47 protein-coding genes and 1 tRNA gene are annotated in these 52,548 nt (G+C 71.4%); 23 read left to right on the forward strand and 25 right to left on the reverse strand.

Annotation, left to right across the window (positions count from 1 at the left end; genetic code table 11):
* Positions 1 to 62: 62 nt before the first annotated feature.
* Positions 63 to 425, reverse strand: coding sequence for a hypothetical protein (locus SM447_RS27760; protein ID WP_474575836.1), 363 nt, complete (start codon positions 423 to 425; stop codon positions 63 to 65).
* A gap of 547 nt (positions 426 to 972) precedes the next feature.
* Here SM447_RS27760 and SM447_RS27765 point away from each other — a divergent pair.
* The gene (locus SM447_RS27765) at positions 973 to 1,464 is read left to right on the forward strand and encodes a hypothetical protein (RefSeq protein ID WP_474575837.1); all 492 of its coding nucleotides are present in this window, start codon (positions 973 to 975) and stop codon (positions 1,462 to 1,464) included.
* A gap of 182 nt (positions 1,465 to 1,646) precedes the next feature.
* Here the strand turns inward: SM447_RS27765 and SM447_RS27770 are convergent, their stop codons facing one another.
* Entirely contained in the window at positions 1,647 to 2,594 is a 948-nt protein-coding gene (locus SM447_RS27770) for a helix-turn-helix domain-containing protein (protein WP_474575838.1), read from the reverse strand.
* Positions 2,595 to 2,694: 100 nt separating this feature from the next.
* Here SM447_RS27770 and SM447_RS27775 point away from each other — a divergent pair, with 100 nt between their 5' ends.
* Positions 2,695 to 3,738, forward strand: coding sequence for a saccharopine dehydrogenase NADP-binding domain-containing protein (locus tag SM447_RS27775; RefSeq protein ID WP_474575839.1), 1,044 nt, complete (start codon positions 2,695 to 2,697; stop codon positions 3,736 to 3,738).
* Positions 3,739 to 3,795: 57 nt separating this feature from the next.
* Here SM447_RS27775 and SM447_RS27780 read toward each other — a convergent pair whose 3' ends face one another.
* The 3 genes from SM447_RS27780 to SM447_RS27790 form a co-directional block, all read right to left on the reverse strand.
* The gene (locus tag SM447_RS27780) at positions 3,796 to 4,455 is read right to left on the reverse strand and encodes a polysaccharide deacetylase family protein (protein ID WP_474575840.1); all 660 of its coding nucleotides are present in this window, start codon (positions 4,453 to 4,455) and stop codon (positions 3,796 to 3,798) included.
* A gap of 94 nt (positions 4,456 to 4,549) precedes the next feature.
* Entirely contained in the window at positions 4,550 to 5,743 is a 1,194-nt protein-coding gene (locus tag SM447_RS27785) for an endo-1,4-beta-xylanase (protein ID WP_474575841.1), read from the reverse strand.
* A gap of 413 nt (positions 5,744 to 6,156) precedes the next feature.
* Positions 6,157 to 7,779, reverse strand: coding sequence for a glycoside hydrolase family 43 protein (locus SM447_RS27790; RefSeq protein ID WP_474575842.1), 1,623 nt, complete (start codon positions 7,777 to 7,779; stop codon positions 6,157 to 6,159).
* A gap of 253 nt (positions 7,780 to 8,032) precedes the next feature.
* On the opposite strand from SM447_RS27790, the gene SM447_RS27795 reads away from it, so the two are divergent.
* From SM447_RS27795 to SM447_RS27810, 4 genes are all read left to right on the forward strand, one after another.
* A complete protein-coding gene (locus SM447_RS27795; RefSeq protein ID WP_474575843.1) occupies positions 8,033 to 9,325 on the forward strand; it encodes an extracellular solute-binding protein in 1,293 nt (430 codons plus the stop codon).
* A 225-nt stretch (positions 9,326 to 9,550) separates the two neighbouring features.
* Complete coding sequence (locus SM447_RS27800) at positions 9,551 to 10,588, forward strand: LacI family DNA-binding transcriptional regulator (protein ID WP_474575844.1); 1,038 nt, start codon at positions 9,551 to 9,553, stop codon at positions 10,586 to 10,588.
* A 128-nt stretch (positions 10,589 to 10,716) separates the two neighbouring features.
* A complete protein-coding gene (locus SM447_RS27805; RefSeq protein ID WP_474575845.1) occupies positions 10,717 to 11,730 on the forward strand; it encodes a LacI family DNA-binding transcriptional regulator in 1,014 nt (337 codons plus the stop codon).
* A gap of 276 nt (positions 11,731 to 12,006) precedes the next feature.
* On the forward strand, positions 12,007 to 13,035 hold the full coding sequence (locus SM447_RS27810) for an NAD-dependent epimerase/dehydratase family protein (RefSeq protein WP_474575846.1): 1,029 nt from the start codon (positions 12,007 to 12,009) through the stop codon (positions 13,033 to 13,035).
* 173 nt (positions 13,036 to 13,208) lie between these two features.
* Here SM447_RS27810 and SM447_RS27815 read toward each other — a convergent pair whose 3' ends face one another.
* Positions 13,209 to 14,183: an Acg family FMN-binding oxidoreductase gene (locus tag SM447_RS27815; protein ID WP_474575847.1), complete on the reverse strand. Its 975-nt coding sequence runs from the start codon at positions 14,181 to 14,183 to the stop codon at positions 13,209 to 13,211.
* Positions 14,184 to 14,353: 170 nt separating this feature from the next.
* On the opposite strand from SM447_RS27815, the gene SM447_RS27820 reads away from it, so the two are divergent.
* The gene (locus SM447_RS27820) at positions 14,354 to 14,992 is read left to right on the forward strand and encodes a response regulator (protein WP_474575848.1); all 639 of its coding nucleotides are present in this window, start codon (positions 14,354 to 14,356) and stop codon (positions 14,990 to 14,992) included.
* Between the two features lie 62 nt (positions 14,993 to 15,054).
* Here the strand turns inward: SM447_RS27820 and SM447_RS27825 are convergent, their stop codons facing one another.
* Positions 15,055 to 16,683: a GAF domain-containing sensor histidine kinase gene (locus SM447_RS27825; RefSeq protein WP_474575875.1), complete on the reverse strand. Its 1,629-nt coding sequence runs from the start codon at positions 16,681 to 16,683 to the stop codon at positions 15,055 to 15,057.
* Between the two features lie 189 nt (positions 16,684 to 16,872).
* The gene (locus SM447_RS27830; protein ID WP_474575849.1) at positions 16,873 to 17,880 is read right to left on the reverse strand and encodes an Acg family FMN-binding oxidoreductase; all 1,008 of its coding nucleotides are present in this window, start codon (positions 17,878 to 17,880) and stop codon (positions 16,873 to 16,875) included.
* Between the two features lie 168 nt (positions 17,881 to 18,048).
* Here SM447_RS27830 and SM447_RS27835 point away from each other — a divergent pair, with 168 nt between their 5' ends.
* Complete coding sequence (locus tag SM447_RS27835; protein ID WP_474575850.1) at positions 18,049 to 19,974, forward strand: heavy metal translocating P-type ATPase; 1,926 nt, start codon at positions 18,049 to 18,051, stop codon at positions 19,972 to 19,974.
* A 22-nt stretch (positions 19,975 to 19,996) separates the two neighbouring features.
* Here the strand turns inward: SM447_RS27835 and SM447_RS27840 are convergent, their stop codons facing one another.
* From SM447_RS27840 to SM447_RS27855, 4 genes are all read right to left on the reverse strand, one after another.
* Positions 19,997 to 20,896, reverse strand: a complete 900-nt coding sequence (locus SM447_RS27840) for a universal stress protein (RefSeq protein WP_474575851.1) — start codon at positions 20,894 to 20,896, stop codon at positions 19,997 to 19,999.
* A gap of 14 nt (positions 20,897 to 20,910) precedes the next feature.
* On the reverse strand, positions 20,911 to 23,304 hold the full coding sequence (locus tag SM447_RS27845) for a phosphoketolase family protein (RefSeq protein ID WP_474575852.1): 2,394 nt from the start codon (positions 23,302 to 23,304) through the stop codon (positions 20,911 to 20,913).
* A gap of 118 nt (positions 23,305 to 23,422) precedes the next feature.
* Entirely contained in the window at positions 23,423 to 24,253 is an 831-nt protein-coding gene (locus SM447_RS27850) for a universal stress protein (protein WP_474575853.1), read from the reverse strand.
* 105 nt (positions 24,254 to 24,358) lie between these two features.
* Positions 24,359 to 25,129 carry a PP2C family protein-serine/threonine phosphatase gene (locus tag SM447_RS27855; RefSeq protein ID WP_474575854.1) on the reverse strand — a complete coding sequence of 257 codons (771 nt, stop codon included), beginning with the start codon at positions 25,127 to 25,129 and terminating at the stop codon, positions 24,359 to 24,361.
* 120 nt (positions 25,130 to 25,249) lie between these two features.
* On the opposite strand from SM447_RS27855, the gene SM447_RS27860 reads away from it, so the two are divergent.
* From SM447_RS27860 to SM447_RS27885, 6 genes are all read left to right on the forward strand, one after another.
* Positions 25,250 to 25,486 (forward strand): HTH domain-containing protein, encoded by a 237-nt coding sequence (locus SM447_RS27860; protein ID WP_013732409.1) that lies wholly within the window; start codon positions 25,250 to 25,252, stop codon positions 25,484 to 25,486.
* Positions 25,486 to 26,064 (forward strand): Clp protease N-terminal domain-containing protein, encoded by a 579-nt coding sequence (locus SM447_RS27865; RefSeq protein ID WP_474575855.1) that lies wholly within the window; start codon positions 25,486 to 25,488, stop codon positions 26,062 to 26,064. The genes SM447_RS27860 and SM447_RS27865 overlap by 1 nt, the downstream gene beginning before the upstream one ends.
* Before the next feature lie 157 nt (positions 26,065 to 26,221).
* A complete protein-coding gene (locus tag SM447_RS27870) occupies positions 26,222 to 27,217 on the forward strand; it encodes a diacylglycerol/lipid kinase family protein (protein WP_474575856.1) in 996 nt (331 codons plus the stop codon).
* Positions 27,218 to 27,259: 42 nt separating this feature from the next.
* Positions 27,260 to 28,276 carry a YihY/virulence factor BrkB family protein gene (locus SM447_RS27875; RefSeq protein WP_474575857.1) on the forward strand — a complete coding sequence of 339 codons (1,017 nt, stop codon included), beginning with the start codon at positions 27,260 to 27,262 and terminating at the stop codon, positions 28,274 to 28,276.
* 99 nt (positions 28,277 to 28,375) lie between these two features.
* The gene (locus tag SM447_RS27880) at positions 28,376 to 29,866 is read left to right on the forward strand and encodes a phosphatase PAP2 family protein (RefSeq protein WP_474575858.1); all 1,491 of its coding nucleotides are present in this window, start codon (positions 28,376 to 28,378) and stop codon (positions 29,864 to 29,866) included.
* Between the two features lie 7 nt (positions 29,867 to 29,873).
* Entirely contained in the window at positions 29,874 to 30,746 is an 873-nt protein-coding gene (locus tag SM447_RS27885; RefSeq protein WP_474575859.1) for an endonuclease/exonuclease/phosphatase family protein, read from the forward strand.
* 118 nt (positions 30,747 to 30,864) lie between these two features.
* On the opposite strand, the gene SM447_RS27890 is transcribed toward SM447_RS27885, so the two are convergent.
* Positions 30,865 to 31,773, reverse strand: a complete 909-nt coding sequence (locus tag SM447_RS27890) for an alpha/beta fold hydrolase (protein ID WP_474575860.1) — start codon at positions 31,771 to 31,773, stop codon at positions 30,865 to 30,867.
* Positions 31,770 to 32,732, reverse strand: a complete 963-nt coding sequence (locus tag SM447_RS27895; protein ID WP_474575861.1) for a TIGR03557 family F420-dependent LLM class oxidoreductase — start codon at positions 32,730 to 32,732, stop codon at positions 31,770 to 31,772. Before SM447_RS27895 ends, SM447_RS27890 begins: the two co-directional genes overlap by 4 nt.
* Positions 32,733 to 33,084: 352 nt before the next feature.
* Between SM447_RS27895 and SM447_RS27900 the strand changes: the two genes are divergently transcribed.
* A complete protein-coding gene (locus tag SM447_RS27900) occupies positions 33,085 to 34,455 on the forward strand; it encodes a cellulase family glycosylhydrolase (protein WP_474575862.1) in 1,371 nt (456 codons plus the stop codon).
* A 53-nt stretch (positions 34,456 to 34,508) separates the two neighbouring features.
* Here SM447_RS27900 and SM447_RS27905 read toward each other — a convergent pair whose 3' ends face one another.
* Positions 34,509 to 34,982 (reverse strand): helix-turn-helix domain-containing protein, encoded by a 474-nt coding sequence (locus SM447_RS27905; protein WP_474575863.1) that lies wholly within the window; start codon positions 34,980 to 34,982, stop codon positions 34,509 to 34,511.
* Between the two features lie 70 nt (positions 34,983 to 35,052).
* On the opposite strand from SM447_RS27905, the gene SM447_RS27910 reads away from it, so the two are divergent.
* Complete coding sequence (locus SM447_RS27910; RefSeq protein WP_474575864.1) at positions 35,053 to 35,664, forward strand: hypothetical protein; 612 nt, start codon at positions 35,053 to 35,055, stop codon at positions 35,662 to 35,664.
* A 205-nt stretch (positions 35,665 to 35,869) separates the two neighbouring features.
* Entirely contained in the window at positions 35,870 to 36,919 is a 1,050-nt protein-coding gene (locus SM447_RS27915) for a sporulation protein (RefSeq protein WP_474575865.1), read from the forward strand.
* 84 nt (positions 36,920 to 37,003) lie between these two features.
* Here the strand turns inward: SM447_RS27915 and SM447_RS27920 are convergent, their stop codons facing one another.
* Together SM447_RS27920 and SM447_RS27925 are read right to left on the reverse strand one after the other, a co-directional pair.
* Positions 37,004 to 37,381, reverse strand: coding sequence for a hypothetical protein (locus tag SM447_RS27920; RefSeq protein WP_474575866.1), 378 nt, complete (start codon positions 37,379 to 37,381; stop codon positions 37,004 to 37,006).
* Positions 37,382 to 37,573: 192 nt separating this feature from the next.
* Positions 37,574 to 39,616 carry a glycerophosphodiester phosphodiesterase family protein gene (locus SM447_RS27925; RefSeq protein WP_474575867.1) on the reverse strand — a complete coding sequence of 681 codons (2,043 nt, stop codon included), beginning with the start codon at positions 39,614 to 39,616 and terminating at the stop codon, positions 37,574 to 37,576.
* A gap of 172 nt (positions 39,617 to 39,788) precedes the next feature.
* Between SM447_RS27925 and SM447_RS27930 the strand changes: the two genes are divergently transcribed.
* Positions 39,789 to 40,190, forward strand: coding sequence for a hypothetical protein (locus SM447_RS27930; RefSeq protein WP_474575868.1), 402 nt, complete (start codon positions 39,789 to 39,791; stop codon positions 40,188 to 40,190).
* An 82-nt stretch (positions 40,191 to 40,272) separates the two neighbouring features.
* Here the strand turns inward: SM447_RS27930 and SM447_RS27935 are convergent, their stop codons facing one another.
* From SM447_RS27935 to SM447_RS27945, 3 genes are all read right to left on the reverse strand, one after another.
* On the reverse strand, positions 40,273 to 42,498 hold the full coding sequence (locus SM447_RS27935; RefSeq protein ID WP_474575876.1) for a HelD family protein: 2,226 nt from the start codon (positions 42,496 to 42,498) through the stop codon (positions 40,273 to 40,275).
* A 160-nt stretch (positions 42,499 to 42,658) separates the two neighbouring features.
* Entirely contained in the window at positions 42,659 to 44,734 is a 2,076-nt protein-coding gene (locus tag SM447_RS27940) for a tetratricopeptide repeat protein (protein ID WP_474575869.1), read from the reverse strand.
* A 68-nt stretch (positions 44,735 to 44,802) separates the two neighbouring features.
* The gene (locus SM447_RS27945) at positions 44,803 to 45,264 is read right to left on the reverse strand and encodes a MarR family winged helix-turn-helix transcriptional regulator (RefSeq protein WP_474575877.1); all 462 of its coding nucleotides are present in this window, start codon (positions 45,262 to 45,264) and stop codon (positions 44,803 to 44,805) included.
* Positions 45,265 to 45,312: 48 nt separating this feature from the next.
* Between SM447_RS27945 and SM447_RS27950 the strand changes: the two genes are divergently transcribed.
* Together SM447_RS27950 and SM447_RS27955 are read left to right on the forward strand one after the other, a co-directional pair.
* Positions 45,313 to 45,834 (forward strand): VOC family protein, encoded by a 522-nt coding sequence (locus SM447_RS27950; RefSeq protein ID WP_474575870.1) that lies wholly within the window; start codon positions 45,313 to 45,315, stop codon positions 45,832 to 45,834.
* A gap of 45 nt (positions 45,835 to 45,879) precedes the next feature.
* Complete coding sequence (locus tag SM447_RS27955; protein ID WP_474575871.1) at positions 45,880 to 46,743, forward strand: hypothetical protein; 864 nt, start codon at positions 45,880 to 45,882, stop codon at positions 46,741 to 46,743.
* 201 nt (positions 46,744 to 46,944) lie between these two features.
* Here SM447_RS27955 and SM447_RS27960 read toward each other — a convergent pair whose 3' ends face one another.
* From SM447_RS27960 to SM447_RS27970, 3 genes are all read right to left on the reverse strand, one after another.
* Positions 46,945 to 47,121: a DUF4236 domain-containing protein gene (locus SM447_RS27960; RefSeq protein WP_474575872.1), complete on the reverse strand. Its 177-nt coding sequence runs from the start codon at positions 47,119 to 47,121 to the stop codon at positions 46,945 to 46,947.
* A 216-nt stretch (positions 47,122 to 47,337) separates the two neighbouring features.
* Entirely contained in the window at positions 47,338 to 47,793 is a 456-nt protein-coding gene (locus tag SM447_RS27965) for an RrF2 family transcriptional regulator (protein ID WP_474575873.1), read from the reverse strand.
* Positions 47,794 to 47,842: 49 nt separating this feature from the next.
* A complete protein-coding gene (locus SM447_RS27970) occupies positions 47,843 to 48,742 on the reverse strand; it encodes a helix-turn-helix transcriptional regulator (protein WP_474575874.1) in 900 nt (299 codons plus the stop codon).
* A 226-nt stretch (positions 48,743 to 48,968) separates the two neighbouring features.
* On the opposite strand from SM447_RS27970, the gene SM447_RS27975 reads away from it, so the two are divergent.
* Complete coding sequence (locus tag SM447_RS27975; RefSeq protein ID WP_474575878.1) at positions 48,969 to 49,745, forward strand: glucose 1-dehydrogenase; 777 nt, start codon at positions 48,969 to 48,971, stop codon at positions 49,743 to 49,745.
* A 219-nt stretch (positions 49,746 to 49,964) separates the two neighbouring features.
* On the opposite strand, the gene SM447_RS27980 is transcribed toward SM447_RS27975, so the two are convergent.
* Positions 49,965 to 50,396 (reverse strand): SsgA family sporulation/cell division regulator, encoded by a 432-nt coding sequence (locus SM447_RS27980; protein ID WP_007457244.1) that lies wholly within the window; start codon positions 50,394 to 50,396, stop codon positions 49,965 to 49,967.
* Positions 50,397 to 50,951: 555 nt separating this feature from the next.
* Here SM447_RS27980 and SM447_RS27985 point away from each other — a divergent pair.
* Both SM447_RS27985 and SM447_RS27990 read left to right on the forward strand, forming a co-directional pair.
* On the forward strand, positions 50,952 to 51,521 hold the full coding sequence (locus SM447_RS27985; protein WP_474575879.1) for a TIGR02611 family protein: 570 nt from the start codon (positions 50,952 to 50,954) through the stop codon (positions 51,519 to 51,521).
* 50 nt (positions 51,522 to 51,571) lie between these two features.
* Positions 51,572 to 51,646 (forward strand) — tRNA-Val (locus SM447_RS27990).
* A 742-nt stretch (positions 51,647 to 52,388) separates the two neighbouring features.
* Here SM447_RS27990 and SM447_RS27995 read toward each other — a convergent pair.
* A partial coding sequence (locus SM447_RS27995) for a transposase (protein WP_474575880.1) occupies positions 52,389 to 52,548 on the reverse strand: 160 nt, incomplete at its 5' end.

A 52,548-nucleotide genomic window follows, 5' to 3' on the forward strand; every position in this document is an offset into this window, starting at 1 on the left:
TCGATCGCTGTCCTATCGGGAGCCTCAACCCGACCCACCAGCGGGGCACCCGAACCCACCCTCTACCAACGCAAACCCAGTTGGAAAACGCTCACTGATTTGGTGGTCAGCTTCATCTGGGTCTCAAACTGCCTGCGGGTCTCATCGAGCGCCAGTCTCTGTACGTCGAGCTGTTGCGCCAACGTCGCTGTTTGATCGGTTGCCCGCCGCGCTAAGAGATAGGTAAGGACTGTATAGGCTGCAGCGGCCCCGGCGGCCATGGAGAGTGCGAGCGAGTCTTCGCGCCCTTTCAGTGGGATGTAGGCGATCACCACCACCACAAAACCCACAAGCAGGGCTGGTAGCCACGATGCGAGTGCGGTCCTTGTTTTCACACAGAAGAGAGTAGATCGAATCCGGCGCACGGGGCGCTCGGCGCGCTGCATCGAAGAACGCTCTTCGGGTATGCGGTCTATCTTTAACATTTCTGAGAAAAGTATACTCTATTGGTTGGCTTTATCCCAATCTTCCGCAATGTCGAGTAGTCGCCGCACCTCCCAGTCCGGGTTCGCAAGCCCCTGGATCAGGTGCGCCTTGCAGGGTTGTGTGCAAACTGAACCACCGGGGATCGCGGCGTGCGCCATGTCCTAGATCCGACATGATCGGCGGCTGTCATGCTGCGTGTTGGCCAGTTTACGTTCGGCTATGGCTCAGAGGCCGCGCAAGCAAAAGATCAAATGCCGGGGTCCGCGTGACGAGGACGGGCGTGCCTGTCAGCGGCGGGTCGGCCGCGTCGGTCAGCGGTGTCCGCAGCATGTCGGTCGACCGGAAGTGCCGCCGGGCAAGCGCCTGTCCGAGTACGCCAAGCAGTCTCCCAAGAAGGCCAAGCCGAGTTCACCGGCGCGAACTCGACGAGCGGCAAGTCCGCCGCGTCCAGCCAGGGCGTCGGCTCGGCCACGTCGCAGGCTCTCACCCGCAGCGCGGGACGCCCTGGTGGCCGAAGCAGTCGACTACTTCGAGGCGACGTTGGCGGTCGGAGCGGTCAATGCCGCCGCAGCTCAGGCGGCCAGGTACGCGGGCGACAATGCTTGGGACCGGCTGACGGTCGACTGGTCAGGGCGGAACTGCAAGGGACTTGCTCGTCTCGCCCGTGCCGCCCTGGACGGCAAGGACTGGCTTCATGATCGGATCGGCGATCTGGTGGGCTTTCTGCTGGAGTGGCTCAGCACGCCCTGCGTGGTCAGGGTCTTCGGCAAAGAGATCGCCAAGCGGATACCGCTGCCCTGGGATCAGCAGCTCGTAGCGGTGTCGAGAGGTATGCAGATCGCGGGCATCGTGGTGTGCATGTTCAACGAACGGGAGCTTACGAAGTGTGAGTGCTTCATCGACGTTGTGATCAACGAGGGCAAGGAGCGTGTGCGCCAGTTGATGGACTGGGCGGCCAAGGACTGGCGGAACTTGGAGCAGTTGGTCCCCGCCGCCTGAGGCAATTCTGCCGGTTCTATCGGAGGCTTTCGTCCCGTGACGCCCACTTTTTGGCCATGCCGAGCAGACGCTTTGCCTCCCAACAGGGGTGTGCAAGGGCCTCCACGAGTTCCACCATCCTTCGCGCGGTGCCCCGGCTGTGCGGACGCGGTTCGGGCGCGGGTGACGTGCGTGGCCGCGGCTCACCTTCGGAAGGTACGGCGGTAGGTGTCCGGCGGTACGCCGATCGTGCGGTGGAAGTGGCGGCGCAGGGTTGTCGCCGTGCCCATGCCCGCCGCCGTGGCGATGGCGTCGATGCTGTCGTCCGTGCTCTCCAGCAGTTCCTGGGCGCGGCGGATGCGCTGGGTCAGCAACCACTGCAACGGAGTGGTGCCGGTGATCGAACGAAAGTGGCGGGCGAGCTGGCGGGAGCTCAGATTCGCCCGGCGGGCCAGATCCTCGACGGTGAGCGGCTGGTCCAGTCGGTGCATGACCCAGGGGAGCAGATCGGCCAGTGGATGGTCGTCCTGGGTGGGTACCGGTGTGCTGACGAACTGGGCCTGACCGCCGGCCCGGTGGGGTGGCACCACCAGGCGGCGGGCGACCACGTTGGCGATCGCCGAGCCATGGTCGCGGCGGATCAGATGCAGGCACAGGTCCATGGCCGCGGCCTTGCCCGCGGAGGTGAGCACCCGGCCGTTGTCGACGTAGAGCACGTCCGGGTCGACCGTCACCCGGGGATGACGCTCGGCCAGTTCGGTGGTGTGGGCCCAGTGCGTGGTCGCGCGCAGTCCGTCCAGTAGGCCGGCGGCCGCGAGCACGAACACACCCGTGCAGAGGGAGACCACCCGCGCACCCGACCGGTGGGCCGTACGCACCGCCTCGACCAGGTCAGTGGGAGGGTCCGCGTCGACGTCCGCCAGGGCGGGGACGATCACGGTGTCGGCGTGCACCAGCTGGTCGAGGCCGTGGTCCGGCTCCAGCAGGAACCGGCCGACGTGGACGGGGCGGGTGCCGTACACCCTGGCGTCGTACCAGGGGCCGGGCACGGCGTCCGGAGCGGAGCCGAAGACCTCGTAGGCCAGCGCCAGTTCGAAGTGCAGCATTCCGTCGGTGGCGGCGATCGCCACGGAGTGCGGGGCAATGCTCATGTCGGGAATTGTATGGGTCGTGTCGTTCCAGACACTCGCGTCGCCGCGTCGGCCCCGCCAGAGTCTCTTCCAGAGATCACTTCGAACATCGGAGGCAGGCATGGGGTCGGGTCGGAACGTGGCCGTGTTCGGCGCCTACGGGCACACCGGCCGGTTCGTGGTCGCGGAGTTGGGCGAGCGCGGGTACGTGCCGCTGCTGCTGGGCCGGGATCTGGACAGGCTGCTGGCGTTGGCGCAGACCCGGCCAGGGCTGGACGCGCGGCCGGCGTCGGCCGATGATCCGGCCTCCCTCGACCGCGCGCTGCGCGGCGCGACCGCCGTGATCAACTGCGCCGGGCCGTTCGCGGCGACGGCCGCCCCGCTGGTCGAGGCGGCGCTGCGTGCCCGCATCCCGTACGTCGACGTGGCGGCGGAGATCGAGGCGAACCTGGACACGTTCCGCCACTTCGCGGAGCGTGCCCGGGCCGCGGGCATCGCGGTGGTCCCGGCGATGGCCTTCTTCGGCGGCCTCGGCGATCTGCTGGTCACCACCGCGATGGGCGACTGGACGGCAGCGGACGAGGCGCACGTCGCCTACGGTCTGAGCAGTTGGCGTCCCACCGCCGGAACCCGGGCCTCGGGCGTGGTGTCGGCGCAGCGTCGAGGTGACCGCCGGGTCCGTTACACCGGCGGACGACTGGAGTACCACGACGAGGCGCTGCCGACCCTGGAGTGGCCCTTCCCGCCCCCGCTCGGCCCCCAGCGGGTCATCGGAGAGTTCACCATGGCCGATGTCGTCACCGTCCCCAGCCACCTGACCGTCCCGCGGATCCGCACCTATATGACTGCCACGGCCGCTGCCGACCTGTCCGCTCCGGACGACTCGGCGCCAGCCCCGGTCGACGAGCGCGGCCGATCCGCGCAGACCTTCGTCGTTGACGTCGTGGTGCGCTCCGGCGGTGTCCAACGGCGTCTGGTGGCGTCCGGTCAGGACATCTACGCGGTCAGCGCGCCGCTCGCGGTGGAGGCCGTCGACCGCATCCTCACCGGCCGGACCAGGACCACCGGCGTCGCCTCCGCGGGCGCGGCCTTCGACGCGCCGGACTTCCTCGACGCCCTGACCCCGCACCTCTCGCTGCACGTTCCGGTCGACAAGCGCGGCTGACCCGTGGCGCTGCCCGAGGTCGGACCAGGGCAGCGTGGCCGGGGTCAAGCGGGAAGGTCAACGGGCGGTCGGGAGCGCGAAGCGCCAACCGTCGGCGTGCAGTGCGGGAATGGCGCGGTCGACGGCGTCGACGGTCTGGCTGCGGTCGCCACCGCCGTCGTGCAGCAGCACCACCGCGCCCGGTGCGACACCCTCGATGAGGCGTCGCAGCAGTTCGTCGGTGCCGGGCGGCTCCCAGTCCGTCACGGCGAGTCGCCAGCCCATCGGCCGCATGCCGAGGGCCGTCGAGACGGTGGGGGTCTGACCCCAGGCACCGTACGGTGCCCGGAAGTAGGGAACCCGGACGTGCGGGACCGCGTGCCGGATCACCGCGTTGGTCTCCAGCAGGTCGGAGGCGATCCGGCCGGCGGTCCAGGAGCCCATGTCGTCGTGGTGCATGCTGTGGTTGCCGAGCGCGTGTCCGGCCGCGACGATCCGGCGGACCAGCTCGGGGTGCTCGATGACGCGGTCACCCTGAAGGAAGAAGACCGCCCGGACCTGGTGGGCGGCCAGGACGTCGAGCAGTCGCGGGGTGTGCACCGGGTGCGGTCCGTCGTCGAAGGTGAGACACACGGCCCGCTCGGTGCCGATCACCTCGGCGGGGCGTGCGGGCGGTGGCCCGATGTCGGTACCGGAAGCGGCACGCGGGAGACGCAGGGGCTGCGTGGTGGACGACATCGTTCGGACCTTCCGCTGGTGGGCCGTGCGGGGCGCTGAGCGCCCCGCACGGCCCGCTGGTGGTGGATGGCTGGTCCGCCCGCCGTGACGAGCGTCAGCGGCGGGGCTTCTGGGTGATGCGGGGCAGCACGTACGGTGGGCCGGCGAGGATCAGGTCGGCCTTGATCTCGTGGTAGGCCAGCTTGGGCTGGTAGTTCTCGTCGTAGATGGTGGCCAGGCCCTCGGGCGGGTCGCTGAACCAGCCCGGCACCCAGGAGTGCTTGTCGCTGAAGCCCCAGACGGTGTACGAGAGGCAGCTGCGGACGGCCAGGCAGGCCTTCATGAGGACGCTGTGGTTGGCGGCCGACGCCTGCAACCTGGGGTTGATCTCCTCGGAGTTGCCGGCCTGGACGGCTTCGGTCATCTGGCTGCGCACGTCGACCTCGGTGAACGCGGTCGCCACCCCGAGGGCGGTGAACTTCTTCAGCGCGTCGATGACCTGGAAGGTGTTGTAGTTGCCGTACTGGGTGCCGAGGTGGCCCTGGGAGCCGACGCCGTCGATCGGTACGCCCTGTGCGCGCAGGCGCTTGACCATGTCGTAGACGAACTGGGTCTTGTCGTCGGCGGGGTTACCGGAGCCGAACGCCTCGATGTTGTAGTCGTTGTAGAACAGCAGCGCCTTGGGGTCGGCGGCACGCGCCCAGCGGAACGCGTCGGCGAGGTAGCCGGGGCCGAGGTTCTCCGCCCAGAAGCCCTTGTAGTGCAGGGTCGGCGGGTTGTCCCACGGGTCGCTGACCGCCTCGTTGACGACGTCCCACTGCCAGACCTTGCCCTTGTAGCGCTTGACCACCGTGGTGATGTGCTTGCGCAGCAGTTCGCGGAGCTCCTGCTTGCTGATGGAGCCGTCGGCGACCCCGTCGGTCAACCACTGCGGCAGCTGGTTGTGCCAGACGAGCACGTGGCCGCGCACGCTCTGCCGGTTCCGCTTCGCGAAGTCGACGAGCTGGTCGGCCGGGCCCCAGTTGTAGGTGCCGCGGGTCGGTTCGAGGCTCTCCCACTTCATGGCGTTCTCCGCGGTCACCGAGACGAACTCGGACGCGGTGATCTTGCGGTACTGCGGGTCGCTGCTGTCGTTGAGCGCGTCCAGGCTGACCGCGGTGCCGATCTGCAGGCCGTGGCGCAGGCCGAGGGCACCCAGGGTCTGCTTGGTCGGGTCGTATGGCTTGCCGGCGGTGGCCGGCACCGAGTTGAGAGCCGCCGCGGTCAGAACGGCGACCGCGCCGACGGTCATCCACCGTCTCAACTTCATCTGCGTTCCTCTCGGTATCATCGACACATGTCGATCATGAAGTGCAGGGTCGGTCCGGGGCTGAGCAGTTGGAAGCGGTGACCGGCGCCGGCCGGACGCGTCGGGTGGTCGCGGTGGCGCCGAGATTTTCGGGATGTCGATCGGTAACTTGGTCGAAACGTTAGGGCCATCGATGCCCCCCGTCAACCGCGAAAACTTCCGGAAGTGGGCCCTGTGCACTGCTGGAACCTCTGGTTTCCAACCGGAAACTTTCGGATCCGGGCACCGTACGGTGAGCGTCGGCCGACCCTCCGCAACGGTCGTGGGTGTGGCCGGGCCGGCTCGTCCCGCGGGTTCCGTGACGGGTCGAGCCGGCCCGGGTTCAGGGCCCGCCGGCAGCGGGTGGGGACGGCGGGCGACTCGCCCGCCGTCGGTCAGTGTTCGAGATAGGTGGCGTGGTCGAAGTCGGCGTAGCGGCCGTCGCCGCCGATGTCCTGCACCCAGAGGCCGAGCAGGGCGCCGGTGAAGCCCCACGCGGCCGGCTCGCCGTCGATGATCCGGGCCGCGTGCTCGTCGGAGAGGATGGTGGCGTCCAGCTCCACCGGTAGCTGCTGCCAGCCTTCGCCCAGGTCGTAGGCGAAGCGCAGCGCCGGGCCGTCGAAGGTGACCCGAAGGCCCACCCGGAGGCGACCACCGGTGTCGACGGTGAGCTGGGGATAGGCGGTGCGGTGTCCACCGTCGCAGCTGAGCAGCTCCAGCACGGATCGTCCGTCGTCGGCGCGGGTGAGGTACAGGTGGTGCCAGTTCTCGGTGTTGTAGTAGCCGGTGATGCCGGCCAGGTGCCGGTGGTCACCCGGGTCGAACTCGACGACGGTCTCCAGGGAGCAGCGGACCGCCCCCACCGGCCGCGCCACCAGGCTCGGCGTCTGCTTGCCGACGGGTGACTGGCCGCCGTGCACCCGCAGGTGCGACGGGCGGGAGCACAGGTCGATCCAGTCGTCCGTCGCCGGTCGGCGCAACGTCGACCAGCGGGCGTCCAGTTTCGGGCCGTCGAAGTGATCGGTCACCGGCTCGTCGGGCCACGGATGGGCCGGCAGGTCGGGTGCGGGGATCTCGTCGGCCGGAACGCCACCGGCGATGCTGGGCCAGGTCCCCGGCGACCAGTCGACCTTCTGCAACGCGGTCTCCCGCCCGAGAACGCAGTTGCCGAGCGGGGTGTAGGGGCGGGCCACCAGGTGGGCGAGGTACCACTCGCCACGCTGGGTGCGGACCAGGCTGCCGTGGCCGGCCTTCTGCAGGGTGAGTTCCGGCCGGCCGAGCGAGGTGAGCAGCGGTCCCGCCGGGTCCACCTCGTACGGTCCGAAGAGGTCCCGGGACCGGGCGACCGTCACCTGGTGTTCCCAACTGGTACCGCCCTCGGCGGTGACCAGCCAGTACCAGCCGTCGTGACGGTAGATGTGCGGTCCTTCGGTCAGACCGGCCTCGGTGCCGGTGAAGATGATCCGGGGTCGGCCGACCAGTTGCCGTCGGGCCGGGTCATACTGCTGAATCTCGATGCCACCGAAGCGGTCACGCCCCGGCCGCCAGTCAGCGCTCATCGCCAGCAGCCAGGAGGTGCCGTCGTCATCGTGGAAGAGTGCGGCGTCGAAGCCGTGCGAGTGCAGTCGTACCGGGTCCGACCACGGTCCCGTGATGGTCGGCGCGGTGGTGAGGAAGTTCTGTGCGTCCCAGTAGCCGCTGGCGAAGCTGGCGACATCGCTGTAGACGAGGTGGAACAGTCCGTCGTGGTAGGTGAGGTCCGGTGCCCAGATCCCGTTCGAGTCACCGCAACCGCGCAGGTCGAGCAGGCGTCGTTCGGTGATGATCCCGCCCAGCTCCCGCCAGTGGACGAGGTCCTTCGAGTGGTGCACCCGTACCCCGGGGTACCACTCGAAGGTCGAGGTGGCCAGGTAGTAGTCGTCGTCGACCCGCAGGATCGACGGGTCCGGGTGGAAACCGGTGAGTACGGGGTTGCGGATCGACCGGGCCAGGGCCACGTCTGCGATCTCGGTCGACATGTTCGACTCCTTCGGGTCACGATCCCGATGTTTCCCGGAAATACTCCGGAAGTGCCAAGATTGCGCTCACGGTATCGGCTGACGTCCGCTCGCGACACCCCCTTGACCGGCGGCGCAAGGCCGTCGTAACGTGCCGGCCATCACATCGAAAATATCGGTATCGAAGCGAAACTTGCGATCCCGCTTTCCATGGCCGCCGCCGATCGCGGTGGTGCTCCCTCCGTTGCACCTACGCCTCTCGAAGGGATGAACCATGACATCGCACATCTCCCGCCGGTCGCTGCTGGGGCTGGCCGGCGCGGGTGCCGGCGCGCTCCTGCTCGGTGCCTGTGGGGATGGGGACAGCGGCGCCTCCGGGAGCCCGCAGACGATCAGATGGTGGCACGTCCAGGACGCGGAGCCGATGCTCGGCGTCTGGGCTGACATGGCACGTAATTACGAGAACGCGCACACCAACGTCACGGTCGAGGTTCATCCGCTGGAGGTCGAGGACTTCAAGACCAAGCTGAACGGCGCGATCGAGGCGGCGAGGCCGCCGGACCTGTTCCAGTCATGGGGTGGTGGCGCGCTGCGGCAGCAGGTCGAAGCCGGCCTCGTCAAGGACATCACCAGCGAGGTCCAGGGTTGGATCGGGCAGTTGCTGCCCGCCTCGCTGCAGCCCTACACCGTGGACGACAAGATCTACGGCATCCCGTTCGACATCGGCATGGTCGGCTTCTGGTACAACCGGGACCACTTCGCCAAGGCCGGCATCGAGACGCCGCCGAACACCTGGGGCAAGCTGCTGGAGGCGGTGACCAAGCTCAAGGCCGTCGGCATCGCCCCGATCGCGCTCGCCGGCAAGGACAAGTGGCCCGGGCACTACTACTGGGCGTACCTGGCGATGCGGATCGGCGGAATCGAGGCGATGCAACGCGCGGCCGAGGACCGCAACTTCGACACCCCGGTCTTCGTCGCCGCCGGTGAGCGCCTCCGGGATCTGGTCGACATGCAGCCGTTCCAGAAGGGCTTCCTGCGCGCGGAGTACGGGTCCGAGACCGGGCAGGCCGCGACGATGGGCAACGAGGACGCCGCCATGGAGCTGATGGGCCAGTGGGCGCCGTCGGTGCAGGCGTCCTCCTCGACCAGCAAGCGTGGCCTCGGTGACCGGCTCGCCTTCTTCCCCTTCCCGGCCGTCGAGGGCGGCCAGGGGGCGCTGACGGACGCCTTCGGCGGCGGCAACGGCTTCGTGGTCGGCCGCGACGCCCCCGCCTCCACGGTCGACTTCCTGCGCACGTTGCTGCAGGCCAGAAACCAGCGGCGGGCCGCACAGACCGGAGCGGTGCTGCCCACCAACCAGGCCGCAGCCGGCGGGATCAAGGACCTGAACAACCAGGTCGTGGCCGCCAACCTGGGCATCGCGACCGGCTTCCAGCTCTACCTCGACCAGGCGTACCCGCCGGCGGTGGGCAAGCAGGTCAACGAGAGTGTGGCCGCCCTGATCGCCGGCACCAAGGGGCCGGAGCAGATCGTCAAGGACATCACCAGGGTCGCGAAGAAGCAGTAACGGGCAGATGTCGGGCAGCCGGAACCCGGACGCCGCGCGAGCGCGGCGGCTGCCGGCTGTCGACAGCCCGATCGTGCTGGTCAGCAGTACGCTGACGCCGCCCGGGCTCCGGCCTACGTCGTGTTGCCGCCGGTCCTGGCGCTCTGGCGCCATGCCGTCGGTGAACGTCTGCTCGTCGGCGCTGTCGCCGGCAGCGTCAAGGGATGAGCGAGAAAGGGAGGGCGCATGGCTGCCAACGACAACCGGACAGTGACCATCGCGGCCATCGCCCGACTGGCGGGAGTGTCGGTGCCGACGGTTTCCCGGGTGATCAATGGTCGTTCGGATGTGGCTCCGCAGACCCGTGAGCGGGTGGAGGAGTTGCTGACGCGGCATGGTTACCGGCGTCGGCCGCCGAGTATGCGGGCCAGTTCGGGGTTGGTGGACCTGGTCTTCAACGATCTGGACAGCCCGTGGGCGGTGGAGATCATTCGGGGCGTGGAGGACGTCGCCCACGCCGCGGGGGTGGGCACCGTGGTGTCGGCCATCCACCGGCGCTCCTCCTCGGCCAAGCAGTGGCTGGACAACATCCGGACCCGGTCGACCGAGGGGGTCATCTTCGTGACCTCCACCCTCGAACCGCCCCAGCAGGCCGAGTTGCGCCGGCTCAACATACCGGCCGTGATCGTCGATCCGGCCGGTGTCCCCGCCCAGGACGCGCCGACGATCGGTGCCACCAACTGGGCGGGCAGCCTACGGGCGACGGAGTATCTGATCGGGCTGGGGCACCGGCGGATCGGGTTCATCGCCGGGCCGCCGCAGTTGATGTGCAGTCGGGCGCGGATGGACGGCTACCGGGCCGCCCTGGAGGCCGCCGGTATCCCCATCGACGACCGGTTGATCCAGGCGGGGAACTTCTACCACGAGGCGGGCTTCTCCGGTGGGGTGCGGTTGCTGGGGTTGACCGAGCCGCCGACGGCGATCTTCGCGTCGAGTGACCAGATGGCGTTGGGTGTGTACGAGGCGGTGCGGCAACGGGGCCTGCGCATGCCGGACGACATCAGCGTGGTGGGCTTCGACGATCTGCCGGAGGTGCGGTGGTGTTCGCCGCCGTTGACCACGGTGCGGCAGCCCTTGGCCGAGATGGGGATGCTGGCGGCGCGTACGGTGTTGCGGCTGGCCAGGGGCGAGAAGGTGGAGAGCCCGCGGGTGGAGCTCGCCACCGAACTGGTCATTCGGGACAGTGCGGCCACACCGCGGGTCGACCGGGCGTCGTCGGAGTGAGCTGCGCCAACTACCGATAGTCGAGTGAAATTTCCGGCACTAGGGTGTGGGCAGGCGGTCGGTTGCCCGCCCCGGCCGCCCCGGGGGACGGTGCGGGCTGTCGCCGTACCGGTTGGGTGGAGAGTGTCGTGGTTGCCAGAGACACCCGGAAGATAACAATTTCCGCGATAGCGGACCTGGCGGGAGTGTCGGTGCCGACGGTTTCCCGGGTGATCAATGGTCGTTCGGATGTGGCTCCGCAAACCCGTGAGCGGGTGGAGGAGTTGCTGACGCGGCATGGTTACCGGCGTCGGCCGCCGAGTATGCGGGCCAGTTCGGGGTTGGTGGACCTGGTCTTCAACGATCTGGACAGCCCGTGGGCGGTGGAGATCATTCGGGGCGTGGAGGACGTCGCCCACGCCGTGGGCGTGGGCACCGTGGTGTCGGCCATCCACCGCCAGACCTCCTCCGCCGAGCAGTGGCTCGACGGCATGCGCCGGCGGGGCACCGAAGGCGTGATCTTCGTGACCTCGATGGTCGAGCCGCCCCTGCAGGCCGAGCTCCGTCGACTGAACATCCCCGTGGTGATCGTCGACGCGGACGGCCTGCCCGCCCGAGAGGCGCCGACGATCGGTGCCACCAACTGGGCCGGAGGTCTGCGGGCGACCGAGTATCTGATCGGGCTGGGGCACCGGCGGATCGGATTCATCGCCGGGCCGCCGCAGTTGATGTGCAGTCGGGCGCGGATGGACGGCTACCGGGCCGCCCTGGAGGCCGCCGGGTTGTCCTTCGCCGAGGAACTGGTGTGCCCGGGCGACTTCTATCACGAGGCGGGCTTCTCGGGCGGGGTGCGGTTGCTGGGGTTGACCGAGCCGCCGACGGCGATCTTCGCGTCGAGTGACCAGATGGCGTTGGGTGTGTACGAGGCGGTGCGGCAACGGGGCCTGCGGGTACCGGACGACATCAGCGTGGTGGGCTTCGACGATCTGCCGGAGGTGCGGTGGTCGTCGCCGCCGTTGACCACGGTGCGGCAGCCCTTGGCCGAGATGGGGATGCTGGCGGCGCGTACGGTGTTGCGGCTGGCCAGGGGCGAGAAGGTGGAGAGCCCGCGGGTGGAGCTCGCCACCGAACTGGTCATCCGGGACAGCGCCGCCCCCGCCTAGGTTGTGTCTCGATAATTTTCCGGAAGTTGTTGACGTGCCCGTCCGGCGGGACCGACGATTGACTCGCCGTCCTTCCTTGAAGGAGCTGGCTGGTGGTGCCCGCCGTGCCCGCGGCACCGCCCGGCCGTGTCCGGCGGACGCCCACGCCGTCCGCCGGACACGGCTTCTGTCTTCCGGCAGGCGTCCGCAGCTCATCGCCCGGCTTCTGCCGTGGGCAGATCCGCTGACGGTGAACGGGCCGTCCCAGGGCCGCCGGCAGGGGGCATGGTGTCTGCCATGAGACTCCTCATGCTGGGCGGAACGGGATTCGTGGGCGGGGCGGTGGTAGCCGAGGCGATCCACCGGGGCTGGGCGGTGACGGTGTTCAACCGGGGGCGGCACGGGGCGCCCCCGGCTGGCGTACGGCAGCTGGTGGGTGACCGTACGGCCGTCGACGGGCTGGCCGCACTCGCCGAGGGGGAGTGGGATCTCGTCGTCGACACCTGGGACGGCGCGCCCAGGGCCGCCCGGGCGGCGGCGCGGATGCTGGCCGACCGGGTCGGCCACTACGTCTACGTCTCCAGTGGCTCGGTCTACGCCCAGCCGGTGCCGGCCGGGGTGACCGAGCAGGCGCCGCTTGTCGACGCCGCCCCGGACGCCGTCGACGGCGACTACCCGACGCTCAAGGCGGGCGCCGAGCGGGCCGTCCGCGCGGTCCTCGGCGACCGGGTGCTGCTCGCCCGCGCCGGGCTGATCCTCGGCCCCGGTGAGGACATCGGCCGGCTGCCGTGGTGGCTGAACCGCGTCGCCCGTGGCGGCGACGTGCTCGCCCCCGGGCCGGTCGACCTGCCGGTGCAGTACGTCGACGTCCGGGACCTGGCGATCTTCCTGCTGGACGCCGCGGTCTCCGGCCGGGGCGGAGCGGTCAACGTGGTGAGCCGCCCCGGGCACAGCACCATGGGTGAGCTGCTCGGCGCCTGCGCCACGGCGACCGGCGCCGACGTCCGGCTGCGCTGGGCGGAGCCGGAGCAGCTGCTCGCCGCGGGCGTGGAGCCGTGGAACGAGCTGCCGGTCTGGATCCCGCCCGGGCACGCGTACCGGTGGATGCAGCAGATGGACGTCACCCGTGCGTACGGCGACGGGCTCACCTGTCGACCGGTGGCCGAGACCGTCGCCGACACCTGGACGTGGCTGCGCCAGGTGGGTTCGGTGCCGGCCCGCGCCGGCCGGCCGGCGCGGGCGTCGGTCGGTCTCGACCCGGCCCGGGAGGCCGACCTGCTCGGCGCGCTCGCCCTCGACCACACCGCTCCGGCACCCTCGCGGTGACGGGCCGGGCGGTGACCGCCGGCAGTCGCCGGCCTGCCTGGTGTCGGCCGGTGGGCCCGGAGCCGCCTGCCGGTCCGGACCAGCCTGCCGCGACCGGAGGCAGCGGTTCGCCTCGCCGTGTCGGCCGCCGCCTGGACACCGCCTCGGCGCGACCAAGGACTTCGAGACAAGCTCTACGCCAGATGCACCGGCAGGTCCAGCACCTCGTCCACCGGGCGGCGCGGGGTGGGCCGGCCCGGCTGTCCGTACCCGATCCGCATCACCATCTGCGGCGTGCCGAACCGCCCCAGCGACAACCGGAGCTGCTCCCGGGCCGAGGGCACCTCGATCGGCTGAGACAGCATCGAGGCGGACAACCCGGCGTCGGTGGCGCTGAGCAGCACCCGCTGCAGGGCCTGGCCGGCGACCACCTGATCGATGGCGGTGTTGCCGGCGGAGCCGAGCACCGCCACGAGCGGCTCCGGCTCGAAGTCACGCCCGGGCGCCCGCTGGATGCCGCCGAAGCCGCGCGACGGGAGCAGGTCCTGGGGCTCGGCCAGGGGGCCGCCCGCCGCGACGGGAACGCCGTCGGGCGCGTGCCCGGCGCGTACCCACGCCGCACGCTCCGCCCGGTAGCCGGGGTCGCGTTCGAGGACCCGGTGCGCCCCGTTGGCGATCTCGGCGAACGCGTTGACGGCGCTCACCCCGATCAGCAGCTCCAGCCAGCAGTGTTCGGCACGGGCGGCCTCACCCAGCCGCCAGCGGGAGTCCGCCGGGACCGGGTCGGGCCAGAACGGTGCACGGTTGCTGAATCGGCGTGGAATGGCCGCGTACAGGTCCTGCTCGGCGGGGGTGGGCCGACGTGGCAGGTCCGGCACCAGCCGGGCCAGCACGTCCGGTTCCGCCGGGTACGGGCGTAGCCGCACGCTCGCCGGGGTGCCGGCCACGGCCAGGGCCAGGCGCAGGTTGAACAGCGCCGCCCCACCGGCGACCCGGGCACCCCAGCCGCTCGGGTCGGTGGCGGGCAGTCGGCGGGCCGGATCGATCAGCACTTCGATCCCGCCGTCACGCAGCCGGAACCGCCACGGCTGGATGTTGTGCAGGGACGGCGCACGGACCGCGTCGGTCGCGGCGGCCCGCAGCTGCTCGACTGTGTAGCCGGTTTCCATGGTCGTGCCCCCTCGCGCTCGCCTGGTACATCCCCACGGTGCGCCCCGCACACCCCCGTCGAGCAGGGCCACACGTCCCGAACCCCCAGGACGCCCCGGCCCGGGTCGGGATGGGGAGAGGGGACCTTTGGCCCGTGTCGGGGGTGGGTGGAAGCGGGTAGAAAGGTGGGATGATCCGGGTGTTCCTGCTTGACGACCACGAGGTCGTCCGTCGTGGTCTTGCCGACCTGCTGAGTGCCAGTGGCGACATCGAGGTGGTCGGCGAGTCCGGCTCCGCCCAGGAGGCGGCCCGCCGAATTCCGGCGCTGCGGCCCGACGTGGCGATCCTCGACGCCCGGCTGCCCGACGGCAACGGCATCGACGTGTGCCGGGACGTACGGGCCGTGGACTCCTCGATCAAGGGGTTGATCCTCACCTCGTACGAGGACGACGAGGCGTTGTTCGCGGCGATCATGGCCGGTGCCTCCGGGTACGTGCTCAAGCAGATCCGCGGCACCGACCTCGTCGACGCGGTACGCCGGGTGGCGTCCGGCCAGTCGCTGCTCGACCCGGCGATCACCACCCGGGTGCTGGAGCGCATCCGCAGTGGCGTGGAGCAGCCCCGCGAGTTGCAGTCCCTCACCGAGCAGGAACGGCGGATCCTGGAGTACGTCGCCGAAGGGCTGACCAACCGGGAGATCGCCAGCAAGATGTTCCTGGCCGAGAAGACGGTGAAGAACTACGTCTCCAGCGTGCTGGCCAAGCTCGGCCTGGAGCGACGTACCCAGGCCGCGGTGCTGGCCACCCGCCTGCTCGGCAAGACCCACTGAGGCGGGACCGACCGGAGCAGCTCAGCCGTGCACCGGACCGGCGGGTGCGGCGCAGCGCGGGCTCAGTCGCGCAGCGGCACCGACCAGAACAGCTCGGTGCCCTGCGGCTCGGCACGGCGTACCTCGAAGGTGCCCCCGTGCCGCTCGGCGCGCTCGCGCAGGTTCACCAGCCCGCCCCGGGCGGCGGCCGGGTCGCATCCCACGCCGTTGTCGGTGACGGTGACGGTGACCCGGGCGGCGTTGACGAGTATCGCCACCGACACGGCGGTGGCCTCGGCGTGGCGTACCGCGTTGGACAGCGCCTCGCGGAGCACGGCGGTGAGATCGGGGCGGACCTCGTCCGGCACGGCGCTGTCGATCGGCCCGGTCAGCTCCAGCCTCGGCCGGAACCCCAGCGACTCCGCGGCGGCCTCCACCGCCTCGCGGATCTCGGTACGCAACGCCGCGCTCATCGGGGTGCGCAGCTCGAAGATCGTGCGGCGGATGTCCTTGATGGTGGTGTCCAGGTCGTCGACGGCGGCGTTGATGCGCTTGGCCACCTCCGGCCGCGCCGTCAGCGGCACCGCGCTCTGTAGTTGCAGGCCGGTGGCGAACAGCCGCTGGATCACCACGTCGTGCAGGTCCCGGGCGATCCGCTCACGGTCCTCCAGGACCACCAACTGCTCGCGTTCCTCCTGGCCGCGGGCGCGTTCCATGGCCAACGCGGCCTGGCCAGCGAAACTGCCCAGCAGCGTCACGTCGTCGTCGGTGGCACCGCCGTGGTCGACGGTGTGCGCGATCACCAGCACCCCGTGGAGAGTGTCGGCGGTGGCCAACGGGGAGATCACCGCCGGCCCGGTGTGCAGCACCGCCGGCCAGGGGGCGGCATGGGCGAGATCCTCCACCGAGTCGTGCCGGCCCTGTGCCACCGGGCCGGAGAAACTGGTGTCCGCCGCCGGCAGGACCGTGCCGACCAGAGCGCGGGCCTGGGCACCGGCACCGTCGACGACCTCCACCGTGAAGTGGTCCGCATCCGCGTCGTAGAGCAGTACGAGGGCCAGCTCGGCCTCGGCGACCTCCCGGGCGCGGCGCGCCACCAGGGTCAGCGCGTCGGTGCGGCGCACCTCACCGAGCAGCAGCGAGGTGATCTCGGCGGTCGCCGAGAGCCAGCGTTCCCGCCGGTGGGCAAGCGCGTACAGCCGGGCGTTCTCGATCGCCACGCCGGCCGCCGCCGCGAGCGCCACGACGATCTCCTCGTCGTCCTCGGTGAACTCGGCGCCGCCCTGCTTCTCGGCGAGGTAGAGGTTGCCGAAGACCTGGTCGCGGATGCGAACCGGCACGCCCAGGAAGGTGTGCATCGGCGGATGGTTCGGCGGGAAGCCGTAGGAGTTCGGATGCTGCGTGATGTCCGGCATCCGCAGCGGCTTCGGATCGTCGATCAGCAGGCCGAGCACGCCGCGGCCGTGCGGCAGGTCACCGATCTTCGCGTGCAGTTCGGGGGAGATGCCGTGGGTGATGAAGTCGTGCAGCGTCCGGTCGGGACCGATGACCCCGAGCGCGCCGTAACGGGCACCGGCCAGGTCGCAGGCCGACTGCACGATGCGTCGCAGGGTGCTGCGCAGATCCAGGTCGGTGCCGATGCCGACGACCGCGTCGAGCAGCGCCCGGAGCCGTTCCCGGCTGGTCACCACCTCGCCGACGCGGTCGAGCATCTCCTGGAGCAGCTCGTCCAGGCGGACTCGGGACAGCGGGCTGAGGCCGAGCGACGGTGGCTCGTGCCGGGGGTTCGGTGCACCGACGGTCACCCGGCGATGCTAACCGGCGACGGGCGGCGGGAAAACGCCCGACGCCCGCCACCCTTCGCTACCGAACGCCGGCCACTCGGCGTCACCGAACGTCGGTTACCCGGCGTTGCCGGACACCGCCGAGGTGTCCACCACCTGCTCGCGGGGCAGCCGCGGGGTGTGCGGCGGGCCGGCGTGGGCCGGGTCGGCGACGCCCAGGCGCAGGACCAGGTACGGGTGACCGAGCCCGGAGAGCACCCGGCGCAGGGTCTGCCGGGTGGCCGGCACCTCCACCACGCCGCTGAGCGGCACCATCGAGACACCGAGCCGGGTGGCGGCCAGCCAGGCGGCCGACAGCGCCTCACCGGCGCGTAGCCAGTCGACCGGCTCGTCCTCGTCGCCGTAGAGCACCCCGTAGGACGCCGACTGGTCGTGCCCGGGCCCGACCGGCAGGGTGCCCGGGCGGCCGAAGTCCCGGCCCGGCACGGTGGTCTGCGCGGGCTGCTCCGGCAGCACCTCCGGGGTGAGCCCGGTGCCGCCCGTACGGCTCGTCCAGTACTCCAGTTCCTCGCGGAACCGGGAGTCGTCCGCCTCGACGGTGGCGGCGTGCGAGGCGGAGGCCGCCAGTTGCAGCACCTGGTCGCGGTCGAGGATCTCCAGCTGGGCGCCCTCCCGGCTGGCGGCGGACGCGATGGCGCTCAACGAGTCGTCCGCGACCGGCTCGTCGCTGACCGGTCGCCGGTCGGTGTGCCGCACCTGCATGCACTGCACCGACCGCATCGCGTCCGGGTCGGCGCCGGTGGCGCGTGGCTCGGCCAGCCGGGCGAGCAGGTCGGGGTCGTCGGGGTCGGGCATCCGCTGGACCGTCGCCGCCCAGCCCTCGGCGGCCAGCGCCAGCCGGGCGTGGTGCAGCGCCGCTCCGCAACTGAGCGTGACCAGCTCGCCCTGGGGGTCGGTGGCGACCAACTGGCTGTCGCGCACCACCCGCAACTCCAGCGCGTCGGGCAGCACCCGCCAGCGCCACGGCTGGCTGTTGTGCACCGACGGCGCGTGACCGGCCATCGCGGCGGCCTCCGCGAGAGCGGTGGTCAACGGGCGGTGGGTAGCCGGCGTCTGGTGGCTCATCCTCACGACCTTTCCGTCTCTGCCCATGGTGCCGCACCTCGGTACGGCTGTGGGTGCGGTCCGGTTCATCCTGCGCCATCGTCCAACGGCCCGCACGACCCGCACCGGTGAGCCGCGTTCTGGCCGGACCGCCCGACACGGGAGCCTGCCGGCTGGGACCATCCGCAGGTGGGAGAGCAGCGGCCGGCCGGTGACCGAGGCGCGGACGAATGCCTGCCGGAGCAGCCGGCGCGGCCCGAGCCTGGTGGGTCCGGTCCGCGACGCCGGGGCTGGTGGCTGTGGCTCCCGCTGACCGGACTCACGTTGCTGGTGCTGGCCGGTGCGGCGGTACGACTGGCCGGGCGGTCGGGTGCGGCCGATGCCGTGTGGGCGGTGGCCACCCTGGTCGCGCTGCTGCCGGCAGCCGGGTCGGTGCTGCGCGAGCTGTGGCGGCGGCGCTTCGGCGTGGACGTGATCGCGGTGCTGGCACTGGGCGGAGCGCTGGTGGTCGGCGAGTACCTGGCCGGCGCGGTGGTCGCGGTGATGCTCGCCACCGGCCGGACCCTGGAGGCGTACGCGCAGCGCCGGGCGACCCGTGATCTGCGGGCACTGCTGGAGCGGGCACCACGTACCGCGCGGCGGCGCACCGCCGACGGTGGGATCGAGGTCGTGCCGGTGGACCGGGTGGCGGTCGGCGACCGGTTGCTGGTCGGCCCGGGTGACGTGGTCGCCGTCGACGGTTTCACCGAGACCGCCGTGACGTTGGACGAGTCGGTGGTGACCGGGGAGTCCCGGCTCGTGGAGCGGGCGGCCGGGGCGCCGGTGGCCAGCGGCGTGGTCAACGCCGGGGCGGCGTTCGGCCTGCGGGCGACCGAGAGCGCGGAACGCAGCACGTACGCCGGGATCGTCCGGCTGGCCGAGGAGGCGACCGCTCACAAGGCGCCGACGGTGCGGCTGGCCGACCGGTACGCCGCTGCCTTCGTACCGTTCACGCTCGTGCTGGCCGGGGTGGCCTGGGTGCTCTCCGGCGAGTTCCTCCGGGCAGTGGCGGTGCTGGTGGTGGCGACACCGTGCCCGTTGCTGCTGGCCACCCCGATCGCCATCGTCTCCGGGCTGTCGCGGGTGGCCCGGCGCGGGGTACTGGTGCGTGACGGCGGTTCCCTGGAGGTCCTGGGTCGGGCCCGCACCCTGCTGGTCGACAAGACCGGCACGCTCACCGCCGGCCGTCCCCGGGTCGCCGACACCGTCGCGGCTCCGGGCGGCGACCCCGACGAGGTGCTGCGGTTGGCCGCATCGGTGGAGCAGCTGTCCCCGCACGTGCTGGCGGCGGCGCTGGTGCGGACCGCCGGGGAGCGTGGTCTGCGCCTCGTCACCCCGGAGGAGGTGATCGAGGAGCCGGGTCGGGGGGTGAGCGGACGGGTGAACGGCCGGCGGGTCCGGGTCGGGCAACTCACCGCGGAGTTGCCCGAGTGGGCCGAGTCGACCCGCCGTCGGGCCGGCCCGGCGGGACACTCGCTGGTCTGGGTGGCCGACGAGGCCGGGCCGCTCGGCGCGGTCCTGCTGGAGGACCCGGTACGCCCTGACGCCCGGCGGACCGTGGAGCGGCTGCGTGCCGCCGGGCTGACCCGGATCGTGATGGTCACCGGGGACCGGCCGGAGGATGCCCGGCGGGTCGCCACCGCAGTGGGCGTCGACGACGTGCTGGCCCGCTGCACCCCGCAGGAGAAGGTGAGCCGGGTACGGGCCGAGGCGGACCGGGCGGTGACCGTGATGGTCGGCGACGGGGTGAACGACGCCCCGGCGCTGGCGGAGGCGAACGTCGGCGTGGCGATGGGCGCCACCGGAGCCACCGCCTCGGCCGACGTCGCCGACGCCGTGCTGAGCGTCGACCGCCTCGACCCGCTCGCCGACGCCGTCGAGGTGGCCCGGTACGCCCGTCGGATCGCCGTGCGGAGCGCCACGGTGGGGATGGGGCTGGCGGTCGTGGCGATGGGGTTCGCGGCGGCCGGTCGACTGCCGCCCGTGGTGGGCGCGTTCCTTCAGGAGGGCATCGACGTGCTGGTGATCCTCAACGCGCTGCGCGCACTCGGCGGTGGGCCGCGCGGGCCGGCCTGACACCGGCCGGCCCGCGCGTGCCTCAGCGTTCCCGGACCACCGCCACCGGGCAGTGGGCGTGCTGGAGGAGCTGCTGGCTGACCGAGCCGAGCAGCATTCCCCGTAGCCCGCCGCGCCCCCGGGTGCCGACGACGATCAGCTGCGCGTTGCGGCTGGCGTCGATGAGCAGGCCGGCCGGTGCGGCGGCGGCCGTCTCGACGGTCACCTCGACGTCGGTGAAGGTGTCCCGCCAGCGGCGCAGCGCCTCGTCCAGCTCCGCCGCGTGCTCGGCGCCCGCCGCGTCGCGGGCCTGATCGCCGATCAGGCTCCACTGGTCGCGTCGGGGCTGCCAGGCCCGCACCACGTGCAGCGGCACCCGACGCAGTGCGGCCTGTTCGAAGGCGAAGCCGAGGGCCAGCAGCGACTGCTCGGAGCCGTCGACGCCGACCGCGACGTGCCCGGCCCGGGCCCCCTCGGCGGACCGGTGGCGGACCACCACCACGGGACAGTGCGCGTGCGCGGTGACGCTGACGGCGGTCGAACCGGCGAGCAGCCCGGCGAAGCCGCCGTGCCCGCGGCTGCCCAGTACCAGCAGGCCGGCCTGCGCCGAAGCCTCCTCCAGCATCAGGGCGGGTGGGCCGTCGAGCACCTCACCGCGTACGTCCAGGCCGGGGTGGGCGGCGGCGGCGTCCGCCGCCGCCTTGCCGACCAGTTCCTCGACCTGGCGGCGGGCCTGCTCGTCGGGCCACATCCCGGGCGTCACGCCCGGCCCGACCCAACCGGCCACGGTCAACCACTCGAAGACGTACGCCAACCGGACCGGCCGACCGTCGCGGCGGGCCTGATCCAGCGCCCACTCCAGGGCCGCCGCGGCGTCCGGCGAGCCGTCGTAGCCGACCAGGATCTCCGCGCCACTCGACGGCGTGGTGCTGCGCTCGCTCATGACAGGTACCCCCTTCACCGGTTGGTCGGGTCGGTCTCGCGGACCCAGCGCCACTCGGCCACCCGGGGGTCGTCCTCGCCGAACCGGCGGGTGTAGTCGCGGGCCGACTGGCGCGCGTCGGTCATCTCCTGCCGCAGGTGCGCGGCGCGGGCGGCCAACCCCGGTACCCGATCGATCACGTCGATCACCAGGTGGAAGCGGTCCAGGTCGTTGAGCATCACCATGTCGAACGGCGTGGTGGTGGTGCCCTCCTCCTTGTATCCGCGCACGTGGAGGTTGTCGTGGTTGGTGCGGCGGTAGGTGAGCCGGTGGATCAGCCACGGGTAGCCGTGGTACGCGAAGATGATCGGCTTGTCCTGGGTGAACAGCGTGTCGAACTCCGAGTCCGGCAGGCCGTGCGGGTGCTCGGAGGCCGGCTGGAGGCGCATCAGGTCGACGACGTTGATCACCCGGACCTTCAGTTCGGGCAGGTGCTGGTGCAGCAGGTCGGCCGCGGCCAGGGTCTCCAGCGTCGGCACGTCGCCGGCGCAGGCCAGGACGACGTCCGGCTCGCTGCCGTCGTCGGTGCTGGCCCAGTCCCAGATGCCTACCCCGCGCCGGCAGTGCGCGATGGCCTCGTCCATGGTGAGCCAGCTGGGCGCGGGCTGCTTGCCGGCCACCACCACGTTGATGTAGTGCCGACTGCGCAGGCAGTGGTCCATGGTGGAGAGCAGCGTGTTGGCGTCCGGCGGCAGGTAGACCCGTACGACCTCGGCCTTCTTGTTCATCACATGGTCGATGAAGCCCGGATCCTGGTGGGAGAAGCCGTTGTGGTCCTGCCGCCAGACGTGGCTGGAGAGCAGGTAGTTCAGCGAGGCGACCGGCTGCCGCCAGGGGATGCCGCGGGTGACCTTCAGCCACTTGGCGTGCTGGTTGACCATCGAGTCGACGATGTGGATGAACGCCTCGTAGCTGGTGAAGATGCCGTGCCGGCCGGTGAGCAGGTAGCCCTCCAGCCAGCCCTGGCACAGGTGCTCGGAGAGGACTTCCATCACCCGCCCGTCGGGGGAGAGATGCTCGTCGCCGTCGACCGTGCCGGCGACCCAGGCCCGGTCGGTGACCTCGAAGGCGGCCTGGAGCCGGTTGGAGGCGACCTCGTCCGGGCCGAACAGCCGGAACGTCTGCGGATTCGCGGCGATCACGTCCCGGACCCACTTGCCGAGTTCGCCGGTGGCGCTGGTGACCGTTTCGCCGGGTCGAGGCACCTCGACGGCGTAGTCGCGGAACTCGGGCAGGACCAGATCGCGCAGCACCGAGCCGCCGTTGGCGACGGGGTTGGCACTCATCCGCCGCGCTCCCTTGGGCGGGAGGTCGGCCAGCTCGGCGACGGGCGCGCCGGTGGCGTCGAACAGCTCCTGCGGCCGGTAGCTGCGCAGCCACCGCTCCAGCTCGGCCAGGTGCTCCGGGTTGCTCCGCACCTGGGACAGCGGCACCTGGTGGGCACGGTAGGTGCCCTCGACCCGCTTGCCGTCCACATCGCGTGGCCCGGTCCAGCCCTTCGGGGTACGCAGGACGATCATCGGCCAGCGTGGACGTTCGACGGTCGCGCCGGAGCGGGCGTGGCGCTGGATCTCGGCGATCTCGTCGAGGGCCCGGTCCAGGGTGGCCGCCAGGGTCTGGTGCACCACGGCCGGATCGTCGCCGGCCACCACGTACGGCTGGTAGCCCTGGCCCCGCATCAGGTCGAGCAGGTCGGACTCGGGGATGCGGTCCAGCACGGTCGGGTTGGCGATCTTGTATCCGTTGAGGTGCAGGATGGGCAGCACCGCCCCGTCCCGGGCGGGGTTGAGGAACACGTTGGACAGCCAGCTGCCGGCCAGGGGACCGGTCTCCGCCTCGCCGTCTCCGATCACGCAGGCGACGAGCAGGTCGGGGTTGTCGAAGGCGGCACCGTACGCGTGGCTGAGCGCGTACCCCAGTTCGCCGCCCTCGTGGATCGAGCCCGGCACCTCCGCCGCGACATGGCTGGGGATGCCGCCGGGGAAGGAGAACTGGCGGAACAGCCGGGCCATGCCGGCCTCGTCGCGGCCGATGTCGTGATAGAGCTCGCTGTAGGTGCCTTCGAGCCAGGTGTTCGCCACCAGCGCCGGACCGCCGTGCCCGGGCCCGGTGATGTAGATGGCGCTGAGGTCCCGGGCCACGATGGCCCGGTTCAGGTGCGCGTAGATCAGGTTCAGCCCGGGGGAGGTGCCCCAGTGCCCGAGCAGGCGGGGCTTGACGTGCTCGGGGGCCAGCGGTTCGCGCAACAGGGGATTGTCCAGCAGGTAGATCTGCCCCACGGTGAGGTAGTTCGCCGCCCGCCAGTAGGCGTCGAGTCGGCGCAGTTCGTCATCGGTCAGGGTGCTTTGCAGGTCTACGGCGGTGTCCATACTGCTTGAGCCTCTCGCGGGTCGGTGAATCCTGCATCCGCAACGCGCGGGTTTCCTCTGTCAGCTTCGCCGAATCGGCGATTCTGGATCAGGGCCGTTGGTCCCGCCGGCCCGGGTGTCACGACCCGTCACTGTCCGGACCGCCGGTCACCCCGCGCACCACGATCACCGGGGCCGGGGCGTGGTAGAGCAGTGACTGGCTGACCGCGCCGAGCATGCCGCGCCACGGCTCCTCGCCCCGCGCGGCGACCACCACCAGCTGCGCCGAGCGGGACTGGTCGACCAGCACGTCACCGGGTTCGCCCTCGATGACGTGACACTCCACGGCGGCGTCGGGATGACCGGTCCGGTGACGGGAGACCAGCTCATTGAGGCGCTCGGTGGCTTCGTCGACGATCCCGTCGGAGTCGACCACCCACGTCGCCAGCAACCGCGCCTGGTGCCGGGTGGCGCAGGCGAGCGCCCACTCCAGCGCGATCTCGGCGGAGGCCGAGCCGTCGAGGCCGACCAGGATCGGGCCGGACGGCGGCGGTTCCCGCCGGGCGACCAGCACCGGGCAGTCGGCGCGGGCGGCCACCTGCACGGCCGGACTGTCGGCCGGGATGCAGCGGTCGCAATGGGCCATGCCGCCGTCGCCGACCACCACCAGAAAGGACGCCTCCGACCGGCGGACGAGGTTCGCCACGGCCGATCCCTCGGCGATCTCGGCGGTGACCGGCACGCCCGGCGCGCTCTGGTTGGCCGCCGCGGTCGCCTCCGCGATCAACCGTTCGGCGTCGGCCCGGGAACTGGAGACCGCCGGCGCGTCGAAGGCGGCCCAGTTGAAGGCGTGCAGCAGGTGCAGCTCGCGTCCGTGGGCGGCGGCGACCCGGGCGGCGATCCGGGCCACCGGCAGAGCGTCCTCCGGGCCGACGCCGACGAGCACCGGCGCGTCGATGCCTGGGGCCATCCGCCATCACCCCCGCAGCTGTCGCACTCGGCCTGCTGTTGAGGCTAGTCGCGCCGGTACGGCCCCGGGGCGTGATCGCCCGGGACGACAGCTCGGGGTGGGCGGTCAGTGCGCGGGCCGGGCCCGGAGCACGACCGCGCTGGCATTGTCCGCCCCGCCGGCGTCCAGTGAGGCGAGCAACAGGGTCCGGACCGCGTCCGCCGGGTCGGGTTGGGTGAGGGCCTCCCGCATCAGGTGGTAGCTGACCTGGTCGCTCACCCCGTCGGTGCAGAGCAGCCAGGTGTCGCCGGGACGCAGGGTCACGGCCAACAGGTCGGCCTCCGGTGCGGCCGGATGGCCGGCGTAGCGGGTGAGCTGGTAGCGGGCCCGGGCGGCGGCGGGAGAGTCGGCCGGGTACCAGCCGTGCAGCAGACCCAGCCAGGCGACCGTGTGGTCGGTGGTGACCAGTTCCAGCAGGTCGTCGCGGAGCCGGTAGGCACGCGAGTCACCCAACTGGACCACCCAGCCCTGCCCACCCTGCGGCTCGACGACCAGACCGGTCAGGGTGCAGCCGGTCAGTTGAGGGCTACCCCGGCCGGCCTCGAGTACGGAGGCTTGGACCGCCTGGGTAACGGTGCGTAACCGCTCTGCCCCGACGTCGGGCCACGCCTCGCGGACCAGCGCGGCGAACGTGGGTACGGCGGCGGCACCTGCGCGACGGCTGCCCTCACCGTCGCCCATGCCGTCGGCCACCACGGCGAATGGGAGCGCGGAATCGAGGTGAAGTACGTCGTAGTTGTCGCGGTACCGGTTGCCGACCACGCTGCCGCCGGCCATCTCCAGATTCAGGTCGGTGAGCGTGAAGCGACGTACCTCGTCTCTCGCGTCCCGGCTCACTGGACCTCCAACCTGACGATTGACGCGGAGCTGCGCGCGGCCACGACCCTAGCGAAGGCGAGCACCACGAGAGTGTCAACCGAGGTTGACAACCCTATGGCGTCAATGTAGGTTGACAGCATGAGTCAGGCGACGGAACTCGCGGCCGCGGCCGGCAGCACCGACCCCCGGGTCGGCCTGCGTGCGGTCCGCGCCCTACGCCGGCTGCTCGAGCGGCTCGAGGTGGTCCAGGTCGACAACGCCCGACGTCAGGGCTGGTCGTGGCAGGAGATCGCCGACGCACTCGAGGTCAGCCGGCAGGCGGTGCACAAGAAGCACGCCGGACGACCGGCGGTCGAATCCTCCTGGGAGGCGTGATGTTCGAACGATTCACCGACCGTGCCCGCGCGGTCGTGCGGCAGGCGCGCGACGAGGCGCGTGCCGAGGGGCAGCGGCCCATCGGCACCGAGCACATCCTGCTCGCCATCCTCGCCGACGGGGACAGCCTGGCCGTGCGGGTGCTCCGCGACGCGGGCGTCACCGCCGACGAATTGCGTCGGCGGATCCGCCGCCACACCGAGACCGGAGACAGTGGCCTCGGCGAGGCCGACGCGGCCGCCCTGCGCGAGATCGGCATCGACCTGGCCGCCATCGTCGCCCGGATCGAGGAGTCCTTCGGCCCGGACGCCCTGCGCGAGGCGGCGCCAACGCCACGCCGCCGATGGGGGCGGCGACGGTCGGCGGGCGGCCCGTTCTCCGCCCGCGCCAAGAAGGTGCTGGAACTGTCGCTGCGCGAGGCGCTGCGGCTGCGTCACCGCCACATCGGCACCGAGCACATCCTGCTCGGCCTGCTGCGCGAGGGCAACGGGCTCGCCGCGCTGGTGCTCAGCGAGGCCGGTGTGGACCTGGCCGACGTGCGTCGTCGAATCGAGGTAGCCCTCCGCGCCAGCGCCTGACCCTCCCCGCATCCCCCAGCGGGTGGAACATGAGTGTGGGTGGGTGCTCGTGCCCCGCCGGTCGTCGGCCGAAACCCCCGACGAGCGGCACCGGCGGGTGAACCGACCCACAGGTCGCCGGGTCGCCCGGCGCGGCACCGTGCTGCACACTGACGCGGTGGAACCTGGACGGCACGAAGGGCCGCTACGCAGCGCGGTCGTGGTCAACCCGGTCAAGGTGGGCGATTCCGACGCGTTGCGCCGTACCGTCGGTGACACGCTCGCCGCGGCGGGCTGGCCCGAGCCGCTGTGGTTCGAGACCACCGCGGACGATCCCGGCCGGGGCCAGACCGGGCAGGCCCTCGCCGCCGGGGTCGATCTGGTCTTCGCCTGCGGCGGTGACGGCACCGTGATGGCCTGCGTCGACGCTCTGGTCGGCACCGAGGTGGCGCTCGCCGTGCTGCCGCAGGGCACCGGCAACCTGCTCGCGGCCAATCTTGGGCTCTCCAACGACCTGGCCGCCGGCCTGGCGGTCGCGGTCGAGCGTGGGCGACGCCTGCTCGACGTGGGTGAGGTGGACGGGCAGCACTTCGCGGTGATGGCCGGCATGGGTTTCGACGCCCAGATGCTCGCCGCCACCAGCGAGACGACCAAGCGGCGGATCGGCTGGCCGGCGTACGTGGTGGGCGCCGCGCGACACCTGCGGGACCGGCCGATGCGGGTGTCGATCCGGCTGGACGACCAGCCGCCGCTGCGCCGCCGCGCCCGTTCGGTGCTGGTGGCCAACGTCGGCCGGCTCCAGGGCGGGGTGACCCTGCTGACCGAGGCGGAGCCCGACGACGGGTACCTCGATGTCGCCGTGCTCACGCCGCGCACCCTGCGGCACTGGCTCTCGCTCGGGTGGGGGGTGCTGCGCCGGCGTGGCCGGGTGCCGCGGATGGAGGTGTACCGCGCCCGCCGAGTGGAGATAACCAGCAACCGGACGCAACCTCGGGAGCTGGACGGCGACCTGATCGAACCGGGCCGGGTCCTTCGGGTGCAGATCCGGCGTCGGGCGTTGTGGCTGTGCGTGCCGCTACCGGAACGGGCACCCGACCTGGCCGAGGACGCGGCAGCCGCCGCCGAGCGGGGTGAGCGCCTGGTCGAGGAGGGCCGAGGTGAGCGCGAGGAGTGAGCTGGCGAGCCCCGCGGTGGCGAGCGGAGGGTGGGCGGTCCGGTGAGCAGCACCAGGATCGTGCCGGAGACCCGGCTGATGTCCGATGAGCAGCTCTGCGCCGATCACGCGTGGCAGACGCTGCGCCGGGAGGGCGGTTGGCACCTGCTGCGCGACGCCTTCACCCGGTTCCGCTACGGCGACGGGTTCAGTCACTCCCGGGCGTTCGCGTTCCAGCTCTGCCTCGCCGTGGTGCCCTTCCTGATCGCTCTCACCGGGTTGATTTCCGAGCTGGGGGTGGCCGAGGGCGGCGAGGTGGTCGCCGACACGGTGCTGGCGTTGACCCCCGGTGCCAGTGAACAGGTGGTCGCCGAACTGCTCGGTGAGGACGACGAGGTGGGCGCCGAGCGGGTCGAGGAGATCGGCGAGGTGGCGCTCACCCTCGGCCTGATCACCGGGCTGGTGGCGCTGACCAGCACGATGGCGCAAATCGAGCGGGGAGCCAACCGCATCTACGGCGTCGAACGGGACCGCCCGGCCCTGCGCAAGTACCGGCGTGCGGCCGTGCTCGCCGTCACCGCCGGTCTACCGGCGCTCGCCGGGTTCCTGATCCTGGTCGGCGGTGGGCCGATGGGCGACTCGGTGGAACGTCACTACGCCTGGGGTGACGTCGCCAGCACGGTGTGGGACGTGGTGCGCTGGCCGCTCAGCCTCGCACTGACGGTGCTCGCCGTCGCGGTGCTGTTCCGGCACGCGCCCCGACGCCGTCAGCCCGGTCTGTCCTGGCTGCTGTTCGGCGCCGGCATCGCCACCGCACTGTGGTGGCTGGCCAGCCTGTTCCTCGCCGGCTACGTGCGGTTCAGCGAGGACTTCGGGCAGACCTACGGTGCGCTGGCCGGGATCATGGCGCTGCTGCTCTGGGCGAACCTCACCGGGATGGCGTTGTTCGGCGGTCTGTCCTTCGCGGCGCAACTGGAGGCGGTGCGCATCGGCGTGCAGGAGCCGGCCAAACCGGACCTGTGGGAGCCCGACACGCAACGCGCCGCCCTGCACGACACCGGCGAGATGACCGCGCTCTGAGAGACCGCCGCGCCACGGCGCGCCCGGGCCGCCGTGCCGGTGGGTGTACCGGAGCGGCGCACCGGGTACTGCGCCACGCCAGAAGCGAAGGAGGCTGCCGTGGGCGCGGTCAGGGACGTACTGCGACGACCCCTCGGGCACTTCACCGAACGTACGCTCGCCGGTCTGGCGCTCGTGCTCGGTGCCGGGGTCGGCTTCGGGTTGCTGCTGGTGCTGGTCCGCGTGCGGTGGACGCCGCTGTACGACGTGGACCACGGCGTGGCGCAGTGGCTCAACGACCGGGTTTCGCCGATCGGGCCGCTGGTGACGGTGCTCAACGCCATCACCGACCTCGGTGGCCGCGCGGTCATTGTCTGGCTGGTGACCGTTGCCGTGGTCGGTCTGCTGATCCGCCGGCAGGGCCGCCTCGCGGTCTTTCTGATCGTCACCGGCGCGGGCGCGCTGATTCTCGACCCGTCGCTCAAGACGTTGGTGGACCGGTTGCGTCCCGAGGTGGACGTGCCGATCGGCGCGTACGCGGGACAGAGCTTCCCGAGCGGCCACGCCCTCGGGTCGATGGTGGCCTACGGCGCGCTGCTGCTGGTGTTCCTGCCGGCGATGGGTTCGCGCTGGCGTCGGCCGGCGACGGTCCTGGTCGGCACCGTCGTCTTCCTGATCGGGTTCACCCGGGTCGCGCTCGGCGTGCACTTCCTCTCCGATGTGATCGGGGCCTGGCTGCTCGGCGCGGCCTGGCTGGGGGTCACCGCGTACGCCTTCCGGTTGTGGCGGTTGGAGCGGGGCCGGCCGGCGTCGCCGCTGATCGAAGGGCTGGAGCCGGAGGCCGCCCACGAGGTGGCCCCCGCACCGGACGAGAAGAAGCTGTTGCCGCACGCGCGGGCCGGCGTCGCCGAGATCGTGGTGGGTTGGGTGCTGGTCTTCGGCGCTCTCTACGGCTTCGGCATGTTCGTCAGCTACTACGCCGACGACACGTTCCTCGCCCGGCTGGACGAGGCGGTGCCGGCCTGGTTCGCCGAGCGCGGCACGCCCTTCCTCGACGGGTTGAGCTGGTGGTGGAGCAAGGCCGGTGACACCCACGCCATCATGGCGATCTCGTTGGTCTTCTGCCCCCTGGTGCTGGCGATCTGGCGGCGCTGGCGACCGGTGCTGTTCGTCGCGTTGACCATGTTCGGTGAGCTGACCCTCTTCCTCGCCGCCGCGGCGGCGGTCGACCGGCCGCGTCCGCCGGTGGAGAACCTGGACGGTCCGATGCCGACGTCGTCGTTCCCGTCGGGCCACATCGCGGCCACCCTCTGCGTGTGGATCGCCATCGCCGTGATCGTCCTGCCGCGTACGGACCGTTGGTGGCGCTGGCTCTTCGTGGCCGCGGCGGTGATCATGCCGGTCGGGGTGGCGGTCTCCCGGATGTACCGGGGCATGCACCACCCCACCGACTTCATGGGCGCGATCATCCTCGCCACGGCCTGGATCGGCCTGCTCTACTGGGTGATCCGTCCCAACGAGGACGTCCATCAGGGCAACCAGCCGGCCATCGAGTCGGAGGACGTGGACACCCTCGACGACGAGCTGGCCCGGGCCGGCGGGCCGGGCTGAGTCGACCGTGCTGCGGGTGATGACCTGGAACATCCGCACCGGCGGTCGGGACCATGACGGTCCCGACCGCCGAGAGCTGGTGGCGCGGGTGGTCGCGCGGCAGCGCCCGGACGTGCTCGCCGTGCAGGAGCTGCGCGGGCTCGACGTGGTGGGCTTCGCCGCCGACGTCGGGCTGCGGCCGTACCTGGCCCGTTCCTGGCTGGGGCAACCGGTAGCGGTGCTGGTGGGCCCGTCGTGGCCGGTGCTGGCCGCCGCGCCGGTCCGCCGGCCGTTCCACCACGCGGCTCAACGCGTGGTGGTGGGCACCGACGCCGGTCCGCTCACGGTGGTCGGCACCCACCTCGACCCGTACTCGGGGACGCGTCGGCTGGTCGAGGCCGGGTGGGCCGCCGCTGCGCTGCGCCGAACCCGCGACGACCTGGCGCTGCTCGCCGGTGACCTGAACACCCTCGACCCGTACGCCGAGCACACCGACCGGGTGGGCCGGCTACCGTCCGCGTACCGTCGGCGGCACCTGCGCCGCGACGGGCGGACGGTGGAGACCCGCGCGGTGGCCCGCCTGCTCGCCAGCGGCCTGATCGATCTCGGAGTGGCCGCCGGAGCGACGGTGCCCACCGCCCACGGTGGGGCGGAGTTCGCCGACATGCGCCTGGACTACCTGCTCGCCACCCCCGCGCTGGCCGCGCACCTCGTCCAGGTGCGCGTCGTCCGAGACGGCGACACCGACTACGCCTCCGACCACTACCCGCTCCTCGCGGAGTTCGTCCTGACCCCGCCCCGCCCAGTTGATCAAGAGCTTTCGGCCCGACACGCCGAGTCCGCGGACCAAAACGTCTTGGTCGCCAAGGGCGGGGGCGAGCGGGTCAAAGGAGCAGGTTGAGCAGGACGGTCAGGACGATCGAGGCGACGATCGAGAAGAGGATCATCAGGAGGCAGCCGACACCGCCGCCGGCGGGGCGGATCTCCGTGTTGCCGATACGCATGGGCTCAACTCTCCGTCAACTCGTCGGGACGCTCGTACCGATCAGGCGGCGGACGGTCTCCGCGACCTGCCGTGGTGCGGTCGTGGCGATGTTGTGTGCCGCGCCCGGCACGGACACCACCCCGGCACCGGGGACCACCCCGGGGCCGGGCACCAGTCGGGCGGCCCGGGTCCGCCACGCCGCCGGTACGACGGTGTCGCGTGCGCCAGCGATCACCATGGTGGGCACGGTGATCCGGGTGAGGTCGTCCTCGATCCGGTTCCGGACCGAGTGCGACAGGGTGGCCCAGACCCGCCATGGGCGGGCGTCCACCACGTCACGGAGCAGGATCGGGGCCTGCCAGAGCGCCTCCCGGGTGCTGGTCACCAGCCACCGGCCCATCTGGGCACGCCGGCTGCGGGCCTCCGGATCACTCGTCGGCCCGGCCAGGACCACGGCGCACACCGCGTCCGGGTGGCGTACGGCGAGGGCGGCGGCGACCTCCGCGCCGAACGAGTGGCCCAGCACGCAGACCGGGGGCAGCCGGTACGCGGCCAGCAGCGCCGCCAGGTGGTCGGCGTGCCGGTGCGCGTCGTAGGCACGTGGCGGGCGGGCGGTGAGCCCGAACCCGGGCAGGTCCGGGGCGTACACCGGATGGGTGTCGGCCAGCGTGGCCGCCAGCGGGGTCAGGTAGCGGTGGGAGACGGCCAGCCCGTGCACCAGCAGCACCGGCGGGTTCGGTCGGTCCTCCCGGACGCCGCGACGCACGTGGGTGCGCAGACCGTCGACCGTGCGCCAGTCACTGGTCAGGCCGGCCGCGTCCGCCGGGGCGGACAACGCCAGGCGGAGCCAGGCGCGGCCGGGGCGGTCGACGGCGGGACGGCGTACGGTGCGGGCGGCGGGCGTCGCGGGCCGTCCGCCCGCCCGCGACCGTCGACGGATCACAGCTCGCGCAGTCGGGGGAGCAACTGCTCCTGCGCCCAGTCCAGGAACATCGGCTGGCTCTCGCCACCGATCTGGATCAGTGCCACGTGGGTGAAGCCGGCGTCGACGAACTTCTTGAACGCCGCCACGTGCTTGTCCACGTCGGGGCCGCAGGAGATCTCGGCCGCCACGTCCTCCTCGCGGACGCTGCGGGTGGCCGCCGCGAAGGCGTCGGTGTCGGGCAGGTCGGTGTTGACCTTCCAGCCCAGCCCGAACCAACGGAACTGGTCGTGAGCGATCTTGCGGCACTCGGCCTCGTCCGGTCCGTAACAGATGGCCACCTGTCCGTACCGGGGACGTCCGGCACCGCCGGCCTGCTCGTACATCTCGACCAGGTGGGGCTCCGGATCGGTGGCGACCATCGCGTCGGCGTACTCGGCGGCCAGGGTCGCCGACTGCCGGCCGGAGGCGGCCACCGCCATCGGCACGGGCGTGTCGGGACGGTCCCACAGGTACGCGTCGGGCACGTCGAAGTGGTTGCCGGAGAAGGTCAGCGTCTCCCCGTTGAGCAGCGGACGGATGATCTGCAACGCCTCCTCGAACATCTCGTGCCGCTGCTGCACGTGCGGCCACCCGCCCACGACGTGCTCGTTGAGGTTCTCCCCGGCACCGAGGCCGAGGGTGAACCGACCGTCGGAGAGCACCCCGAGCGTTGCCGCCTTCTGCGCCACCACGGCCGGGTGGTAGCGGCGGATCGGGCAGGTTACGAAGGACATCAGCTCCGCGCGGGAGGTGGCGTGCGCGACCGCGCCCAGCACGGACCAGGCGTACGGCGAGTGCCCCTGCGACTCCAGCCACGGGTAGTAGTGGTCGGACATGACGAGCTGGTCGAAACCGGCCGCCTCGGCACGCACGGCGTAGTCGACGAGTTCCTTCGGACCTGCCTGCTCGCACATCAGGGTGTAGCCGACGCTGACCATTGACGTCTCCTTCCGGGCCGGGGCGGATCATTCCGGATACCCCGGCCCGGAACGGTCAACCCTGCCTGACGCTTGACGGTGCGCCGGCCGCCTGCCTACCGTTGTCTGAACCGGTTCAGAATCCCGGCGTGGTGCGCATCCTGTGGTGGGGATGTCCACCCCCGTGACGGCTCGTGTCTCCTGGGGTCGTCACGGGCGGCCGGCGTACTGAACCGGTTGCTTTAGCCGTTTCATCGGCATACGCTGATGTCTGCCTCGCCGGGCCCCGAACCGCGGCTGTCGGGCTGTAGCCGCGCATCTGCCACTCACCGCACCCCCTGGGCACGGGGGCGCCACCTCTTGCGAGGAATGCATGAGAAAACTGTTCGCGGCCGCCGGTGCCGTGCTGCTGGCGACCGTCGCCGCAGTGTTCGCCTTCGGACCCACGGCGCACGCCGCCGCCGGCTTCACGGTCAGCAACGGTCGGCTCTACGACGCCAACGGCAACGAGTTCATCATGCGCGGGGTCAACCACGCGCACACCTGGTACACGAACCAGACCAGTTCCTTCGCCAACGTCAAGGCCCTCGGCGCCAACTCGGTGCGGGTGGTGCTCTCCAGCGGCGACCGGTGGACCCGCAACAGCGCCGCCGACGTGTCCAACGTGATCCAGCTGTGCAAGACGAACCGGCTGATCTGCGTGCTGGAGGTGCACGACACCACCGGGTACGGCGAGCAGAGCGGTGCGATCACCCTGGACCGCGCGGTCGACTACTGGCTGAGCATCGCCAGCGCGCTCAACGGCCAGGAAGCGTACGTCATCGTCAACATCGGCAACGAGCCGTACGGCAACCAGAACTACTCCTCCTGGGCCACCGACACCTCCAACGCGATCCGTCGGCTGCGCAACGGCGGCCTCACTCACACGATCATGGTCGACGGGCCGAACTGGGGCCAGGACTGGTCCTTCACCATGCGGGACAACGCCCCCACGGTGTTCAACGCCGACCCGGCCCGCAACACGGTCTTCTCCATCCACATGTACGGCGTCTTCGACACCGCCGCGGAGATCAGCGACTACCTGGGCCGGTTCCGTAGCTGTGGACTGCCCATCGTGGTCGGCGAGTTCGGGCACTACCACTCCGACGGTGACCCCGACGAGGACGCCATCCTCTCCTACACCCAGGCCAACGGCATCGGCTGGCTGGGCTGGTCGTGGAGCGGCAACAGCGGTGGCGTCGAGTACCTCGACATGGCCACCAGCTTCGACCCGAACCAGCTGACCAGCTGGGGCCAGCGGTTGTTCAACGGCACCAACGGCATCCGGCAGACCGCCCGCGAGGCCAGCGTCTACGGCGGCAGCTCCCCGACCCCGACCCCGACGCCGACGCGCACCCCGACGCCGACTCCCACTCCCACGCCGACGTCGACCCCGCCGCCGGCCGCCGGTTGCTCGGCGACCTACTCGGTCACCGGCCAGTGGCAGGGTGGTTTCCAGGCCGACGTCCGGGTGACCGCAGGCAGTACCGCCATCAACGGCTGGACGGTGCGCTGGACGTTCGGCAACGGCCAGACGGTGACCCAGTCCTGGAACGCCACGGTCACCAGCAGCGGGTCCAGCGTGACCGCCCGCAACGTCGACTACAACGGCCGGCTCGGCGCCGGAGCCAGCACGAACTTCGGCTTCCTCGGCAGCTGGAACGGCACCAACCCGGTACCCGCGATCACCTGCACCGCGAGCTGACCTCGTACCCCTCATGGTGGCCGGGCCCGCACGGGCCCGGCCACCGCTCGTCGTCAGTCGGAACTGTCTGATCCGCGAGAAATAGGAGAGGTCACGGCCGGGTCAATGACCTTGTTCACGCATTTCACCAGTTCGGCACATTCGGTGAAGTCCGGATGGTCGCAGTCCAGGGCGTGGGAAACAATTGCCAGTGACGCTCGCGTGTCGCGCATTCGTCGCCGTAGCACGCTTTGCTGTTCCGCCAGCAGTTGTCGCCGCGCCGTCGCGTCGCCCCGGTTGACCAGAAGTGTCCGCAGTTGACCCAGGCTGAAGCCGGCCTCCTTGCCGAGCAGGATCATGCCGACCTGGTCCACGTGTTTCCGCTGGTAATACCGGCGCCCGTTGGCCCGTCGACAGGGCACGAGCAGACCCACCGACTCCCAGTGTCGCAGTACGTGTGGAGCCAGCCCGAACCTGCCGGCCAACTCGCCGATAGTCATCGATCGCCCACCAGATCTTGACTTCATGTGAGCATTAACTTGCATCATTGTGATTGCGTCAAGCCGCGGCGGCCGACTCCCGGAAAAGCGATGCAAGTCTTGACAGATGGAGGACTCAGTGCATTTGTTGCGTCAGACGGGTCAGGTGCGGCTGCGGGCGGTGGTGACCATGCTGGTGGTGCTCGCCGCGGCAATCGGCGTCAACCTGGCGGCCTCGTCGCCGGCCAGCGCGGCGACCACGACCATCTGCAAGAGCTCCGGAGTGCCGGCCGGTTACGTGATCATCGCCGAGGGCTCCTCCAGCTCCTGCCCGTACGCCTACCCGAACACCTGGATCATCACCACGCCGTCCACCACCGGCACCACCACGGTCTGCAAGGTGTCGACCATTCCGGCCGGCTACGTGATGCTCAGTGAGGGAAACTCCACCCAGTGCCCCTATGCCTGGCCGAACACGATGACGATCCGTATTCCATCCACCAGCGGAACGACCGTGGTCTGCAAGGCCGGGCCGTTGCCGGACGGGTTCGTCATCATCGCGGAAGGCAGTTCCACGCAGTGCCCGTACGCCTGGCCGAACACCTGGACCATCCGGGTCCCGGCGACCTCCGGAACCACCGTTGTCTGCTCGGTATCGCCGGTGCCAGCCGGCTATGTCGTCGTCGGCACCGGATCGTCAAGCCAGTGCCCGTACGCCTACCCGAACACCAAGACGATTCGTCGCCCCTGATCTGACAGCGCTTCTCGCCGGGCCGGGCCGACGGCCGGCGGCATCGGAGCCGGGTCCGGATACGGCACGCGTATCGGACCCGGCTCCACCCTGCCGGATCGACGGGCAGGCTTTTCAGCGATCTCACAGGCCCGCTCGATAGCGTGCGCTGGTCCGCGTCCGCTCCCACAATGGAGTTCGGGCATCAGACCCCGCAGGAGTACCAATGGTCTTCAAGAAGATGTTGAGCGCGTTGGGCGTGGGCGGTCCCAGTGTGGACACCGTCCTGACCAACCCGAACACCCGGCCCGGGCTGACCCTCGACGGCCAGGTCAACCTGCTCGGCGGGGAAGCCGCGGCGGACATCGAGCAGATCGTCGTCGGGCTGGTCACCCGGGTGGAGGTCGGTGAGCAGGCCGGCGTCATGGAGCTCCACCGACAGGCGGTCAGCGGTCAGTTCCAGCTCGCCCCGAAGCAGACGCTCTCCATCCCGTTCCAGATCGCGGTGCCGTGGGAGACCCCGATCACCGACGTCTACGGTCAGCGACTGCCGGGGATGACCCTGGGGCTGCGTACCGAACTGGCCATCGCCCGCGCGGTGGACAAGGGCGACCTCGACCAGGTCAACGTGCATCCGCTGCCGGTGCACGAGCGGATCCTGGAGGCGTTCCTCCAGCTCGGTTTCCGGTTCAAGTCGGCCGACCTGGAGCGTGACCGCATCCACGGCGTCCAGCAGACGTTGCCCTTCTACCAGGAGATCGAGTTCTTCGCCGCGCCGCAGTACGCGCAGACCGTGAACGAACTCGAACTCACCTTCGTCACCAACCCGCACGGCGTGGACGTGGTGCTGGAGTGCGACAAGCGCGGCGGGTTCCTGACTCCCGGGCACGACGTCTTCGGGCGCTACCAGGTGTCGCACGCCGACGCGGAGCGCTCCGACTGGGTGCAGGTGGTCGACGGCTGGTTGCAGGAGACGATCGGCCGCTTCGGTGCGTTGCGCGCCCAGGCGTTCGGCCCGCAGGGCTACGGCGCGCCCGGGTTCGGCCCGCAGGGCTACGGCGCGCCGAACAAGTTCGGCCACCCGCAGCAGCGTCGTGGTGGCGTCGGCATGGGTGGTGTCGTGGCCGGCGCGGCGCTGGGCGCAGCCGGTGGCATGCTCGCCGGTCACATGATCGGTAACGCCTTCGAGGGTGCCGAGGAGGAGGTGGCCGAGGCCGCCGGTGACTTCGGCGGCGACTTCGGTGGCGGCGACTTCGGCGGCTTCGAGGAGTTCTAGACACACGCAACGGTGGCCCTTCGGGATCTGCTCCCGAAGGGCCACCGTGCGGACGCGGGCGGTTCGGTCCCGCCCACCCCGGGGTCACCGTCCCCGCTTACGCTCCTCGCCCGAGCGCTTCGGGCTACCGGCCTTCGCCAGACCACGGCTACCCAGGTAACCGAGAGTCAGCAGGGTGATGAAGAACCACGCCTGGCCGGGGTTGTTCAGGTTCAGCCCGTACGCGGTGGTACCACGCCAGAAGGCGGCGATGACCACGGCGGTGACGGCAGCCGCGTAGATCCAGAACTCCGTCGTCAGGAACGACTGCTTGGTCTCCGTACCCACTCCCGGCATCGGCTGCCGGTGTCCGTCCTGCATCATCGGCATCGGACGGGTGGGTGCCTCCTGCATGGACGAGCGGTTCTGCGCGTCCTGCGCCGGGCGGTTCATCGGCCTGGTGGATGCAGCCTGCGTGCTCATCTGTCCTCCTCAGGATTGATGAGTCGTAACCTGCGACCCTCGCCCCGCTACCGCGTGTCGGCCACGGCACGGTTCGCGTACTTGGCGGGGGCACCCCGGGTCTACCCCCCGCCCGGGGAGCAGTAACGCACGTCAGGGCCGGGATTCTCGCCATTTCGTGGGCGGCGCCGCACGCCGCCGCCCACGAAAGGCTCAGCGGAGGCCGTTGCGGATGGCCACGTCGACCAGCAGGTCCGGGTCGTCGGTGATGATGCCGTCGACCCCGAGGTCGATGACCCGCTGCATGATCCCGGCGTCGTTGACGGTGTACGGGATCACCTTCAGGCCGTACCGGGACTGCAGGGTGCGTACGTCCGGTCCGTGGAAGTACGTCCGGTCCTGCCGCAGGTACCAGTCCGGGTGGGCGACGGAACCCTGCGTCGGGTCGTGCACCTGCCAGTTCGCCGAGACGGTGACGGCGCCGGCCGCCCGGGTGAGGCGGCCCAGGTCCCGGTACTTCCACCAGTCCAGCCCGGCGGTCCAGGGGCTCTTCACCGACGGGTCGCCGTACACCGCCCGCAGCGAACACTCGTCGGCCAGCCCGGCGCACTCCGTCGGGCCGTACTGCCAGACCAGCGCCACCGTCTCGATCCGCCGGTCCAGCTGCCGGGCGTAGGTGATGGTGCGCCAGTCGAACGACTGGATGGTGACGCGGCTGGTGAGGCCGGCGCGCTGGACGGCGGTGACCAGCTTGCGGGTGAAGCTCCGGTACGGCTCCGTGTCGTCGACCAACGGGCTGATCTTCGTCTCGATGTTGAACCGGACGTCCGTGCGGCCGCTGGCCCTCACCAGCGCGAAGACCTCCTCCAGTGTGGGGATCCGGGCACCCGGGACGGGCACCTGGGCAGGCATGTCGGCGGCGGTCCGGGTACCGCAGTCAAGGGTCTTGAGCTGTGCGAGGCTCAGCCGGTGCACCAGCTTGCCCACGTACGGGAACTGCGGGTCGCGTGGCCGGACCGGTGCGGTGTCGATGCAGTGCGAGCCGTTGACGGTGCGGTCGTGCAGTACGACCAGCCGGCCGTCGGAGGTCACGCCGGTGTCCAGTTCCAGGGTGGAGATCGCCGGGTTCGCCAGGGCGTTGGCGAAGGCGGGCAGGGTGTTCTCCGGCCGGGTGGCCCGGCCGCCGCGGTGTGCCTGGATGTCGAACGGCGAGGCGTACGCCCGGGGCAGCCGGTGGCCGCGCTGCTTGAGCAGGTCCCGCAGCCGGTCCGGGTAGTCGGTGATGATGCCGTCCACCCCGTCGTCGATCAGCTTCGCCATGGTCGGTACGTCGTTCACCGTCCACGGGACGACCTTGATCCCGTTGCGGTGCGCGTGGGTCACCATCTCCCGGGTCACGTACGGCCGGTAGCCGGGGTCGGAGACGGTGCCGTTCTGCGGGAAGCCGTGCACGGGCGAGAACGCGGTGACGCCGAGGCTGCGGACCGCCCGGATCGGGTCCCCGCCGAAGTCGTCGATGTCCAGCCCGCCCAGCCACGGTGACGCGCCGGGTTGCCCGACCTGGAGGAAGTCGTAGTTGGTCAGCGCCACCAGTGGCAGGCGCGGCTCGACCTGACGCATCCGCTTGAGCGCGCCCCAGTCGAAGCTCTGGACGGTCACCTGCCGCAGCAGCCCGGCGGCCCGGATCTCCTTCGCGGTGACCTGGACGAACTGTTCCCGTGGCGCGGTCTCACTCGGCGCGCCGGCCTCCACCTTGGTCTCGATGTTGAGCGTCACGTCGTCCGCCCGGTACCGCTTGACCAGGGCGAACACCTCGCTCAGCAGCGGCATCCGGGCGTCCGGCACGGCCTGCTGCCCCGGCCGGTCCGGCAGCGTGCGCGAACCGCAGTCGAGGGTGCGTACCTGCGCCAGGGTCAGCGTGTTGACGTACTTCCCGACGTACGGGAACTCGGGGTCACCCGGGACGGCCGGAGCGGTGTCGGTGCACTTCGTGGCACTGACCCGCCGGTCGTGGGTGACCACGGCCCGTCCGTCCTCGGTGATCTGGACGTCCAGTTCCAGGGTGCTCACCCCGAGCTGGAGGGCGTTGCCGAACGATGCGAGGGTGCTCTCCACCCGCAGCCCGAGCCCACCGCGGTGGGCCTGCAGGTCGAAGTCCCGGTCTGGTCGCGGTCGTGCCGCGGCGGGTGCCGCCAGCATGGTCGTCACGATCGTCGCAGCCAGGGCCGCGACGGCGGTACGGCGTACGGTGCGCACGCTGTCCTCTCCCTTCCGCGGGGATCTCCCGCCGAATCCGCTGCACAGCATCGGCAGCCGGCACGGCGGGCAGGCAGACGCGGCACGACGGTCCGGTGAACCGGCGGTGCGGGTTTGCCGCGCCGGTCACCGGGCACGCACCGAGACCGACCCTTCTGCGAGGTGATGGATCGTGCGTGAGGACGACATGCGACAGGACGCCGCCCGCCGGGCCGAGGAGCGGATCACCGGCGGCGTGTACGGCGAAGGTGCCCTGGACGAGGTGACCGTGCCGCCGACCGACGTGGAGAGTGAGTTGCAGCGTGCGGACCCGGACGATCCGGCGGACGCGCCGATCGACCCGAACGTGCTGCGTGACGGCGGGCCGACGCGTGGTCAGGGCGCGATCACCACGACCGGCGGCACCGCCGGACCGGCCAGCGTACGACGGGTGGCCCGCCAGCCGGAGCGCCACCGGGGCAAGGTCGCCCCGACGACGACCGGCGACGCCACCACCGGCGGCATGAGCACCCCGGCCGGCGGCACCACCAGCGACCAGTCCACCCCCGCCACCCACCTGGGCAGCTTCGAGTAACCCACCCAGGAGCGTCGTTGATCATGAGGTTGGCGGCAACGTCAGAGATCGAGATCGCCGCCAACCTCATGATCAACCTGGGTCAGGGGTGGGTGGGCGTGAGGGTGGTCAGGCGTTGGGTGGCTCTGGTGAGGGCCACGTAGAGGTCGCTGCGGCCGCGGGGGGACTCGGCGACGATGTGGTCGGGATCGACCACGATCACCGAGTCGAATTCGAGTCCCTTGGCCTCGGCGACGGTGAGCACCACCACCCGGCTCTCCAGGTCCGGCTGTTCGCCGACGGCCGCCTCGGGCAGGGCCGCCGTCAGTGCCGTACCGAGGTCGTCGACCCGGCCGGCCGGAACGATCACGCCGAGCCGCCCGTCGGTCAGTCCGGCCGCCTCGGCGGTGGCCACCTCGACCAGCTCCGCCGCCAGCCGCCGCGCCGGCACGTCCCGCAGGACCGGCGCGACCCCGCTGGAGCGTACGGCGCGGGGCGGGCGCAGCGCCGGATCGATCTGCGCCAGCACGCCCGCGGCCACCTCCATGATCTCGGCGGGGGTGCGGTAGCTGACGGTCAGCTCGGCCAGCCGCCACCGGTCCGCCACGTACGGCGCCAGGGCCTGCGCCCACGACGGCGTGCCGGCCAGCGCCCCGGTCTGCGCCACGTCACCCACGATGGTCATCGAACGGCTCGGGCAGCGGCGCATCAGCAGCCGCCACGCCATCGGCGACAGTTCCTGCGCCTCGTCGACGATGACGTGACCGAACGCCCAGCCACGGTCCGCCGCCGCGCGCTGCGCCGTGGTGAGCCGGTCCGCCTCCTCCTGCCGCTCCAGCAGCCGGTCCGCGTCGAGCAGATCGGTCACGCCGAGGATCTCGCCGCCCTCGGCCTCATCCTCCACGTCGATCGAGCGCGAACCCCGGGCGATCTCCAGGACGCCCTCGGCGTACTCGCGTTGCAGGGCGCGGATCCGTTCCCGCCGGGCGGCGGCGGCCCGGTCGTCCTCGCCGAGCAGTTCCGCCGCCTCGTCCAGCAGCGGCACGTCCGCCGGTGTCCAGCCGCCCGGCTCGCGGTGCAGCGCGGCCCGCTCCACGTCGGTGAGCATCGGCGCGGCGGCGTCGATCCGGTCGGTCGAGGCGTACAGGTCGGCGAGCAGCCGCTGCGGCGTGAGCAGCGGCCACAACTCGTCCAGCGTGGCCTGGACCTCCGGCTCCTCGCGCAGCTCGCGGCGGATCTCGGCGCGGTCGGCCTCTTCGAGCAGGTTCTCCCCGCCCAGCGGGTCGGCGCCGATGCGTTCGGCGACCTGGTCGGCGAGCGCATGGATGATCTCGATGTCGAAGACGGCGCGGGCCAGGTTGTGCGGCCGGCCGCTGCGCCGGGCCCGCTCGCGCGCCGCGTGCACGGTCGCCGGGTCCAACACGAGGACCTCCCGCTGCGGCAGCTCGATCTCCACCGGCTCGTCGGGCACCCGCTGCCGATCGCGTACGGCGTTCGCCAGCACCTCGACCATCGCCAGGTGGCCCTTCAGGGCGGCGGTGGCGGCGGGCTCGGGCCGGTGGGCACTCACGCCCGGGAAGAGATCACCCTGGGTACGCAGCAGCACGCCCGTCTCGGCCAGGGCGGGCAGCACCTGCGAGATGTAGCGCAGGAACGTCACGTTCGGGCCGACCAGCAGCACCCCTCTGGTCGACAGCTCCCGCCGGTGGGTGTAGAGCAGGTACGCGGCCCGGTGCAGGGCCACCGCGGTCTTGCCGGTCCCCGGCCCGCCCTGCACCACCAGCACGCCCGGCAGGTCGGCTCGGATGATCCGGTCCTGTTCGGCCTGGATGGTCTCCACGATGTCGCGCATCCGGCCGGTCCGCCCGGCGTTCAGGGCGGCCAGCAGCGACGCCTCACCGGTCAGCTCCTCGTGCGCGGTGGGGGAGGCGGTGGCCAGATCGAGCACCTCGTCGTTGAGGCCGACCACCTTGCGTTGCCGGGTACGCAGATGCCGGCGACGCCGGATGCCCTGCGGGTTGGCGGCGGTGGCGAGGTAGAACGCGCGAGCGGCCGGCGCCCGCCAGTCCATCAGCAGTGGCTCGTAGTCGCCGTCGGTGTCGAAGATGCCGATCCGGCCGATGTAGTGCCGCTCGCCGCTGTCGGTGTCCAGCCGGCCGAAGCAGAGGCCGTTCTCCACCGCCGCGAACTGCTCGACCTGGTCGGCGTACATGCGTACCGAGCTGTCGCGCTGCGAGCGGGCCTGCAGCGTGCCGCCGGTCGACCGCAGTTCCTCGGTCAGCCGGGTCGCCGCCTGGTCACGCAGGTCGTCGAGGCGCTGATAGAGCATCGAGACGTACTCCTGCTCGCGGCCGATCTCGTCGTCGGACGGCGAACCGCCGGAGTGCCTTGACAATCCGTCTCCCGATTGGCTAGAATTCGCATTCAGAACGGCTTTATGGAGCCGTTCTTTTTTGTGCCTGAACTGCCAAAGATAGCGCGCTCGGACGTCAGCGGCGCTCGGTGCAGACCTCACCGGAGCGGGCCACGGTGTCGGTGGACCAGGCGACCGCGACCGTGAAGCAGTAGTCGAGGCTGCGGTTGAGACCGTAGACGACGAAGCTGTCGCTGCCGGCGGGCAGATCCGCGAAGGCGTTCTGCGGCTGGCCGGTCCGACCGCCCGAGACGATCACCGGTCCCTCCGCCCCGGCCGGGTACGTCCAGCGCAACGTCACGCTGTCCCGGTTGTCGCGCAGCGACAGGTCGGTCGGTGGGGCAACGGGGGAGACGGAGGGAGCGTCGTCGGCCGTGGGCGTGGCTGCCGGAGTTGCCGGGCCACTCGGATCGCCGCTCGCCGCCGGTGGCGCCGGGTCCCCGCCGTCGACCCGCGACACCCCGGCGATGACCGCCGCGGCACCGAGCAGCACCACGAGCACTCCGGCCGCGACGATCGGCACCAGCCGGTTCGGCCGGCCGGGCGGCGGCACGGCGGTACGGCGTACCGGCACCGGCAGCAGGGGGGAGGGAGGCCCGGGGCGTTCCGGCTCGACCCGGCGCAGCCGGTACACGCCGGGAGCCTGCGGCGCGCCGGTCAACCCGATCACGCTCGGCGGTACGGGCCCGCTGGCGGGGGGTGCCTCGGGGTACGGACTCGGGCCCGGCTGCTCACCCTCCGGCTCGACCCACCAGTCGTCGGGTGGCCCGGCCGGGCCGTCGACCGGTTGCCGTGGCGTGGGCACCGGCGACGCCGTACCCGCTGGCGGCTGACCGGCCGGCGGGTACCCGTGGCTCGGGTGGTAGCCCTCTGCCGGATGCTCCTCCGCGGCGGCGTGGTGGGCCGTCCGCCACGGCTCGTCCTCTGCCGACGTCGTCGCCCACGACGGCTCCCCGTCCGTCGTCCACCCGCCCGGCGTAGCGGCGGCGCTCGACTCATTGCCCGCCGTGGCCGGCCAGATCGTTCCGGGATCGCTCGGCGTCGCCGCCCAGGGCGGGGCGGTCTCGTCGTCGGTCGACGTCGTCCAGGACGGGACGGTCCCGTCGTCGGTCGGCGTCGTCCAGGAGGGATCCGGCTCGCCGTCCGTCGCCCAGGAGGGCGCGGCCGGATCGTCGGGTGGTGGATGCTCCGCCTCCGATGCCGGAGTCCACGCGGGAGGCTGGGACGCCTCCGACGCCGGGCCGGATGCGACCGCGTCTGCGCCACCATCGACCGGCCAGCCGACCGGTGCCGCACCCGTGCCGACCGACGGCCCGACTGGCGGTGGTGGTGCCGCAGGAGCACCGTCGTCGGGCAGGCGTGGGTGCGGCCAGGTCGGCGCGGGTGGGGTCCGGTCGGGCGGCGGGGTGCGGGCGGCGGGTACGACCGGTTCCTCCGCGCTGACCGGCGGGTTGTCGGCGCAGACGTGCGCCGGGTTGGCCGCGGCGCGGGCCAGCGCCGCCACCTGGCCGGCCAGCGGATCGTCCGAGGGAAGGTGCTGCCGGGCCAGCTCGCGGGCCAGGGCCAGGTTGTCGTGCGCCTCGGCGAACTGTCCGCAGTCGCGCTGCATCGACCCGAGTCGAGCCAGCATCTTGATTCCGCTCGGGTGCCCGTCACCGTAGACCTCGCGGTGCAGCTCCCAGGCGTCCTGGAGCCGGTCCCGGGCGACCTGGCACTGGCCCCGGGCGTACTCGACGGTGGCCAGGTCGGCGTGGGCGGCGAGCACCCGCAGCGACTCCGGTCCGTCCGACGCGGTCAGCTCGATGATCACTTCCTGGTACAGCCGTGCCGCCCGCGACCAACTGCCCACCCGGTGCAGCACCGCCGCCAGGGTGGCCGCGGCGGCGACCGTACGCGGGTCGGAGCGGCCGTGCAGCCGCGTGCTGGCGGCGTACGCGTAGGCGGCCCAGCCCCGTGCCGAGTGCGGCTCGCCGAGCGCGACCAGTACTCGGGCGTGCAGGCTGGCCGCCTCGGCCATCTCGGGCGTGGCGTTGGCCGGGCGCGGGTCGGCGCCGGTCAGCGCGTCGGCGAGCAGCCGTTGGGCGCCAGCGAGATCGCCGGCGGAGACCAGGTCGTGCGCCTGATCAGTCAGTTCACCGAAGCCGGAGGGCACGCCCCATCGTGCTCATCCGACGACGTTTAGTACAAGACCCGCGCCGGAGTGGTTCGGTCAGGATCCGGTCACGCCTGCCTCAGATGGTCGGTCAGCACCTCACTGATCCGGCGTAGCTGCTCCACCTGGGTCGGGCTGAGAGCGTCGAACAGGTGCCGGCGTACCCCCTCGACGTGGCCGGGTGCGGCGGCGGCCAGCGCGGCGAAACCCTCGTCGGTGAGGTGGGCGATCTGGCCGCGCCGGTCGGTCGGGCAGTCCTCGCGACGGACCCAGCCGGCGGCCTCCAGACGGGCCACCGCGTGCGAGAGCCGGCTCCGGGAGGAGCCGCTGGCCTCCGCCAGTTCGCTCATCCGCAGCCGACGTTCGGGCGCTTCGGAGAGGCGCACCAGGATCTCGTAGTAGGCGTGCGGCATGCCGGCGTCGCGTTGCAGCTTGCGGTCGAGCGTGTCCATCAGTGCCCGGGAGGCGGTCAGGAACGCGCGCCAGGTGCGTTGTTCGTCGGGGTCGAGCCAGCGGGTCATGACCGACATCATACGGCGTTAGTTGAACCCTCAACTAACTCGCGCTAGCCTCGAGGCATGGGAATCCATCGCCTCAACCACGCCGTCCTCTACGTCAGTGATCTCGACCGCAGCGTCGCGTTCTACCGCGACGTGCTGGGCTTCCGCCGGGTACCGATGACCCCGGAGGGGTTCCGGGGCGCCGCTTTCCTCCAGGCGCCGGGCTCCACCAACGACCACGACCTCGGCCTGTTCGAGATCGGCGCGACCGCCGGGCGCTCGACGGCCGGCCGCGCCACCGTCGGCCTGTACCACCTGGCCTGGGAGGTCGACACGCTCGACGAACTGGCCGCCACCGCCCGGCGGCTGACCGCGGCCGGCGCGCTCGTCGGCACCTCCGACCACGGCACCACGAAGAGCCTCTACGGTCAGGACCCGGACGGGCTGGAGTTCGAGGTGGTCTGGCTGGTGCCCGCCGATCGGCTGGACGACGCCGCCCTCGCCGCCCGGACCAGGATCGGCCGCCTCGACCTGGCCGCCGAGATCAGCCGCTACGGCGGGGACACCCGGGGCGGGGTCGGCATTTCCGTGCCGGCCTGAGCCCGGCGTCGCCGGCCCACCCGGCCGTTGGGGTAGAACGGCAGGATGCCGACCGACGCCACCGGGCACGAAACGTTCCTCCGACACCTGGACACCTGGGTGCCGGCCGCGCTGCGCCGGGCACGGCGGGCCGCCGTCGCCCTCGGGTACGACGGCAGCGACCCCACCCTGGCCGAGCGGACCCTCCGGCTGGCCGGCGAGCACGCCAACCGCCAGCGCGGTTGCCGACTCACCGTGCTGGTGCTCGCCGAGGGGACCGAAGAGCTGCCGGCCCGGCTCGGCGCCGCCGAAGCGGGGCTGCCGCCGGAGGTCGCCGTACATCTGATGCCCGGCCCACCGAGCCGGCTGCCGGTGGCGCTGCGGGCGGCTGGTGCCGCGGGCGCGCCGGTGCTGTCCTACCTGGAGGCCGGTGACCTGCCCGACCCGGTGGCGCTGACCGCCGCCGCTGCCGGCCGGGCCGCCGAGGCGCTCGTGGTCGCCGGTGCGGGCACACCCCTGCGACCCGCACTCGCCGACGCCGGGTTTCCGCTGGCCACCGAGGTTGAGCTGGTCGACACCGACCGGCGGATCGGCTTCGGCACCGGATCGGACCGCAGCCTGGAGACCATCAAGGAGACCCTCTGGGCGTCCGGGTCGCGGTTCCGTGACCCGGACGGCGCACCGCTGTCGACCGCGCCCCCGGTGGATCCGGAACCGCTGGGCCGCGTCCTGCTCGGCGAGCTGACCCGGCAGGGTCCGCGCACGGTCACCGAACTACGGCGTCACGCCGTCACCGTCACGGCCTACCGGGCGGCGGACGCGGTACGAGCCCTGACCGCGCTGCTCGACGCCGGCCAGGTGACCCGGACACCGCCGGACGGCCGGCTCGGCGGCGACGTGCTGATCACACCGGTCCCGTCGGGCGCCTGACCGCCGCTCCCCGGCCGGTCCGCCGCGTCGGCGATCCGGGCCGCTGAAACGCGTCACGCTTGAACCAGGACCGAGTGGCATCCGGGCTGTCCGAAGCCACTCGATCCTGGACCGAGCATGACCATGCCGGTCGTCCCGCCGTGCCGGACGTTCAGCGGGGCGTCGGGGGATGCCGGCGGCGCCCCGCTGAACGTCAGGCACTCAGGCGGACTTGTCCTGCTTCCAGTGCAGCGGCCCCGGCAGGTCGACGCGGTGCGCCCGGGCCCGCGAGTTCCAGGACCACCGACCGAGCTTGATGCTCCAGGACGAGAAGCCGTTCTGCGTGAAGTGCAGAATCAGCGGCCCGAACTTCTTGCGCTTGCGCAACATCACACCCATCGTGGGCCTCCCTTCGATGCTTCCCCGTGCGGGCTCGAAGATGCCCGTTGCGCTGATTCGGCAAACCAGGCCGATTCCGTGGCACGACGGCAGGTTTCGGCGCGGAGATGCGCCCTCCGTCCAAGGGCAGCGTCCACCCGGAACGGTCGAAGGTCCGAAGCCTGACCGGGGAAGCCCTCGGACCGGGCCGGTTCGGTGTGCAGGGTGGGGTGGACGTCAGCGGGGTTCCCACGCGTCGGGCAGGGTGGTCAGCCGCCGGACGTGGGCGGGCAGTCGACCGTTGACCAGGTCGGCGAGGCTCACCTCGTCGACCACCCGCCGCAGGGCGGCCCGTACGGCCACCCAGAACTCCGGCAGGTGCGCGGCCACCCCTTCGTACCGTGTCTCCTCCGGACGCTGGCCACGGACGCCGGCCAACGGACCTTCCACCGCCCGCAGCACCGCGCCGACGGTCACCTCGCGGGGCGGACGCGCCAGGGCGTAACCGCCCTCCGCGCCACGCTGGGCCCGGACGATGCCGGCCCGACGCAGATCGGCGAGGACCGCCTCCAGGAACTTGCGGGGCATGTCCTGCTCCGCCGAGACGGCCTGGGTGGACAGCAGCGACGGGTACGCGGCGGCGAGGCTCAGCGCCGCCCGTACCGCGTAGTCGCCACGCGCGGAGATCTGCACCCTGCCATCATGCCGAATGCGCGGCCCCCGGGACCGTCCGGCGGCGCCGTCACACCCGGTGGGACTCGGCTCGCGCGTCGACGGGTGGGCGGGGTCGCACCATCGGTGCCGGCGCGGGCCGTTCGCGGGCGGCCCGGAACGCCCCCGGGCTCATCCCGACCTCGCGGGTGAAGAACCGCCCGAAGTTGGTCGGCTCGGTGAAGCCGAGTTGCCGCCCGATCCGGGCGATCGGCTCGTCGGTGGCGGCCAGCAGCCGGCTGGCCTGGAGCGCGACCCGTTCGTCCACCACCTGCTTGGCGCTGCGTCCGGTGATCGCCAGACAGGCCCGGGTGAGGGTACGCACCGAGCAGCCCAACCGGTCGGCGTAGTCCTCGACCCGGCGGGTGTCCTGGTAGCCCCGCTCCACCTCCCGGCACAGCCGCCGGAAGGTGTCCTCCTCCGGGCGGGATGTCCGCCCCGCCGAGGACGGCAGCATGCTCAACCGCAGCAGCAGCACGGTCAGTTGATGACGCAACAGGCTGCGGGCGGCCGGGGTGTCCCGGTGCCGGTGGGCGTCCACGGTCAACTGGCTGACCTCGTTGATGATCGCGTCCTCGTCCTCGCCGGCGAGTTGGACCCAGAGCGGCACGTCGTCGGCATCGATGTCGAGACCGTGCAGCGCCTCCGGGTGCCAGCGGACCACCGTGGCGTCCAACTGGGGCAGGGCGCAGCGCAGCACCTGACCGGGACGGACCCGCAGCAGCGTGCCGGGCCGGCACGGCAGGGCGCGGAAATCCACCTCGGCGAGCCCGTGACCGCCCGTGGTCAACACGATCAGTTCGCGGTCCAGCAGCACCGGTCGTCGCCACCCAGCGTCGGCTGCGAGGTCGCCGAGTGTGACCGTGTCGATCTCGACGGGGCCGGCGGCAGCATGGGGCGGAGCCGTGACGAGGTGACCGGAAGGGACCATCACCTGCGACGTTAGCCCGGGACCGGCCCGGCCGCATCCTTCGCCGCCCAGGTTCTGCGGTCGGCCGACGCCGGTGGCACGGAATCCGGCCGGTGGGGTTGTTCCCGGTGTGGCGGGGCGATTAGGTTACTGATCGGTAGTGACCTGGTCGTCGTGGCGCCCGAACGGTCCGTGGCGGCGGCCCCGACACCGGCCGCCCCAGGCCGGGTACCGCGAGGGGATGAGCATGAAGGACCTGTTCTCCGTCGACGGCAAGACCGTCCTGGTCACCGGCGGTTCGCGGGGCATCGGCCTGATGATCGCCCGGGGCTTCGTCGCGGCCGGGGCGCACGTCATCATCTCGTCCCGCAAGGCCGACGTCTGCGAGGCGGTGGCCAAGGAGCTGGCCGCGCACGGCCGCTGCGAGGCGATCCCCGCGGACCTGAGCCACGACGAGGGTGCGCAGCAGCTCGCCGCCGCCGTACAGGACCGGGTCGACACGTTGGATGTGCTGGTCAACAACGCCGGTGCCACCTGGGGCGCGCCGCTGGAGAGCTATCCGGAGAGCGCGTTCGACAAGCTGTGGGCGGTCAACGTGAAGGCCGTGTTCCGGCTGACCACCGCGCTGCTGCCGACGCTGCGCGCCGCCGCGAGCCACGACGACCCCGCTCGCGTGATCAACATTGGTTCCATCGACGGCATCCGGGTGCCGTTCATGGAGGTGTACGCGTACTCGGCGACCAAGGCGGCGGTGCACATGCTGACCCGCAGCCTGGCCCACCAGCTGGCCGGCGAGCGGATCACCGTCAACGCGATCGCGCCCGGTCCGTTCGAGAGCAAGATGATGGCGTTCGCGCTCGATGACCCCGGTTCCCGGTCGGCCATCGAGGCCCAGGTCCCGCTCGGCCGCATCGGCCGCCCCGAGGACATGGCCGGCACCGCCATCTACCTCGCGTCACGAGCCGGCGCCTACCTCACCGGCGCGGTCATCCCCGTGGACGGCGGCATCACCACCCACGGCTGACCCTCCCCGCCCGCGCCCTGCCGTCCCGCGCCCTTGCCCTCCCGCGCCCTCGCCCTGTCTCCCGCGATCTTGCAGTTTCTGTCGGTGCATAAGGCGCCAAAGCCGCACAACGGAGACCACAAGTGCAAGATCGACGCGGGAAATGTGGGGTGGGTGGGGAGTGGGGGTTGGGTGGGCCGCGCGGACTCGGCAGATCCGCGCGGCCCGGGTTCTCGTCTGTCAGCGACCGGCCAGCAGCCGGTTCACCGCGGTGTCGACGTCCAGGTGCTCGGCCTCGCGGCCGCGCGGAACGACGACGTAGGTCCGCCGCAGGAAGCGCACCAGCACGCTGCGCGGCACCTCGAACAGGGCGTTGCCGTCCGGCGACGACAGCGCCAGCGCGACGAAGTCGCCGCGCGGGGTGGCCCAGGGCCAGACCCGTACGTCCCCGATGCCCGCCGGTTCGTCCAGCCCGGTCACCAGCAGTTCGCGGGCGAAGGACCAACTCACCGCCTCGCCGCCGGCCGATTCGGCGTGGAACAGGACATGGACCGCATACGGGTCAGCAGGGTCGTAGCGCAGACTGGCGCGCACCGGCAAAGCGGTGGCGTCAGGTGCGACGAGCCTTAGCGACGTCTCGACCTCTACGGTCGTCGGTCGGATGACACTCATGAACGTTCTCCCCCCGGCACCGCTGCGGAACGCGCGTGTCCCGCTTTTCCCATACTCAGCCGCTACTCCTGGCTACGCTCCGCCATACGCTGACTTCACCCAGTGGTGGGAAGGGGGTCGGAGATGCCTCGTGAACGTGAAAATTCATGTAGGATTTCCGATTCTGCCCAGTGGGTTCATCCCGCCCGGCATCGGGTTTGTTGAGTCGTCGACTTACTCCGGTAACGTCCAGTCGGCCGTTGCAGTGACGGGCCCGCGCCACACTTGGGCGTGAAATGGTCGCGGAAGCGATCCTCAGTGGATCCGGTGACCGCGCGGGGCCCGTCGAACGTCGCGGTCCGCGCAGCCGAACAGCGGGGGTACGGGGTGCCGAAGAAGCGGAGGAACCGGCACGGTCGGTCAGGGACCGATCGCGGTCGGGTGAGTGAACGCGGCGCGATGGTTGACCGGGTACCGGCAGCCGACCGTGGTGTCGCGACCGACCGGATCACCGTCGGGGACCGTGGCCAGGTTGCGGACCTGATCGCGACGGGTGACCGTGGTCCGGTGGCGGACCTGGTCCCCGCGGGCGACCGTGGCCCGGTGACCGGCGGTCGGGCCGGGCGCAACGGACGGGGCTACGCCGGGGGGAATCGGGGTAGATCGACCGGGAGGGGGCATCGAGGGGAGATGACCGGAGGCGCAGGGCGTGAGGGGGGTGGTGTCGCCGTGTCCGAGCGACGCGACCCGGCGCGCTGGCGGCAGCGGTTGTCCACCACCCTCGCACTGATCCGGGCCAATCCCACCGGCCGCATCGCACTCAAAATCATCTTCGGGGTGCTCGGTGCCCTCGTGGTCTCCCTCGGCATCGTGCTCATCCCGCTACCCGGGCCGGGCTGGCTGCTGGTGATCGCCGGGCTCGGCATCTGGGCCGTGGAGTTCCACTGGGCCCGGCGGCTGCTCGCCTTCACCCGCCGCCACGTGCACGGCTGGACGGCCTGGGTGAAGAAGCAGTCACTGCCCGTACGCCTGGTGATCGGCTCGGTCGGCATCGTCTTCGTCGGCACCGTCGCGCTGATGTCGATCAAGTACAGCCTCGGCATCGACGTGATCGCCCAGGTTTTGCGCTACCTCGCGACGCACTGACCCCGGGTTCGCGGGCCGACCGCTGGATCGGGTAGAGTCGTCCGCGCTGAGGGCGATTAGCTCAGCGGGAGAGCGCTTCGTTCACACCGAAGAGGTCACTGGTTCGATCCCAGTATCGCCCACCATCTATATCTGCAGCTGAGAAGCTCGTTGCCGGAAGGGTCGGTAACGAGCTTCTTGGCTGTGACCCCTTAAATTGGGAGCAGGCTGGCGATGACGCCGGCCGGGCCCCCAGCCCGCCACTCCGGCGGCCGACGAGCGCGCGGTCGCTGGTGAGATCGTCAATAACAGATTGGGAAACCCGAAAGCCTGGACGGGTCGGTCCTTGAACCGGTGGCGTCGTGGAGATCTTCTGCCCGCCATTGCCATACAGGCACTGTCGACCTCGTCCCACATTGGAGGTCGGGACGCCACCGCCGAGTGCTCGCAGCGCCTGGCACCCGATGGCAATGCCGGCAACCACCCGAGGTCTTCGAACGGGTCGACGACTTCTCTCGCTGGTGCGGCCAACGGCCCTTCGTCTTCCGCAACCCGCCAAGACCGATAAGGCCTGCTCGCTGATGGAGCCGCACACGAACTCGGACACCTACCCTGCATCACGACGCCGAGCCCGGCAGCAGATCCTGGAACGCGAGGCCATCGCGTTCGCTCCTGAGGTCCTCGCCCTCAGCATGCTCCTGGCCGACGAACTGTCCCCTGGCTCGACTTCGGACTCAAACGCGGCTGGGGCATCAGCCTCAAAACCCTCGTCTACCGGGACCACGACACCAACCCGAACTACGCATCAGTTTGGGGGGCCTGTCTCGGCCAACGGCTCTGTCTCACATTCGGCTCCGTCTCACATTCGGTGGTGATGGAGGGTGCTGGTCAGCCGAGCAGGATTCGATGGCGCAGGAGAGCGAAGCCCGCTCGTCCGTACATCTGTCGCTTGATCAGTTTGGTTTTGGTGTTGACGCCTTCGGTGCCGCCGTTGTGGAAGGGGTGGGTCAGGGCGGCGTTGACGGCGTCGCGGTCCAGGCCGAGGCCG

This window comes from Micromonospora aridisoli, assembly GCF_056150025.1.

What these genes read in the sequence shown, in the direction of transcription:
- SM447_RS27760 (WP_474575836.1), bottom strand. Translation starts at nt 425, where the DNA reads ATGCAGCGCGCCGAGCGCCCCGTGCGCCGGATTCGATCTACTCTCTTC.
- SM447_RS27770 (WP_474575838.1), bottom strand. Translation starts at nt 2,594, where the DNA reads ATGAGCATTGCCCCGCACTCCGTGGCGATCGCCGCCACCGACGGAATG.
- SM447_RS27775 (WP_474575839.1), top strand. Translation starts at nt 2,695, where the DNA reads ATGGGGTCGGGTCGGAACGTGGCCGTGTTCGGCGCCTACGGGCACACC.
- SM447_RS27780 (WP_474575840.1), bottom strand. Translation starts at nt 4,455, where the DNA reads ATGTCGTCCACCACGCAGCCCCTGCGTCTCCCGCGTGCCGCTTCCGGT.
- SM447_RS27785 (WP_474575841.1), bottom strand. Translation starts at nt 5,743, where the DNA reads ATGAAGTTGAGACGGTGGATGACCGTCGGCGCGGTCGCCGTTCTGACC.
- SM447_RS27790 (WP_474575842.1), bottom strand. Translation starts at nt 7,779, where the DNA reads ATGTCGACCGAGATCGCAGACGTGGCCCTGGCCCGGTCGATCCGCAAC.
- SM447_RS27795 (WP_474575843.1), top strand. Translation starts at nt 8,033, where the DNA reads ATGACATCGCACATCTCCCGCCGGTCGCTGCTGGGGCTGGCCGGCGCG.
- SM447_RS27800 (WP_474575844.1), top strand. Translation starts at nt 9,551, where the DNA reads ATGGCTGCCAACGACAACCGGACAGTGACCATCGCGGCCATCGCCCGA.
- SM447_RS27810 (WP_474575846.1), top strand. Translation starts at nt 12,007, where the DNA reads ATGAGACTCCTCATGCTGGGCGGAACGGGATTCGTGGGCGGGGCGGTG.
- SM447_RS27815 (WP_474575847.1), bottom strand. Translation starts at nt 14,183, where the DNA reads ATGGAAACCGGCTACACAGTCGAGCAGCTGCGGGCCGCCGCGACCGAC.
- SM447_RS27820 (WP_474575848.1), top strand. Translation starts at nt 14,354, where the DNA reads ATGATCCGGGTGTTCCTGCTTGACGACCACGAGGTCGTCCGTCGTGGT.
- SM447_RS27825 (WP_474575875.1), bottom strand. Translation starts at nt 16,683, where the DNA reads ATGCTCGACCGCGTCGGCGAGGTGGTGACCAGCCGGGAACGGCTCCGG.
- SM447_RS27830 (WP_474575849.1), bottom strand. Translation starts at nt 17,880, where the DNA reads ATGAGCCACCAGACGCCGGCTACCCACCGCCCGTTGACCACCGCTCTC.
- SM447_RS27840 (WP_474575851.1), bottom strand. Translation starts at nt 20,896, where the DNA reads ATGAGCGAGCGCAGCACCACGCCGTCGAGTGGCGCGGAGATCCTGGTC.
- SM447_RS27845 (WP_474575852.1), bottom strand. Translation starts at nt 23,304, where the DNA reads ATGGACACCGCCGTAGACCTGCAAAGCACCCTGACCGATGACGAACTG.
- SM447_RS27850 (WP_474575853.1), bottom strand. Translation starts at nt 24,253, where the DNA reads ATGGCCCCAGGCATCGACGCGCCGGTGCTCGTCGGCGTCGGCCCGGAG.
- SM447_RS27860 (WP_013732409.1), top strand. Translation starts at nt 25,250, where the DNA reads ATGAGTCAGGCGACGGAACTCGCGGCCGCGGCCGGCAGCACCGACCCC.
- SM447_RS27865 (WP_474575855.1), top strand. Translation starts at nt 25,486, where the DNA reads ATGTTCGAACGATTCACCGACCGTGCCCGCGCGGTCGTGCGGCAGGCG.
- SM447_RS27895 (WP_474575861.1), bottom strand. Translation starts at nt 32,732, where the DNA reads ATGGTCAGCGTCGGCTACACCCTGATGTGCGAGCAGGCAGGTCCGAAG.
- SM447_RS27900 (WP_474575862.1), top strand. Translation starts at nt 33,085, where the DNA reads ATGAGAAAACTGTTCGCGGCCGCCGGTGCCGTGCTGCTGGCGACCGTC.
- SM447_RS27905 (WP_474575863.1), bottom strand. Translation starts at nt 34,982, where the DNA reads ATGATGCAAGTTAATGCTCACATGAAGTCAAGATCTGGTGGGCGATCG.
- SM447_RS27915 (WP_474575865.1), top strand. Translation starts at nt 35,870, where the DNA reads ATGGTCTTCAAGAAGATGTTGAGCGCGTTGGGCGTGGGCGGTCCCAGT.
- SM447_RS27920 (WP_474575866.1), bottom strand. Translation starts at nt 37,381, where the DNA reads ATGAGCACGCAGGCTGCATCCACCAGGCCGATGAACCGCCCGGCGCAG.
- SM447_RS27935 (WP_474575876.1), bottom strand. Translation starts at nt 42,498, where the DNA reads ATGCTCTATCAGCGCCTCGACGACCTGCGTGACCAGGCGGCGACCCGG.
- SM447_RS27945 (WP_474575877.1), bottom strand. Translation starts at nt 45,264, where the DNA reads ATGTCGGTCATGACCCGCTGGCTCGACCCCGACGAACAACGCACCTGG.
- SM447_RS27950 (WP_474575870.1), top strand. Translation starts at nt 45,313, where the DNA reads ATGGGAATCCATCGCCTCAACCACGCCGTCCTCTACGTCAGTGATCTC.
- SM447_RS27955 (WP_474575871.1), top strand. Translation starts at nt 45,880, where the DNA reads ATGCCGACCGACGCCACCGGGCACGAAACGTTCCTCCGACACCTGGAC.
- SM447_RS27960 (WP_474575872.1), bottom strand. Translation starts at nt 47,121, where the DNA reads ATGGGTGTGATGTTGCGCAAGCGCAAGAAGTTCGGGCCGCTGATTCTG.
- SM447_RS27970 (WP_474575874.1), bottom strand. Translation starts at nt 48,742, where the DNA reads ATGGTCCCTTCCGGTCACCTCGTCACGGCTCCGCCCCATGCTGCCGCC.
- SM447_RS27975 (WP_474575878.1), top strand. Translation starts at nt 48,969, where the DNA reads ATGAAGGACCTGTTCTCCGTCGACGGCAAGACCGTCCTGGTCACCGGC.
- SM447_RS27980 (WP_007457244.1), bottom strand. Translation starts at nt 50,396, where the DNA reads ATGAGTGTCATCCGACCGACGACCGTAGAGGTCGAGACGTCGCTAAGG.